The following is a 54,170-nucleotide window of genomic DNA, read 5'->3' on the forward strand; positions in this document are numbered from 1 at the left end:
AGCTGCACGCTGTCGACGTGGCCGTGCAGCTTCATGTCGGGATACGCATCGACGTCGATATCGACCTTGTCGCCCGGCTGCATCCGATCCAGTTGCGACTCCTTGAAGTTCGCGCTGATCCAGACGCGCGTCGTGACGAGCGAAAGTATCGACGTGCCCGCCTGCAGGAACGTGCCGTATTGCACGTTGCGCTTCGTGATCCAGCCATCGGCGGGCGCGCGCAGTTCCGTGTACGAGAGATTCAGTTGCGCCGATTCGACTTGCGCCTGCGCCTGCCGCACTTGCTGACGCCGCTCCTCGACGGTCGCCACGACTTGCGCGATCTGCTGCGGCACGAGGCTCGCGGTGCGGACCTGCGCACGCGCCTGCGCGACGTTCGCCTGCGCGCTCTTTTGCTGCGCGTCCGCGGTGTCGATGTTTTGTTGCGACGTCGCGCGGATATCGACGGAATGCTGCCGCTCGTACGCCGCGCTCGCCTGCGCGAGATTGGCGCGCGCGTTGAGCTCCTGCGCCTGGGCCTCTGCGAGCTGCGCGGGATACTGCACGCGCGCCACTTCGAGCTGCGTTTGCGCCGCGTGCAGTTGCGCCTGCGCGAGACCGAGCTGCGCGTTGGCCTGATCGAGTTGCGCCTGATAATCGCGCGGATCGATCCTGATGAGCAGATCGCCCTTGTGCACGAAGCGGTTGTCGTCGATGTTCATCGTCACGACATAGCCCGATACCTTCGGCGCGATCGTGACGGCATCGCCGTCGGTGTAGGCGTCGTCGGTGCTGACCTGATTGCGCGTCAGGAACCACCAGACGAACGCGCCGATCGCCAGCACCACGACGACGACGCCCAGAATGATCAGCGGCTTTTTGCCGGGCTTCTTGCGCGCTTTGTCTTCCGCTTTGTCTTCCGCTTTGTCGCCGTCGTCTTTCGCGTCCTTGCGATCATTCTCGCGCGCTTCGTCTTGAGTATCGGAGTCGTCTCGGTCTGACATCGCCGCTCGCTATCGGGTAATCGGATGAGTCCCGGACGAACGCCGGGCGAAGTTGCGCGAATGCCGGAGCGCTCGGACGCTCGATCAAGGCATTCGGAAGGCACACGATCAGCAAACGGTATTCCCTTACGGTTTCGATACGCGAAGGCGCAGCGGCGCGGGCGCAATGGCCAGCGATCCAGTCGCTTTGTAAAAGATGCAATTGCGCGCTCATTTCCCGCTAACTTTGCGAGCCGATCATCCGCTCTGAACCAAACAGACGGAGACTCATCATGTACAAGCACATTCTCGTCGCGGTCGGCACGAGCCTCAGCGAAAGCGCCCTGACCACCGCCATCACGCGCGCCCGCGACTGCAACGCGCGGCTGACCGCGCTGCACATCGTCGATCAGGCGCCGTGGTGGGCCATCGTCACCGCCGACAGCAATCCGGGCGAAACGCTCGATGTCATCGAGGATCACGCGCGCGCCGTCACGCGCTATGCGGCGCGATTGATCGATAGCGCGGGCATCGACGGCATTGCGCGCAGTGTCACGCAGCCGCTCGACGGCACGAGCGTCGGCGAACTGATCGCGCGCGAGGCGAAAGCGGCGGGCGCGGATCTGATCGTGCTCGGCGGCGAGGCGGAAACCGGCTGGCGGCACGGCGAAGCGCGTCTGCGCGATGTGGTGTGCTCGCACGCAACATGCGACGTGCTGATCGCGGCGCACGCGAGCGCACCGCTTTCCGCAGGATTGGCTCACGCGCGCGTCGCCGCTTCGTCGGCCTGCGCTGGCACGCGCGTATCACATCGTCAGAGCGCGCCGCGCAAGTGAGCTGCAAGCTGCACGATGCCGATCGAAATCTGCTTCTCACGTTTCGGATCGAGCCGGCCGACCGGCACGCTCGTCGATACCGCGACGCGCTTGCCCGCCGGCGTCATCCCGACGTAAGCCGCGAAACACGCGAGGCCTTCCGCGACTTCCTCGCGCTCGACCGCGAGACCGCTCGCGCGAATCGACGCGAGTTCGCGCAGTAGCGCCGCGCGCCGCGTGATGGTGCGCGGCGTCACCGCTTCGAGACGGTCGGGCAGGCGCTCGATCACGGCTTCATCGGTCATTCCGGAAAGCAGCGCCTTGCCGAGCGCGCAGCAATGCGCGGGCAGACGCGAGCCGAGATCCGACACGAGCCGCACCGGACGATGCGCGTCCTCGCGCGCGATGTAGACAACCTGCACGCCGTCGAGCACGGCGAGCTGCACGACCTCGTTGTGCTTGTTGATGAACGCGCCGGCGCCTTCGCGAAACGCGGCTTGCAGCTTGTCGTGCCGCACATAGGCGTTGCCGAGCTCGAAGAGACCGACGCCGATCATGTAGCCGTCGTCGCGCTTTTCGATCCATTGCATGCGCGCGAGCGTTTCCAGCATCAGATAAAGCGTGCTGCGCGAGAGGCCGGTTTGTTCCGCGAGCGCGGCCGCACGCACCGGTTTCGCGGCGGCGGCGAGCGCTTCGAGAATGTCGCTGGCGCGGCGCAGCGCGGGAACGTCGTAAGTTTTTTCCATGACCGCATTATTCCAACGGGTTGGACATTTAATCAACCCAATGGACACTCTTCGACACGCGGGCTACGATCGGCATTCCTTTCCCGCCTGTCATCGCATTCATGCAAACCGTCAACGTCTCCTCCTGTCTGCCCGAAGATTTCGCCGACGCCGTGCTGATCGGCCGTGTCTGGCGCCCTGCGCCCGTGAACGGTCCCGCCGTCGTCGCGGTGCGCAAGGGCGAAGTGTTCGACATCACGCGCGCCGCGCCGACCACCGCCGACCTCTTCGATCACGCCGATGCGCTCGACATCGCCCGCAACGCCGAAGGCGAGCATCTCGGCAACGTTCAGGATCTGCTGCAAGCGACGCTCGATGCATCCGCCGGCGGCCTGCGCCTGCTCGCGCCCTGCGACGTGCAGGCGGTGAAGGCGTGCGGCGTCACGTTCGCGGTGAGTTTGCTGGAGCGCGTCATCGAAGAGCAGGCGGGCGGCGACGCAAGCCGCGCGCAGGAAGTGCGCGACACGATCAACAAGCTGATCGGCGCGGATCTGTCGAAGATCGAGCCCGGCTCGGACGCCGCGATGAAGCTGAAGGCCGAACTGGAGCGTCGCGGCGCGTGGTCGCAATACATGGAAGTGGGAATCGGGCCGGACGCGGAAGTGTTTTCGAAGTCGCAGCCGATGTCGTCGGTCGGGTTCGGCGCGGATGTCGGCCTGTATCCGACGTCGAAATGGAACAACCCGGAGCCGGAGATCGTGCTGGCGGTGAATGCGCGTGGCGAGATCGTCGGCGCGACGCTCGGCAACGACGTGAATCTGCGCGATATCGAAGGCCGCAGCGCGCTGTTGCTGGGCAAGGCGAAGGACAACAACGCGTCGTGCGCGATCGGCCCGTTCGTGCGTCTTTTCGACGAGCGCTTCACGCTGGATTCGGTGCGCGCGACGAGCGTGTCGCTGCGCATCGAAGGCGCGGACGATGGCTTCGTGCTCGAAGGCGTGAGCCACATGAGCGAGATCAGCCGCGATCCGGCGGATCTCGTCACGCAGACGCACGGCGCGCATCATCAGTATCCGGATGGATTCATGCTGTTCCTCGGCACGATGTTCTCGCCGATCAAGGACCGCGACACCGAAGGCGGCGGCTTCACGCATCATCTCGGCGATGTCGTGACGATCTCGACGCCCAGTCTCGGCGCGCTCGTCAATACGGTGAAGCTGTCGACGGAAATCGAGCCGTGGACGTTCGGGGTGCGGGCGCTGTATCGGAGTCTTGCGGCGCGGGGGCTGGTTTAACGCGCTCTAAGAAGCCCCGAACCGAAACCCCTTCGCTGCCCCTCTCGTCACCAGTTGCACCGGCGTTTCCATATACGGCGACAAGTCTCTCTGCCGCCGCTTCTCCACGAGCGCCTTCACCGCGACATCCAGACCGAACACCGCCTGCCGCGCGCCGAATTGCTCGACGGTCGCAAGCAGGCGGCCGTCGTCGAGCATCGGCTGCACGGTTTCGATGTTGTTGTAGCCCGTCACCAGCACGCGGCCCCTTTTTCCGGCGATGCGGATCGCGTCGATCGCGCCCATCGCGATGTTGTCGTTCGCGCAGAGCAAGCCGCGCAAGTCCGGATGCGCATAGAGCATCTCCAGCGCACTCGCCTTGCCGCTTACGAGGGTCCAGTCGCCGCTGTCCACGGCGGCGATACGCATGCCCGCCGCGTTCATCGCGTCCGTGAAGCCGACCGTGCGCTGCTGCGCGTTGCGATCGTTCGCCGGCCCGCCGATGATCCCGACTTCATCGCCCGCCTTCAGCTTCGAGCCGAGATACCCACCGACGAGCCTCGCCCCGCGCCGGCTGTCCGGTCCGACGAACGGAATCGTGACGCGCGCCGCGTCCTGAGCGGCTTCGTCGAAAGGATTGTCGATGGCGATCACGATGATGCCCGCCGCGATCGCCTTCGCCGCCACCGGCAGCAGCGCCTTCGAATCCGCCGGCGCGATGACGATCGCGTTGACCTTCGCTTCGATGAGCGACTCGACGATGTGAATCTGCCCGGCGACGTCGTTGTCGGTGAGCGTGCCGTTCGTCGTGAGATCGAGCTGCGATGCGTAATGGCGCTGATAGTTGCGCGCGCCTTCGATCATCGACACGACGAACGGATCGCCGAGCGACTTCATCACGAGCGCGACGGTCGCCTTGTCCGATGCCGCGCGCACGTCGCGCACGCGCGCGAACGCACACGCGCTCATGGCGCATGCGGCAAGCAGGCGGCGGCGGACGAGGCTCGTCATGAAATTTTGAGACGGATGAAAACGTCCCATTGTAGACGCACGCGGTCGGCCGTCCGATGAGGACAAATTCTCAGCGCGAGGCCGCTTCCACGAGCGCGGCCGCGCCGTTATCCGCTGCTTCGACGTTCATTTTTTCCACGCGAGCGCGATGAACTCGGCGCACAGCGCTTCCATGCCGAGCGCGTCTTCATCGTCGAAGCGGTTCGGCACGGGGCTATCGACGTCCCACACGCCGATCAGCGCGCCGTCGCTTCCGACGAGCGGCACGACGATCTCCGAGCGCGACGCCGAATCGCAGGCGATGTGGCCCGGAAACGCGTGCACGTCCGGCACCACCTGCGTGCGCCGTTCGCGCGCCGCCGTGCCGCAGACGCCGCGTCCAAGCGCGATCCGCACGCACGCCGGCTTGCCCTGAAACGGCCCGACGACGAGTTCGGTGCCGTCGAACAGATAGAAGCCGGCCCAGTTCAGATCCGGCAGCGTGTGATAGATGAGGGACGAAAAATTCGCCGCGTTGGCGATGAAGTCGGTTTCATCGGCGATGAGCGCGCGGGCTTGCTGCAGCAGATCGTCGTATTGCGCGGCCTTGGTCGCGTGCGTGGCTTCGGAAATCGAGAACATGAAACGGCGGCCAATGTGTCGAAAAGTGTCGCCGACGATAGCACATCGATCCGCACGACGCTGCGCGCACCGCGCGTCGAAAGCTGGCTGCAAAGCCGTGTCGCAAAGCTTGGAACTGACGATTGCATCGCCTAGTGTGAAAGCGCACCGGGTCTGCGGTTTGCAATGGTCGCGCAGCGCGTTTCGAATTCCGCTGAACAAAATGCTTCGGGATTTCCCTGCTTTACTTCGCCGCGCCGTCGGTCTTAAATAAATCAACTTGATTTAATTAATGGCCACGACTCGATGGCCGGCTACTTCGGAGACAGCGCGTGAAATCCCCAAGCGGCAGAGGCAGCAATTCCGCGAGCGTGCGCCGGTACAACGAACGTCTGCTGTTGCAGGCGCTGCGGCGCACCGAGCCGGCATCGAAGGCCGATCTCGCGCGTCACGCGAATCTCACGAGCACGGCGGTCGGCAGCATCGTCGAATCGTTGGAAAATGCGGGCCTGATCGAATACACCGGTCGTCGTCTCGAAGGCCAGCGCGGTCAGCCCGCGTCGCTGATCCGGCTCGATCCGCGCGGCGCGTTCGGTATCGGCGTGCGGCTGGATCGCACGGGCATCGAAACGGTGCTCGTGAATTTCGCCGGCGACGTGCTCGCCCGCAGCGCGCTGGACGCCATCCTGCCGCATCCGTCCGAAGTGCTCAAAATCGTGCAACGCGATGTCAAAAGCATGCTTCGCCTGCTTTCCGAGCCGGAGCGCGAGCGGCTGACGGGCATCGGCATCGCGCAGCCCTTCAATCTCGGCAGCTGGCTGCGCGAACTCGGCCTGCCCGCCGAACGCTTCCGCGCGTGGGACGAAACCGATTTCGCCGATGAACTGGCGCGCACGCTCTCGCTGCCGGTTTTCAGCGAAAACGACGGCAACGCCGCCGCGACGGCCGAGCTTTTCTACGGCCACGGCCGCAGTTGCGACGACTTCGTCTATCTCTTTCTCGGCTCCGCGATTGGCGGCGGCATCGCGATCAACGGCGACTGCCTGCGCGGCGCGTCGGGCAATGCGGGCGACATCGGCGTGATTCCGGTGCCGCCAAGCCGCCTGCCGTCCGCGCCGCAACCGGCCGGCCAGTGGGACATCCTGCTGTCGCGCGCATCGCTGAACGCGCTCGTGCGGCATCTCAACTACTGTGGCGCCGCGGCGGATAACCGCGTCGATCTGCAGGCTTGCATCGAGCGCAGTCTTCCCGCCGTCGACGAATGGATCGACGACTGCATCGAAGCGCTCGCGCCCGCCCTGCGCGCGACGCTCTGCGTGCTCGACGTGCCGATGGTCGTGATCGATTCCGACATCGACGGCGGCCTCCTCGACAAGCTCGTCGCACGTCTGTCGACGACGCTCGCCGCCAACGCGCCCGAAGCGCGCGGCACCCCGACGCTCGTGCGCGGCTCCTTCGGCCCGGATGCGGGCGCGATCGGCGCGGCCACGTTGCCGATGTTCTTCAACTTCTCACCGCGCGCGGCGATCCGCCACGCGGGCATCAAACCGCAGGAGATGAACCATGCCGCATGATGCTTCCAGCCGACCGCCGCTGCTCGAAATGCGCGGCATCAGCAAAACCTTTCCCGGCGTGCGCGCGTTGAACGACGTGCGTCTGTCGGTCTATCCCGGCGAAGTGCATTCGCTGATGGGCGAAAACGGCGCGGGCAAATCCACGCTGATGAAAATCCTCTCGGGCGCGTATCAGGCCGATGCGGGCGGAGAAATCCTGATCGACGGCAAGACCGTCACCATCGGCGGGCCGCTCGCCGCGCGCGCGCTCGGCGTCGCGGTGATCTATCAGGAACTGAGCCTCGCGCCGAATCTTTCCGTCGCGGAGAACATTTACGCGGGGCGCGAATTGCGGCGCGGCAGGCTCGTCGATCGCGCGGGCATGGAGCGCGGGTGCACCGACGTGCTCAAGCGTCTCGGTGCGAACTTCAAGCCGCATACGCTCGTCGGCGACCTGTCGATCGCGGAGCGGCAACTCGTCGAAATCGCGCGCGCCGTGCATGCTCACGCGCGCATCCTCGTGATGGACGAGCCGACCACGCCGCTCTCCTCGCGCGAAACCGATCGCCTGTTCGAGCTCGTGCGGCAACTGCGCGAGGAAGGCATCGCGATCATCTACATCAGTCATCGGATGGCGGAGATTTATGAACTGAGCGACCGCGTTTCGGTGCTGCGCGACGGCGCGTACGTCGGCACGCTGATGCGCGACGAACTCTCCGCCGACAGCCTCGTCAAGATGATGGTCGGCCGCGACATCTCCGGCTTCTACAAGAAGCAGCACGCGCCTTACGATCCGGGCAACGTCGTGCTGTCCGTGCGCGATATGGCGGACGGCAATCGCGTGAAAGGATGCAGCCTCGATCTGCACAAGGGCGAAGTGCTGGGCATCGCGGGACTCGTCGGCGCGGGACGCACGGAGTTCGCGCGTCTGATCTTCGGCGCGGAACCGGCGATACGCGGCGAAGTGTCGATGCACGGGAAGCCGCTCAAGCTGCGCACGCCGCGCGACGCGATCGATGCCGGTCTCGTCTATCTGACGGAAGACCGCAAGGGCCAGGGCCTCTTCCTCGACATGAGCGTGCGCGACAACATCAATATCACCGTCGCCGGACGCGATGCGAAAGCCGGCGTGATGGACCTGCCGCGCGGCAACGCGCGCGCGAAAGACGCCATCGCCGCGCTGACCATCCGCGTGCCGAACATGCGCGTGAACGTGGGCGCGCTGTCAGGCGGCAATCAGCAGAAGGTGCTGCTGTCGCGCCTGCTCGAAACCAAGCCCGAAGTGCTGATTCTCGACGAGCCGACACGTGGCGTCGATATCGGCGCGAAGTCGGAGATTTATCGAATCATCAACGATCTCGCGCGGTCGGGCGTCGGCGTGATCGTCATCTCGAGCGAGCTGCCGGAAGTGATCGGCGTGGCGGACCGCGTGCTCGTGATGCGCGAAGGCGAAATCGCGGGCGAACTCGGCGGCCATTCGGGCAAGCCGATTTCGCAGGAAGGGATCATCGAACTGGCGACGGGCTCGAAGGTCGCGCTCGATCAGGCGGCTTAAAGGATATCTGGAGAGAGACATGGCTAACACGACGAAACACCACGACAGCGCGCCGGTTGCGAAGGCGGAGAGCGTATCGCAGCGGCAGAACCGCATCGAGCATCGCGAACGCATGCAGGTGCTGATGCGAACCGCGGGCATGCTGCCCGTGCTGATCCTGCTGTGCATCGGCTTCGGCATCGTCACCGACGGCTTCTTCAGCTTCCAGAATCTGTCGATCGTCACGCAGCAGGCATCGATCAACATCGTGCTCGCGGCGGGCATGACTTTCGTGATTCTGACGGGCGGCATCGACTTGTCGGTCGGCTCGATTCTCTCGGCGGGCGCGGTCGCCGCACTGCTCGCATCGAACATTCCGGGATGGGGATGGCTCGGCATTCCCGCCGCGCTCGCCGTCGGTCTCGGCTTCGGCGTCATCAACGGATTGCTGATCGCGCTGCTCAAGCTGCCGCCGTTCATCGTGACGCTCGGTTCGCTGACCGCCGTGCGCGGTATCGCGCGGCTCATCGGTCACGATACGACGATCTTCAATCCGCAATTGCCGTTCGCGTTCATCGGCAACGACACGCTCTTCGGCGTGCCCTGGCTCGTCATCATCGCGCTGCTCGTCGTGCTGGTGTCGTGGTTCATCCTGCGACGCACGGTGCTCGGACTGCGCATCTATTCGGTCGGCGGCAATCCGGAAGCGGCGCGTCTTTCCGGCATCAAGGTGTGGGGCATCCAGCTTTTCGTCTACGCGATCTCGGGCCTGCTCGCCGGTCTCGGCGCCGTGATGTCGGCCGCGCGTCTCTACGCCGCGAACGGTTTGCAACTCGGCCAGTCGTATGAACTCGACGCCATCGCCGCGGTCATTCTCGGCGGCACGAGCTTCGTCGGCGGCGTGGGTTCGATCGTCGGCACGCTGGTCGGCGCACTCATCATCGCGGTGCTCTCCAACGGCCTCGTGCTGCTCGGCGTGTCGGATATCTGGCAGTACATCATCAAGGGCCTCGTGATCATCGGCGCGGTGGCGCTCGATCGTTACCGTCAGCGCGGCTCGGCTCGCACCTGATCTGGCTAAACCGGGCGCATTCGGGTCCGCTTGCGCCCGCCCTCAAAAATATGGACCACCCCGGAGACAACAACATGCGCAAACACAACAAGCTTTTCGCCAGCGTCGCACTCGCTCTCGGTTTCACGATGTCGCTATCCGCGCACGCCGCCGACAAGCAGTTGAAGTCCATCGGCATCACGGTCGGCTCGCTCGGCAATCCGTACTTCGTGACGATCTCGAAGGGCGCGGAAGCGAAGGCCAAGACGCTCAATCCGAACGTGAAGGTGACGGCTGTTTCGTCGGATTACGACATGAACAAGCAGTTCACGCAGATCGACAATTTCATTTCGGCGAAGGTCGACATGATCCTGCTGAACGCCGTCGATCCGAAGGCGATCGAGCCGGCGGTGAAGAAGGCGCAGAAGGCGGGCATCGTCGTGGTCGCGGTGGACGTCGCGGCGGCCGGCGCGGACGCGACCGTGCAGACCAACAATGTGCAGGCCGGCGAGATTGCCTGCGATTATCTGGCGAAGAAGCTCAACGGCAAGGGCAACGTGGTGATCGAGAACGGGCCGCAAGTGTCGGCGGTGATCGATCGCGTGAACGGTTGCAAGAGCGTGCTCGCGAAGAACCCGGGCATCAAGGTACTTTCCGACGATCAGGACGCGAAAGGCTCGCGCGAAGGCGGCATGAACGCGATGCAGGGTTATCTGACGCGTTTCCCGAAGCTCGACGGCGTGTTCGCGATCAACGATCCGCAAGCGATCGGCACGGACCTCGCGGCGAAGCAACTGCATCGGAACAACATCGTGATTACGTCGGTGGATGGCGCGCCCGATATCGAAACCGCGCTCAAGACCGACACGATGGTTCAGGCGTCGGCGAGCCAGGATCCGTGGGCGATGGCGCAGCAGGCGGTGAGCGTCGGCTACGATCTGATGAACGGCAAGAAGCCCGCCAACTCGACGATCCTGTTGCCGTCGACGCTCGTCACGCGCGACAACGTCGGCAGCTATAAGGGATGGTCGTCGCCGCGATGAGCGACATCGTCGCTATTTGATCGGCACCACGCGCAGCGCGCTCGGCTTGTCCGGCGCGCTCGACCGATCCACGACGACGAGCCGTTTGCGCGCGACGTCCACCGCCACGCCGCGCGGCGATTGCAGATCGTCGGCGATGACCGTCGCGCGGCCGCGCTTCGAGATGCTGCATACGGCGTGCGCGCCGCATTTCGTGAAGAGCCGGCCGTCGGGCGTCGCGGCCATCAGGTCGGGCGCATCGACGGTCGCGAAGACATCGCTCGCCGGCACGGGCGCGCTCGCCGCCCGCGCCGACTGCAAGTCCACCTGATAGATGCGGTTCGCGGCCTGATCGCTGATGTAGAGCGTGTCGCCGACCGTAGCCAAGCCGACCGGCTTGCCCAATCCGGTGACGATGTCGCGCTCGATCACCTGCCGCGGCGCCGTGCCACGCGTAATCACGCTGACGCCGCCTTCTGCCGGCGCGCCACCCTCCTCCATGAACCAGCTCGACAGAAACGTGCCGCCATCGAGCACGAGCAGGCCGACACGCCGCCGCGCGGAATTCGTGTCCGATGCGAGCGCGACCTGACCGCTCGGCGCGACATCGTAGATCGCGGCCGACGTGCCGAAGCCGAATTGCTCGACGAGCAGATGACCGTTCGGCGCGAACGCGATCTGGCTCAGGCTCGTGCGTTCGCCCTCGGCTGCCGGAATGCGCGCGTAGAGCGAAAAGGCGGGCGCGTCCTCTTCGCCGATATGCGACGTCATCACGACGCCGTTGGTCCGGTCGTCGGTGACGAACACGGCGCCGTCCGAATCGCGCACTGCGACGCCGTTTGGCGTGCCCGCGAGCGGGACGGTTTGCACGGCCGCGTCCTGCGGGACGGAGCCGCACGCCGCGAGAAACATCGTCATTGCGATTGCCGCCATCAGCCGACGCTTCATGCGCTTCTCCCGTCGATGAGCCCGGCGCAAGGGCGTCGGACCGAACGACCAATATAGCGCGGCTTGCGACGGGTCAATCCGGCGAAGCGTCGTATCCGCGCTTGAATGCGGACGCCCGGGCCGGCCGTTCCCATGCCGCCAGCCGTTGCAGCGCGACGAGTCCGAGCAGCGCGAGCGCGAGTCCCAACGTGAAATCAGCGTGTACGCCCGCACGGTCGACGATCGTGCCGCCGACCGCCGATCCCACCGCAATCGCCACCTGGATGATGCTCACGAACATTGCGGAGCCCGCTTCGGGCAAGTCCGCCGTGCCGCGCTGAATCCACACGCTGAAGCACAGCGGCAAGGCGCCGAACGCAATGCCCCACAGCAGCATCCCCGCCGTTTCGCCGATGATCGAGTGCTCCAGCAGCAGCATCGACGAAATCGCGCCGAGCAGCAGCAACACCATCGCGGCGACCGACTTCTTGAGATGACCGGAGACGACCATCGACATCAGCGCATTCGAGAAGAAGCCGACGAGGCCGAAGCCGAAGAGCAGCAGCGTGATCGTGCTCAACGAGAAGTCCTGTTCGAGCAGCGGCGCGATGTACGTGTAGGTCGAGAAATGCGCGCCGAAAACGAGCGCGACCATCAGCATGCTCAATCGCGTGTGAGGACGCGCGAGCAGCTTTCTGAAATCGGCGATGCGCAACGCCGATGCCGACGGCAACGAAGGCACGAGCAGCGCCTGTGCAATCAGCGCCACGGCGACGAGTCCCGCCGTCGCCGCGAACGAGAAACGCCACGACGCGAACGACGCGATGAACGTGCCGAGCGGCACGCCGACGACCGTCGCGAGCGTCACGCCGGTCAGAATGGTCGCGGTGGCCTTCGCTGCATCTTTCGGCTGCACGAGTCGCGGCGCGGCGGCGGTCGCAAGGGTCCAGAAGCCGCCCAACGCGGCGCCGAGCATGGCGCGGCCCGCGAGCATGACCGGCAGATTGTTCGCGACGGCGCTGACGAGGTTCGCGATCAGAAGGACGGCGGTGAGGAGCAGGAAGACATATCGCCGATCCATTCGACCCGCGCTGACTATGAGCGTCGGGGCGAATATCGCGGCCATGACGCCGGGCGTCGTCACCATGAGACCCGCGACGCCGGGCGACACGCCGAGATCGTGCGCGATCTGCGGCAGCAAGCCGACGGGCAGGAATTCGGCCGTCACGAACGCGAACGCGCTCACGGCCACGGCGATGACGGCGAGCCATTGGCGCATCGACGTCGAACGTCCTTCCGGCGATGCTGCAATTGCTGGTGTATCGATTTGCATGATGGCACTGAGGCTAGATTGGAGTTGGCCACTTTAAGCGCGCTTCCAATCGGGAAAAAGCCGTGTGCCTTGAACAGAGATGCCGGCGCGGACGAACAATGTCCGCGCCGGCTGGTGAATCAGCCCTGCACGAATGCGAGCAGGTCTGCGTTGAGGACGTCCGCGTTGACGGTCAGCATGCCGTGCGAGAAGCCCGGATACGTCTTCAGCGTGCCGTTCTTCAGCAGCTTGATGGACTTCAGCGCGGCATCGGCGATCGGCACGATCTGGTCATCCTCGCCATGCAGAACGAGCGTGGGGACGGAGATCGACTTGAGATCTTCGGTCTGATCCGTTTCCGAGAACGCCTTGATGCCCTCGTAGTGCGCCTTGGCGCTGCCCATCATGCCCTGACGCCACCAGTTCTGGATGACGCCCTGATGCACCGTCGCGCCCGGGCGGTTGAAGCCGTAGAACGGACCTGCGGGCACATCGACGAAGAACTGCGCGCGGTTGTCCGCGAGCCCTTTGCGCAAACCGTCGAAGACGTCGATAGGCAGGCCTTCCGGGTTGGCTTCCGTCTTCAGCATGAGCGGCGGCACAGCGCTGACGAGGACCGCCTTCGCGACGCGTCCCGCCGGTTCGCCGTGCTTCGCGACATAGCGGGCGACTTCACCGCCGCCCGTCGAATGTCCGATATGGATTGCGTTGCGCAGATCGAGCGCCTCGACGACCGCGAAGGCGTCGGCGGCGTAGTGATCCATGTCGTGACCGTCCGAGACTTGCGACGAGCGGCCGTGTCCGCGCCGGTCGTGCGCGATCACGCGATATCCCTTCTGGACGAAAAACAGCAATTGCGCGTCCCAATCGTCGGAAGAAAGCGGCCAGCCGTGATGGAAAACGATGGGCTGCGCGTCCTTCGGGCCCCAATCCTTGTAGAAAATTTCGACGTTATCTTTGGTCGTGACGAACGGCATGACAATCCTCTCTCGTTGATGGGATGGAGCGGGATGCCGGCTGGGCGGATCGCTCAGCCGGCTGCGACGTTCTCGCGGGTAGAACAGTACACGTTTGCCCATTTTGTTGCCCAATCGTGCGCCGGGCATGCCGATTATGTGCGGACAGAAATGTCATCGGTGCGACATCGTAATATATTCCCGGATATAGCCCATTTCGAGCGACCCCATGTTTCGAGGAATCATGTCGTCATCGAGCCAGAGCAATTCGAGTAGCCCATATATCGAGATTGGCGGCGCGGTGCAAAGGCCGCTGACGCTCGATGTCGCCGCAATGCGCGAATTCGGGCGCGTGAGCATCGAACCGTTCGATCTCGTGTGCTTTTCGACGGGCCGCTACATTCGACCGATGGGAAGCTATCGCGGCGTGCCATTGCGCGTGCTGCTCGACGCCGCGGGCGTGCGCCGGCCGGACAACACTGATTTCAAGCGCACCGTGTTCCTCGCGTACGCGCACGATGGCTATGCGGTGACGTTCTCCTGGCACGAGCTTTTCAATACGCCGATCGGCGCGCAGGTGATTGCGCGTATGAGTGCGAGGATCGCGAACTTGGCATCGAGGACGGATTGCCGGTGCTCGTTTCCGGCGCGGACACGGTGCGCGCGCCGCGCCATCTGAAGCGCCTCGCGCGCGTCGATGCCCACGTTCTGGGTGCGTCGCATCGATGAACGGATCGGCCGATCGCATGCTGTTCGCGCGGGAAATCGGCGCGACGATCACTTCGGCGAAGGAAGTCGCGCTTGCGCGAGGCGTTGAGACGACGTGTGCGCCGGGTTGTCCGCGATGTGAGGATTTTGTGATCCGGTATCCGGACACGCCCTAGATCGCCGCGCACAGACCGGGACTCGCGCTCGTTCGTTCCAAACTCAGAATTTCCCCACTCGAATAGGCGCCTCGCATCTCGCGAGGCGTTTCTTCTTTCAGAGTTATCCGTATGAATTTTCAGTTAAGGATGGCTGAAAATTCGGAGTTCTCTGCCGCTAAGCAGTGGCGCGCAGACGCTGACCCCGCCGACTCAATCCCGAAAAGAATCATGAATAAGGGTTTTTACAAACTCGTCTATAGCCGCGTGCGGCATATGCTCGTCGCCGTCGCGGACTTCGCCAGCGCTCATCGCACCGCGCCCGGCGCGCGTCGTCCCGCGACGCGCTCTCATCACGCCGGGTCCGTGCCCGCATTGCGCGCGCTCGTTCTCGCCGCGATGGTCCTTATCGGCAATGTCATCCTGAGCGCGCCGTCAATTGCACAGATAGTCGCGGTGCCCGGCTCGGGCGCTCAAGTCATAGAGACGCAAAACGGGTTGCCGCAAGTCAATATCTCGCGACCCAGTTCGGCGGGCGTGTCGGTCAACAATTATTCACAATTCGACGTCCAGCGCCAGGGCGCGATCCTGAATAACGCTGCAACCATCACGCAGACGCAACAGGCCGGATACGTGAATGGCAATCCGAATCTGACGCCCGGTCGTGAGGCGCGGATCATCGTCAATCAGGTGCAGAGTAATTCGCCGTCGCAATTGCGCGGGTATCTCGAAGTGGCGGGATCGCGCGCAGAGGTGGTCGTCGCGAATCCGCAAGGGATTCGGGTCGACGGCGCGGGTTTCATTAATACGTCCCGAGCCGTGTTGACGACCGGAACGCCGAATTTCGGGCCATCGGGGAATCTGACGGGCTTCAACGTCACAGGCGGGACGATCACGGTACAAGGCGCCGGTCTCAATGTGACGAACGTCGATCAGGTCGATCTATTGAGTCGCGCTATTCAAGCCAACGCGGCGATTTATGCGAACAACCTGAACGTGGTCGCGGGCGCGAATCAGATCGATCACGACACGCTCAACGCTACGCCGATCGCGGGCACTGGTCCGGCGCCGTCGGTGGCGATCGACGTCGGCGCGCTCGGTGGCATGTATTCGAATCGCATCTATCTGACATCCAACGAATACGGTGTGGGCGTCAGCAATCGCGGGATTCTGGCGGCGCAGGCCGGCGATCTGACGCTCAAGTCCAATGGCCAGCTCGTGCTCGCGGGAACGACGAACGCAAGCGGGAGCATGAGCGTATCGGCGCGCGATGGCATCGATAACAGCGGCGTGACGTATGCTCAGCGCGACGTGATCGTCGCGACATCGGGCGCGCTGACGAACAGTGGCACGCTCGCGGCGCAGCGGAATACGAGCGTCAATGCGGGCAGCGTCGCATCGACTGGAACGCTCGGCGCGGGCGTCAATCAGGATGGCACGGTCGCGCAAGGCGGCGATTTGACCGTTCTGGCTTCGGGCGCACTGAATGCGACTGGCCGGAACGTCGCGGGCGGCAACGCGACGCTTGCGGCCAGCAGCCTCAATCTCGCAAGCAGCCAGACGGCGGCAAACGGGAACGTGTCGCTCGCAGCGAACGGGGGCGACCTGAATCTATCCGGCGCGACGACGAGCGCCGGCGGGTCGATCAACGCCGACGCGACGGACGCGCTCATCAACGACCACGGCACGATGACCGCCGGCAACGGCCTGACGCTCAACGCGGGCCGTGTGTCGAATCAAAGCGGTCAGGTTTCGGCGCATGGGCCGCTCGTCATCCAGTCGGCCGGGCAGATTGCCAATCAGCGCGGCTCTTTCGTATCTGACGGCACAATGCAGGTGCGCGGCGGCGTCATCGCGAACAGCCAGGGGACGATGCAAAGCGCTGCGGCCCTGTCGGTATCGGGTACATCGCTCGACAACACCGCGGGGCGCATCACCTCGCTCAATGGCGATGGTCTGACGATCACCACAACGGGCCAGCTCACGAACGCGGCCGGGACCACCGCCAGCGGCGCGCAAGGCGGAGTGATCGGCGGCAATGGTGCGGTCACGCTGCGAGGCGGAAGCATCGCCAATCACGGCACGGTGAACGCGCAGACGGACTTGCAAGTCACGGGCGCCTCGCTCGATAACAACAGCGGAACGCTTCGCGCGGCGAACAACGCGACTGTCGATGCCGGCGCGCAGTTGACGAATAGCGGCGGGACGATCTCGGCGGGCCAGCGCGCCAAGCTCAACGCGCGCACGCTCGATAACAGCGGCGGCACCACGCAAGCCGCGCAACTGGCCATCACGGCCACGAATCTGGCCAATCGCGCGGGCGTCATCACGCAGACGGGCGCGGGGCCGATGTCTGTCGCGGTGTCGGGCACGCTCGACAATTCGAACGGCGGCAGGCTGGAGAGCAACAGCACCGACCTTACGCTCGCTCCCGCCACGCTCATCAACGACGGCGGCACGATCACGCATGCCGGCAACGGCACGCAGATCGTCGATGCGGGCAACGGCGCGGGCACGCTGTCGAACGCGGGCGGCACGATTCAGAGCAACGGGCAAGTCGTGGCGCGGGCCGGTACCTTCGACAATGCATCGGGCAAGCTCACCGGTCAGAACGGACTGGCGGCGACGGTTGTGGGCGCGCTGAACAACACGAACGGCAAGCTGCTGTCGAACAAGGATCTGAGCCTTGCCAGCGGCACGCTGATCAATAACGGCGGGCAGATCGGCGCGGGCGCGAACGCCTCGGTTCATACCGGATCGCTGACGAACAACGGCGGCTCGATCGTCGCTCCGAATCTCACGTTGACGAGCGACAGCACGCTCGATAACAACGGCGGCGACATCGAGGCGAATCAGCTTGCGCTGACGGCGGCCGACCTCCTGAACCGCGGCGGCACAATCACGCAGTACGGCGCGTCGCCGATGGACTTCAACGTCAATGGCACGTTCGACAATTCGAACGGCGGCACGCTGCAGAGCAACAGCACCGATCTGACGCTTGCGCCCGCGGCGCTCATCAACGACGGCGGCGCGATTCTCGCCGCCGGATCCGGCACGCTGACGATCGCGCCCGGCAACGGTGCGGGCGCGTTCTCGAACGCGGGCGGCAAGATCGTCGCCGCTGGCCGGATCGAAGCGCAAGCGGCCAGCCTGAACAATGCGAAGGGTGTGCTGGCCGCGCAGGGCGACATCGCGGCCAACGTCGCGGGCGGGGTGGACAACACGCAAGGCGCGATCCGCGCGCTGTCGTCGCTGTCGCTCGCGAATGGCGGCGCGCTGACCAACACGAACGGGCAGATCCAGTCCGGCACGGGCGCCGCTGGCGATGCGAGCACGCTAAATGTGCGGGCGTCGTCCATCGACAATACGAACGGTCTCGTCGGCAATCTCGGCACCGGCGAGATGACGGTCGAAGGCGGCAGCCGTATCATCAACACCGGCGGCGTGATGACGGGCAACGGCAAGATCGCCGTCGATACCGCGACGCTCGTCAACACGCAGGGCGCGCAGCTGAGCGGCGCGAACCTCACGGTGCAGGCGGACACCGTGGACAACAGCGCGGGCCGGATCGGCAGTCTCGCCGGCTCGAACGGCGATGTCGCCATCACGACGACCGGTGCGATCACGAACGCGAACGGTCAGATCGGCGCCACGCGAGACCTGTCGGTGAGTGCGACCGCGCTGATGGGCGGCGGCGCGTACAGCGCAGCCCACGATGTGGCGGTGCGCGTGCAGGGAGATTTCGCGCCCACTCCGGATGTTCAGTTCAACGCGGGGCACGATCTGACTTTCACGTTGCCCGGCACGTTCACCAACGGCGCGCTGCTTCAGGCGGTCAACAATCTCGGCATCGACGCGGGCGATATCGTCAACAGCGGCACGCTGATGGCGGGCGGCACGCTCACGACGCACTCGAACGCACTAGACAATACCGGCGCGATCGTCGGCGGCAGCGTCTCGCTCAACGCGACGCAAACCATCAGGAACGCCGGGCCGACTGCGCTGATCGGCGCAACGGACAGCGACGGCCTGCTCGAGTTGCTCGCGCCCACGATCGAGAATCGCGACGACACGACGATGACCGACACGCAGGCCACGACCGCGATTTTCGGTCTGGGCCGCGTCGTGCTGGCGGGCGGCAAGGACGCGAACGGCGACTACACGAAAGCGAACCTGATCCGCAACCAGTCGGCGCTGATCGAATCGGCGGGCGATATGGAACTGCACGCCGATCAAGTGACTAACACCCGCACGACGATGACCACGACCGGCCTGAATCAGCAGGTCGATCCGGCGCTGCTGGACCAGTTGGGCATCAGCATGTCGGGATGTACGGCCGTGGTGATGGCCGCCTGTTCGGGCCAGGACGTGGGCTGGACCAGCTCGACCCCGGATATGATCGGCGGCGTCAACATCGAGCCGCCGCACGGCGGGCAGTGGAACAGTGGCTATCAGTACACGACTTACACGGGCGTGGCGGTGGCGAACCTGATCGCCGGCATCAGTCCGCAGGCGCAGATCGTGGCCGGCGGCAAGGTCGATGCGTCGTCGGTGGGGCTGTTTCAGAACTACTGGAGCGCAGTGGCGGCGGCGGGCGATCTCTCGATGCCAGTCTCGCTCGACCAGAACAGCTGGCGGGGCCAGAGTGCGCCGCAAGTGCAGGTAACGTACTCGGGCTACTACCACTACAACAACTACGACAACTCGGAGCACAACTGGACATTGCCGTTCGGCGATGCGCCGTTCGCGGGCGGCGGACCGGGCGGCTACACGCAGGCCGCGCCCGCTGACATTCGCACTTATGCGCTGCCGAGCTACGAATCGAGCTTCGTCGGCGGCGGCACGCTCTCGGGTACGGGCGTCAGCATCGACAATACGGCGGCCAATGCCGGGATTCCGTCGCTCGGACTTGCGCCCGGCCAGGCGCTCTCCGGCGTGACGATCGGCGGGCTGAGCGGCAATGCGGGCGGCACGAAGGCGGGCGCGGCGAGCGTCAACGGTGGCTCGGGGCTGGTCAATCCGATCATCGCGAGCGCGACCGCGCTCAATGTCCTGAGCAACCTGACGATCCCGCAGGGCGGGCTGTTCAGACCGTCGGGCACGCCGGGCGCGAACTACCTGATCGAGACGAACCCCGCCTTCACGAACCAGAAGTCGTTCATCTCCAGCGACTACTTCCTGCAGCAACTGGGCTTCGATCCGCAGGTCACGGAGAAGCGTCTGGGCGATGGTTTCTACGAGCAACAACTCGTGCGCAACCAGATCACATCGCTGACGGGCCGCGCGGTATTGGGCCCTTACACCGACCTCGAATCGATGTACGAGTCGCTGCTGACCGCGGGGGCATCGCTCGTCAAGTCGCTGGATTTGCCGCTGGGCATGGCCTTGTCGCCGGAGCAGGTGGCGGCGCTCACTTCCAACGTCATCATCCTGCAGACGCAAGTGGTCAACGGGCAGTCCGTGCTGGTGCCGGTCGTCTATCTTGCTGCGGGCAGCCAGCAGAAGATGCAAGGGCCGCTGATCGCGGCGAGCGATGTCGACCTGAAGAACGCGCAGACCTTCACCAACAGCGGCACGGTGCAGGCGGGCAATACGCTGTCGATCGATGGCAAGGCAATCGACAACGCGTTCGGCACGCTGCAAAGCGGCGGGCTGATGTTGCTGACGACGAAGGGCAACGTCGATCTGACGTCGTCGACGGTGAACGCGGGCAGTCTGGCGCTGAAGGCGGGCGGCGACCTGATCCTCAATACGGCGGTCAATACGGTCGATCAGGTGAGCGCGACGGGCGCGACGCGCACCACGACGACGCTCGGACCAATTGCGAACCTGAACGTGGCGGGCAACGCGCTCATCGTGACCGGTGGGAACGTCGAGCAGAACGCGGGCAATCTGAACGTGGGCGGCGGCCTCGACATGACCGTGGGTGGAGACTGGAACCTCGGCGCGGCGCAGACGGGCGAACATAAGGTCGTCGAGCGCGCCAACGGCGTGTCGAACACCAACATCAATCAGATGACGGGCAGCTCGGTGGTCGTCGGTGGTGTGTCGGAGATCGGTGTCGGAGGCGATCTGACCGCGACCGGTGCGAACATCGACCTGGGCGGTGGCGGTGTCGTCGCGGTCAAGGGCGACGTGACGCTGCAGGCGGCCAAGGCGACATCGACCATCGACAGCAACAGTTCGGGCAGCGACAGCCACGGCAGTTACGCGGAGTCGATGCATCGGTCGGATGACAGGCTGACGGCGACTACCCTCAACGCGGGCGATTCGCTTACCGTGGCGTCAGGCAAGGATATCAATCTGACGGGCAGCGCGATCAGCCTCGATAAAGGCAAGGCGACGCTGGCGGCAGCGGGCAACGTCAATATCGGCGCGGCGACTGAAACGCACGTCGACAATTCGCAGGAAACGCATAGCCATAGCAATGTCGTGAGCGGCAAGGAGGTGGCGAGTTCGAGCTCCACGACGACCACCTTGAATCGGGGCAGCCTGATTTCCGCCGATGGGGTGACGATCGCAAGCGATAGGGACATCAATGTGGCGGGCAGTACGATCGTGGCCACCAATGATGTCAGCTTGAACGCTGCGCATGATGTGAATATCACCACGACGCAGGACACGAGCCAGTCGAGCGCGTCCCACCAGGAAAGGAAGTCGGGTTTTGGCACGGCGGGCATCGGCATTTCGTATGGCACGCAAGACCAGAAAGACACGGTCAACGATTCGTCGGCGACGAACAACGCGAGTCTGATCGGCAGTACGGGCGGCAACGTGACGGTGCAGGCGGGCAACACGCTGCACATCACGGGTTCGGACGTGCTCGCAGCAGGCAACGTGACGGGGACGGGCGCGGAAGTGATCATCGACGCGTCGCAGGACGATCGACATCACGATGAAACGCATGAGATGAAGAGTTCGGGCTTTACGCTTGGGTTTAAGTCTTCGGTCATCGATGCGATTCAAGCGGCCGGTCAGCAAGCGCGCGCGGCGGAGAATGGCTCGGGCAACACGCGTGTAGACGCGTTGCACGCGTTGGCTGCGGGTGGCAGCCTGCTCAACGGCGCCAATCCGATGATGCAAGGTCACGCGCCGGACTGGAAGGTCGAACTGAGCTTCGGCTCATCGAGCAGCAAGTCGACATTCTCCGAGGACAGCACGCAGCACAATGGCTCGAACATCACGGCGGGCGGCACGGCGACATTCATCGCGAAGGGTAACGGCACGCCGGGAAGCGGCAACGTCACTATTGCCGGCTCGAACGTGAACGCAAGCGACGTAGTGCTGGCGGCGGCCAATCAGGTCAACCTGATCCATTCGACGGATACGGACAGTACGCGCAGCAGCAACGAATCGAAGAGCGGCAGCGTCGGCGTGTCGTTTGGGTCCCAGGCGTATGGGATCTCGGCCTCGGGGAGCCGCGCACATGGCGATGCCAACGCGGATTCGGCGGCGCAGAATAATACGCATATCAGCGGCGCTAATAGTGTAAGCATCGTGTCGGGTGGCGATACGAACATCAAGGGCGCGACGGTCGATGGCGGGCAGGTGTCGGCGTTGATCGGCGGCAATCTGAACATCGAGTCGGTGCAGGATACGAGCCACAGCGCGGCGCATCAGGCGAGTCAGAGCGCCGGTGTCAGCATCAGCCAGGCGGGCGGCAGCGCGAGCTACAGCCAGCAGAAGGGCGACGCGCATGGTGACTATGCGGGCGTTGAGGAACAGTCAGGCATCCATGCGGGTGCGGGCGGGTTCGACATCAACGTGAAGGGGAATACCGACCTGAAGGGTGCGTATATCTCGAGCGATGCGGAGGCCGCAAAGAACACGGTCACGACGGGCACCCTGAGTTTCAGCGATATCGCGAACGCGTCGAACTACGATGCGAAGAGCAGTGGGTTCAGCGCAGGCGGGTCCATGGGGGCACCGAACAGCGCGAAGGCCAATGGTGTGACGGCGGTATCCAATGGCGGGGGCGTCTCGCCGATGATCTCGCAGAACGACAGCGGCAACGAGCACGCGACGACGAAGAGTGGGATCAGTGCTGGGACGATCACCGTCACGGACGGCACGAATCAGAAGCAGGACGTCGAGAGCCTGAACCGCGATACGACGGGTCTGAACGGCACGGTAAGCAAGCTGCCGGACCTGCAGAATCTGCTGAATCAGCAGGCGAGCACACAGCAGGCGGCGGCGATCGTCGCGCAGACGGTGGCGACACAGATCGGCAATTATGCGGATGGCAAGAAGCGAGAGGCAGAAGCTTCGGGCGATCAGGCCACGGCGGATAAGTGGAAGGAAGGTGGCGAGTATCGGATTGCGATGCATATCGCGGGTGGGGCGGCGGTGGCGGGACTCGGTGGTGGCAGTGTTGCGGGTGGAGCGGCGGGAGCGGGGATATCGGCGGCGTTGGCGGGCAATCTGAACGATGTGAGCAACGCGATCACGGGCGCGAGTCCGACCGGCAATGCTGATGCGGATCGAGCGTTGGGTAATATCATCGCGAATGCGCTGGCTACGGGTGCGGGCGCGGCGGTGGGCGGTAACAGCGGTGCATCGATCGGTTCAGCTGTCGACATGTACAACGCTGAGCCGCATTGCACGAACCAGAAGTGTGAAGGCAGTACTCCCGGTTCGGTTTCGGCGGGGATACGCAATGGTATGGTTTCGTTAGCCGAGATGGCCGTGAACCTGCCCAATGGCGGGCCATTTGCAACGCCCGACGATCCGGGGTATATCTCGCTGGATGGGTTTCGCGTGCCCTATGCAGCGGGCGATCAAGTCGGGCCGAACGTGGAGTTCTGGGCTGCGGTGCTGGCGACCAGAGGCGCGGGAAAGGGCGCGGCGGCTGAAGCCAAAGCACTTACAGAAGCGGAAGCGTTCGAAAGATCGCTTGTAACTCTGCCGCCAGGGGAGCGAGTTGCTCAGGTGAAACAGACCGCGCAGACCGTAGCTGCTGATAACAACTGGACCAAGGATTCACAACTCAGCCGTCTTAACGGACGGGATGTATATCGAGCGGACGACGGGACGCTTTATGCCGTTGATTCGCAGCATGGACGCTTCGAGCAAGTCAACGGAAAGACCGGCGCGCATATGGGCGAAGTTAGTATGCGTGGCTTGACGCCAACAAAGCCTGCGGATATGTCAGGACGACACGACCTCAAATTGAAATGACGACTTGGAAAAAACTAATCGAGAGCGCTGATTCCGAACTGACGCGAGGCATGTTGCTTCGGTTTGCGGCAGGAGAGTCATTCGAAAGCCACGTAGTTATGATGGTTTGTGAAGCCCCCGACAAGTCAGATCGACTTGGCCTGATAACGATCAGCGGCTATAAGGCTGGGATCAACTGCTATGTTGTGTTTCCGAACAGAACTGCTCCATATCAGGTTTCGATTCGATGGCTTATCGATAACTGGCAGCTTTGGGTCTGGCCTAATGGTGACGTCAATGAAGTTGAAATTCATCAGCCATTGAATGCTTTCGAGATCGAGTAAAAACAAACCCAGCCTAGCGCGGAAGCTTCGCGCCGGGTTTGTTGTTTGTAGCGTCGCCAACGCGGCGCCAGTCGGGCGTTAGCAACTGGAAGGAAGGTGGCGAGTATCGGGTTGCGATGCACGTAGCCGGTGGGGCTGCGGTGGCGGGACTCGGTGGGGGAAGTGTTGCGAGCGCGGCGCAGGGTGCGGCAGGAGCGGGAATATCGGCGGCGGCTGCGGGTACGCTCAATGAGTTGAGTCACGACATCGCGGCATCGAGTCCGACCGGTAACGCAGACGCGGATCGAGCGCTCGGCAACATTATTGCGAACGTGCTCGCCACGACTGCGGGCGCTGTTGCGGGTGGTGCTACCGGGGCGGCGACTGCATCCAGTACTGACATGTTCAATCGGTCCGCTCATGATGGTGCAGGCGGTGACAAGAAGCCGAAGGATCTGGTGTCGCAGGTGTGCCCGGCCACAGTGCAGTGTAGTGACGCGATGCTGAATGCCGCGATTCAGGCGCAGGGTGATCTGGCACAGCAGGCGTCAGGGGCAATATCGCCGAATTACGCTACGCTGAATTTCGGCGTGCTGTCGGGTTCCGCAGGCGGGATAGTTAATCTGGATGATGGGACCAAGTATCTAGCCGTCGGTGTGGGACAAAGCAACCCGTCAGCTATTTCATGGTCGCCAGGTGGAAGCGCGACGCTTGGCTGGATCTGGGGAGCACGGGGAGCGGACGCGACCAATGCATTCCTCAATGGAGATGGCAATCAAGCGTTTATCTCTATACCAACGCCTTGGCGATTCAACGTCGTCGGCGCATTAACACATGCTTACGGTGGGTCCACCGCGCTTGAAGTGGGAATTGGGTCGCCTGGTGGCACGTCGTTTGGGATCGTGCCTTGGAGTCATTCAACGCCGGTTGGAAACAAGTAAGGAGAGAAGATGCCAGCAGTAGGAGGAGGACCGTCGCCGGAGCAATGGAAACGAATGAGCAAGAAGGAGAAAATTGTCTATTGGCTCTTCGTCGGCGCTGCTATGGTATTCGTTGGTTACCTAGTCATCGAAAAGCTTCTAAGTTAGAAACATGAAACGACAAACCCGGCCGCAGCCGGGTTTGTCGTTTGTAGCGTCGTTCAAGCTGTACGGCCCCGCCCACCCGGTGCGTCTGCTGCGCTCGGGCTTCAGCCCTACGGGCTTACGCTCCGTGCTCGCAGCCGCCCCTCCCGTCCGCCCCCGTGGGGCTCCCCATCTTGCGCCGCTGCGCGGCGAAATCAACAGCACAAGAAAAGCGCGGTTTGGCATGCGGTGCAAGCCTAAAACCCGTCTTGCACCGCATGTCCGAGCGTCTAAGAACCTGTGGCCGTCAAGGCCAAGCCCTTCGGGCGCTGCGCGGCCTTGACGGGTTCGGCGTGGTCGGTGTGCGGAGGCCGAGTTCCGCCGCGTCTGCCGTCGCACTTCGTGCGCCGTCAGCCACGGCGGGACGAATGGTTCGTCATGCTGGTTAATTGAGATGGACGCAGAGCGTCATCTGGCAAACTCGCGTCTTGAGGCCCAAAACCGCGTCGGGGGAAAAAGTTGCAGGGTGTCAGGTGCGTCGGAGAAAATCGGGTTGCAAGTGGTTGGCGCGTCAGGAGAAATTGCGATTCGACAACGGCGGGCGCGTCGGGCGTTGGCAAGTGGAAGGAAGGTGGCGAGTATCGGGTTGCGATGCATATCGCCGGTGGGGCGGCGGTGGCGGGACTGGGTGGGGGAAGTGTTGCGAGCGCGGCGCAGGGTGCGGCAGGAGCGGGAATATCGGCGGCGGCGGCGGGTAAGCTCAATGAGTTGAGTCACGACATCGCGGCATCGAGTCCGACCGGCAACGCGGATGCGGATCGGGCGCTGGGTAACATCATTGCGAACGTGCTTGCGACGGGCGCGGGAGCGGCGGTGGGAGGTTCGACGGGAGCGGCCACTGCGTCGAGCGTCGATTTATACAATCGGTCCGCTCATGATGGTGCAGGCGGTGACAAGAAGCCGAAGGATCTGGTTGCGCAGGTGTGCCCGGCCACCGTGCAATGTAGTGACGCAATGCTGAGTGCTGCGATTCAGGCGCAAGGGAACGTGGCACAGCAGGCGTCGGGGGCGATATCACCGAATTATGCGACTGTCAGTGCTTCATCGTTATCGGGCAGTGTTGGAGGTGCGGTTAACCTTTACGATGGGACAAGATACGTATCTGCTGGGGTTACCCAGACGTTCCCACCGGGTTCTTGGTCTCCCGGCTTTACAAGCAGCCTTGGCTGGATATTCGGTGCGCGCGATGCAAGCTCAACGAATGCATTTATGAACGGAGACGGAAATCAGGCATTTGTTTCCATTCCGACTCCATGGAAAGTCAATGCGTTCGGTGCGGTAACGCATGCCTACGGAGGAGCGACGGCGGTCGAAATAGGGGTAACGACGCCGTCAGGATTTACGTTTGGCGTTACTCCGTGGAGCCACTCCGTTCCGATAGGAGGTTCCAAGCAATGAAGGGGGTTTTATGAGAGGACCCACTGACGAAGAGTGGAAGCGTATGAGTCCAGGAGAGCGGCGCGCCTACTACGTATTTGGAGCGATCGTTCTGGTCATCTTGGGAGGTTTGTTGATTGAAAAGCTTCTAAGTTAGAAACATGAAACGACAAACCCGGCCGCAGCCGGGTTTGTCGTTTGTAGCGTCGTTCAAGCTGGGGTAATGATGAGCCGTCCGTCTTCCACCTGAACGCACACGCGGCTGCGCGGTTTGAAGCCGGCCTGAGCAAGCCACTTGCCCATGAGCCGGATGTACGGCACGGGAATGGGCCGTTCGTACTTGCCACGATTGTGAGCGGTCTTGATGTCGCACTCACGCACAGCGGCGTCGCAGATCATGAAGCGTTGGGAAACGCTCAAGTTTGATTTAAGATCGGTATCAGCCATGATTAGCTCCCTAATTGAGCTGGTTGTGGTCAGCGGGTCGTATCGGTTGCAGCCGTTACGGCCCGCGCTTCGTTTACGGATTGAAACTCTCCTCTTTAGCGGCCTTTGCGCGGCTTGCGTTCGGCGGTTTCGGCTGCCGTGACGCGCGCAATCGCGCCGGTCACTTGGCTCTTGACGATCAGCGCATCGAGTAGTTCGCGAGCGAGCTGCTGCTCGTGCTCGGACATGCGCGAAATCGTTTCGAACTGATAGCGCAGCGCCTCATCGGGGCCGCGTTCGCCTTCATCAAACACCAGTGCATCGGCGCTCACGCCTAGCGCAACAGCCAGTCTTCGAATCGTATCAAGAGTGGGTTGTGAAGCGCCGCCTTCGTAGCGGTGAACCTGAAGCACGGACAGTCCGACGGCATCGGCCAAGCGATACGTTCCGGCTCGGGTACGCGAACAAGAGCCTGACGTATCGCTTGCCGCCGAGTTACTCGCGCGAAGGAAAGGAAGTGCGCGCGAAGTTGCAGCGTGTGGGCGTGTATCGGGAATCGGGCCATGAACACTTGAACGGGTGTCTGGTGGTGCCGGTGGCGGATCTCGATTCGGGCGCGGGGTTTGGCACAGTCCGACAGATGTACGGGCGTCGGATCGCAGCGGGTCACAAGATTCCGGCGAGCCAGCCGCGGCATATGTACCCGGCGTCGCGCTCATAGCAAGCCAAGCGGCGGACCTACCGTTATCGCATGGCGGTGCTCGCCCCTACCCTCTCGTTGCTGGTTCCCGGTGGCAAGCCATCCGTTCCGCTACGTAACGACATTCCACCGCCAATATTCACCGGGCACACTCTTCCGCGTCGATGACATCGCGATCGGCAACGCTGGAACGCGCGCGGCTTCGACGGCAAGCAGATGCTAACGGGCGAGCGCGACTTCCACTGGCGTAACGAAATGCAAGCGCCGCTCGGGCAGTCGCACCAATCTCTCTACCCGATCATCGACCGTCCGCGATGACCACCTCGCGCCTCCCGTCAGCCCGAGCCACATGCATGTCGCAAACACGGCCTTGCATATTCCCCGCTGCCGTCCTATCCGGACAACCGATAACGCCCGCAAGCCCCTCGTCAAACGCCCCTCCGATTTCCTTCGTGTATCCTCTCGGGCATGGCGACGACCCTGAAAACACCGGAAAACGCATCAGACACCGACGCGGCGAACCAGCCGATCGAAGTGCGCTTTCGCATGCGCATCACGAAAGGCGAGACCATCGCCATCGGTCCGGGCAAGGTGTCGCTGCTCGAAGCGGTGCGCAAGCACGGCTCGATATCGGCGGCGGCGCGCAGCCTCGACATGTCGTACCGGCGCGCGTGGCTGCTCATCGACGAGCTCAATCGCTCGCTCAAATCGCCCGCGACCATCTCCGAACAAGGCGGGCAAAGCGGCGGCGGCTGCGTGCTGACGCCCGTCGGCGAAAGCATCGTGCGGCTTTATCGCGATGTCGAAACACAGGCGCAAGCCGCGTGCGCCGAGCAGATCGAATCGCTCACGCAGTTGCTCAAGCCCTAACCGTGTCGTAAGCAGAACGCCGACGGCGGCGGCGCGCTCGCCTGACCGCCACGCGCGCGAATCGTGAGCCGTCCGACGAACTCCACGAAACTCGCGACGCTCGCGGTGCGCAACGGCGAATACTCGACGCCATGCCGGTCGCAGACGCGCTTGAGCATGCTCATCGAATCGTGATCGATGCAATCGACGGGAAACAGCACGACATCCGCGTTCGGCAGCGCGGCCGCGAGCAAGCCCTTGCGATCTTCGATGCCGCCGTCATGGACGATCAGCTCGCCGCCCGCGGCCTCCACCAGCGCCTTCAGCACCGCATTCGAATTCGGCCTTCCGCCGACATAGACGATACGCCTGCCGCTCACCCATTCCATCGCGCGTCGGCGCACGTCGGGGCGATCGCAGGCACCGAGCGTCGCGCGTTCCAGCGCCGCGCACTCGGCCTGTACGACCTTCAGCAGCGCCTGAACTTCGCCCAGCTTGTTGCGCAATGCGCGTGTCTCGTCCTCGTCCCGGAGCGCGCGCTGCTCGGCGGCTTCGCGGCGGCTCGTGTGCAGCGCGAGCCTGCATTCACCGTCCTCGATTTTTTCGCGCAGGCGCTCGACTTCGGCTGCGAGCTGCGCCGTCGGCAAATCCGCCTTGCGTTGCCCGAACGCTGCGAGTTGCAGCGCGTGCTCGCTCGCCTGTCTGACGGACGCATCGCGTTCCGCGCTCAGTTCGAAAAGACGCGCCTGCTGCCGATCGATCTTTTCCCTAAGCTCCTGATTCTCCGCTTCGAGCGCGACGAGCCGCCGGATATCCGCGCGATTCGCCGCGCCGACGAGATGCGACAGCATATGAAGTTCGCCGAACGCGGACTGGCGCACTGCGATCGTCGCGTGCGGATGCGACATCACCGCCCAATACGCGGGCGGAATATCGCCGGACTTCAGCGCCTCGTTCCACAGATCGAGCAGCGCCTGCGTATCGCGCGCGGCGTCGAAACGGCGGATCGCGCCTGAATAGCGTTCGTCGAGCGCCTTGTTCAGCGCCTTCGCGCCCGCGCCGCCCGCGATCGCGAGTTCGACAGCGGCGTGATGAATCTCCAAGTCGCTCGCGTGATGGCGGTCGAGATCGGTGAATTTGGGCACGAGCTTGCGTAGCTCGCCCGTCGAAAGACAAGTGCCGATTACCGAGCAATGCAGATGCGAATCCAGTTCGGCAAGACGCGCGCGACGACGCGAGGCGCGAAGATCGGATTCGGTCGGCTGACAGCACGCATCGCGTAGGCCGGGCGCGCTCGAGCGTGCAAGTTGAAACGGAGGGGTCCGCATGATCACCTCGTGCTTTCGTGTTTCGCAATATACCATCGAATATAACGATGACTCAAAGCCGAGGCGATGCGCGAGTCGGGGGCCGTATCCCGCGCGCGCGGTCCGGACACGGCGTATCCTTGTGTCCTTCGGCGCGTCAGGCCGGCCGGACAAGGCCGCGTCCGCAAGGCACGCAGCCGGACATTTCCCATCGCGACGAATTGCTCAACAGGAGAATCTGAATGGCCAGGGTTGAAGTCAAGGTTCCGCAGCTTTCCGAATCCGTCACCGAAGCGACGATGTTGCCGTGGAAGAAAAATGCGGGCGACGCCGTGGCGCAGGACGAAATCCTCATCGAGCTGGAAACGGACAAGGTCGTGCTCGAAGTGCCCGCGCCATCGGCCGGCGCGATCGTGGAAGTGCTGAAGAAAGCAGGCGACATCGTTCACGCGGACGAAGTCATCGCGGTCATCGATACGGACGCGAAGGCATCGGCATCGGCGCCCGCGTCTGCACCCGCTCCCGCTCCCGCGTCTGCCCCGGCGCCTGCGCCTGAAAAGCCCGCCGCCGCGTCAGGCCAGAAGGCCGATTTCGACGTGATCGTCATCGGCTCCGGGCCCGGCGGCTATATCGCCGCGATCCGCGCCGCGCAGCTCGGCCGCAAGGTGGCGTGCGTCGAGGAATGGATCAACCACGCCGGCAAGCCGAAACTCGGCGGCACCTGTCTGAACGTCGGCTGCATTCCGTCGAAGGCGCTGCTCGCGTCATCGGAGCAATTCGAGAAGGCGCAACTCCATTTCGACGAGCTCGGCATCAACCTGGACAACCTTTCCGTCGATGTCGGCAAGATGGTCGGCCGCAAGGAAGCGATCGTCGAGAAGATCACGGGCGGCGTCGAGTTCCTCTTCCGCAAGAACAAGATCACTTGGATCAAAGGTCACGGCAAGCTCGCGGGCAAGGACGGCGCGAACTTCAGGATCGACGTCGGCGGTGAAACGCATACCGCGCAGCATGTGATCATCGCGACGGGCTCGAAGGCGCGGCATCTGCCGAACGTGCCGGTCGACAACAAGATCGTCTCCGACAACGAAGGCGCGCTCGCCTTCACGTCCGTGCCGAAGAAGCTCGCCGTGGTCGGCGCGGGCGTGATCGGGCTGGAGCTCGGCTCCGTGTGGCGCAGGCTGGGCGCGGAAGTGACGATTCTCGAAGCGCTGCCCGAATTCCTCGGCACGACCGACTCCGCGCTGCAAAAGGAGGCCGCGAAGCTCTTCAAGAAGCAAGGTCTCACGATTCATCTCGGCGTGAAAATCGACGGCGTGAAGACGACGGATTCGAGCGTCTCGATCTCCTACAAGGACAAGGACGGCAACGCGCAGACGCTCGACGCGGATCGTCTGATCGTGTCGATCGGCCGCGTGCCGAACACGGACGATCTCGGTCTCGATTCCATCGGCTTGTCGGTCGATGAACGCGGCTTCATTCCCGTCGACGGCCATTGCGCGACGAAAGTCCCGAACGTCTACGCGATCGGCGATGTCGTGCGTGGCCCGATGCTCGCGCACAAGGCGGAGGACGAAGGCGTGCTGGTCGCGGAGATCATCGACGGGCAGAAGCCGCACATCGACTACAACTGCATTCCGTGGGTGATCTACACGCATCCGGAAATCGCGTGGGTCGGGCAGACGGAGCAGGCGCTGAAGGCGGAAGGCCGCGCATTCAAGGCCGGCCAGTTTCCGATGCTCGCCAACGGCCGCGCGATGGGCATCGGCGAAACGGACGGCTTCATCAAGATCCTCGCCGATGCGAAAACCGACGAGATTCTCGGCGTACACATCATCTCGGCAAACGCGTCGGATCTGATCGCGGAAGCCGTCGTCGCGATGGAGTTCAAGGCGGCGAGCGAGGATATCGGGCGCATTTGCCACCCGCATCCGTCGCTGTCGGAAGTGATGCGCGAAGCGGCGCTCGCCGTCGACAAGCGCGCGCTGAATATCTAAACGCGCCGCGCCATCCACACGCGCAACAGCGAGTAAAGCCGGTCGATGTCGATCGGCTTCGCCAGATAATCGCTCGCGCCCGCCGCGAGGCATTGCTCCTGATCGTCCTTCATCGCCTTCGCGGTGATCGCGATCACCGGCAGCTTCTTGAAGCGCGCGTCCTCGCGGATACGCCGCGTCGCTTCGAGTCCGTCCATGCCGGGCATCATCACGTCCATCAACACGACGTCGATGTCCGGATTCTTGTCGAGCGCCTCGATTGCCTCGAAACCGTTGCGGCCGATATCCACCTTCAATCCCTGATGCTCCAGCGCGCTCGATAGCGAGAAGATGTTGCGAATGTCGTCGTCGACGAGCAAAACGCGGCGGCCATCCAGCACGCGGTCGCGCGAGCGCGAAACATGCAGCATCGCCTGACGATCCGCGGAAAGATCCGTCTCGACCTTGTGCAGGAACAGCGTGACTTCATCGAGCAGACGCTCGGGCGAACGCGCGCCCTTGATGATGATCGACTGCGAGTAGCGCATCAGTTCCGCTTCCTCGTCGTGCGTCAGATTGCGGCCCGTGTAGACGATCACCGGCGGGAACGAATACGCGTCGATCGCGGCCATCTGGCGCAAGAGGTCGCCGCCCTGCATATCGGGCAGCTTCAGGTCGATGATCATGCAATCGAAGATCGTCGTCTTCAGCAGTTCGAGCGCGTCGCGGCCGAACTCGACCGGCGTGATCTCCACGTCCGTATCGCTGATGAGTTCGACGATGCTCTGACGCTGACGCGCATCGTCCTCGACGAGCAGCACGCGCTTGATCTTCTGGCTGCTCTTCTCTTCGAGGCGCCGGAAAATCGCCGTCAGTTGCTCGCGCGTCGTCGGCTTCACCGCGTAACCGATCGCGCCGAGATGCAGCGCGGCCTCGCTTCTGTCCGACGCCGACACGACATGCACCGGAACGTGCCGCGTTTTCGGATTCGCCTTCAGTTCCTGCAGCAGCACGAGCCCCGAGCGGTCGGGCAAGGCGATGTCGAGCAGGATCGCGTTGGGCGCGCTGTCCTGCGCGAGCTTGAGCGCCTCGCGCGCCGTGCCGCTCACGATGCATCGATAACCCAGTTCGTGCGCCAGATCGAGCAGCACTTGCGCGAAGCCCGGCTCGTCTTCGACCACGAGCACGAGACGTCGGCCGGGCGTGACATCGAAGCGATCGTCGTCGATGACGTGGAGCGCTTCGATCGGCGCCTCTTCTTCGACGACCACGGGCGCGGGCGCTTCCGCTACGGCGCTCGGCAACGCGTCGGACGCACCGTAGACGAGCGGCATCGTCAGCGTGAACGTGCTGCCGGCGCCCTGCGCGCTGCGCACCGCGATATCGCCGCCGAGCAGATGCGCGAGACTGCGCGAAATCGACAAGCCGAGACCCGTGCCGCCGTAGTGACGGCTCGTGGTGCCGTCGGCTTGCTGGAACGCTTCGAAGATCGCTTCGAGCTGATCCGGCGCAATGCCGATGCCGGTATCCGTCACGACGAACTGCACCGCGCCCTCGCCTGCGCGCTTGAGCGTGAGCGAGACCGCGCCCGCATCCGTGAACTTGACCGCGTTCGACAGCAGGTTCTTCAGAATCTGTTCGAGACGGCGGAAATCGGTCGTGAGCGTCGGATAGTCGTCGATATCGTTGCGCAGTTCGAGCCGGAGCTTCTTCTGCCGCGCGAGCGGATCGAAGGTGCGCGCAAGCGAATCCATGATGCGCTGCAAGGGCACGTCCTCGATATGCAAATCGAGCTTGCCCGCCTCGACCTTCGAGAGATCGAGAATGTCGTTGATGAGATTGAGCAGATCGTTGCCCGCGGAGTAAATCGTCTGCGCGTACTTGACCTGGTCTTTCGTCAGATTGCCGGGCTTGTTCTCCGACAGCAGCTTCGCGAGAATCAGCGAACTGTTCAGCGGCGTGCGCAGTTCGTGCGACATGTTCGCGAGAAACTCCGACTTGTAGCGGCTCGCGCGCTGCAGCGCTTCGGCGCGCGTTTCGAGTTCGCCCTGCGCGGCATTGAGCGCGACGTTGCGTTCGTCGAGCACGCGCGCCTGTTCCGCGAGCCGATCGTTGGTCTGTTCGAGTTCGGCCTTCTGATTCGCCAGATAAACGTGCGCCTGCGAAAGCGCGGTCGTCTGCTGTTCGAGTTCCTCGTTGGTCGTGCGCAGTTCTTCCTGCTGCATCTGCAGCTCTTCGTTTAACTGCTGCGTTTCTTCGAGCACGCGTTGCAGGCGCTCGCGATACTGCGCCGCCTCGACGAAATCGCCGATATTCCCCGCAATCGACTTCAGGAACTGCTCGTCGCGTTCGGTCAGCTTGTGCATCGCGCCCAGTTCGATGGCGCCGTTCGCCTGGCCTTCGTTCTCTATCGGCACGATCGCGAGACTCGCGGGCGCGCTCGCGCCGAGCGCCGATGTCACCTTCCAGTAACCAGCGGGCACGTCGTTCATGCTCGTCAGCTTGCGCGCGTGCACCGCCTGCCCGACGAGGCTTTTCACGCCCGCGAGCGATTCGGGAACCGGCGCGCTGTCGGGATCGAAGCCGAAGCTCGCGGTGCGCTTCAACGCGCCGTCGGCTTCGAGCACATAGAACGCGCCCATCGAAATCTTCAGGTAATCCGCGAGAAAATCGAGGATCGTCTGACAAAGCTGATCGAGCGATTGCCGGCCGATGACCCTCTCTGCAAGCAGCGTCTGCCCTTCGCGCAGCCAGGCCTGTTCCTGAAGCGCGCGCGTCTGCCGTTCCTGCTCGCCGATCGCCGTGCCGAACGCGCTGGAAAGCTGCATCAATTCGCGTCTGCCGAAGATCGCGAGAATCACGGACAGCGCGAGACTCAGGATCAGGAAGACGACGACGGTGATCGTCGTGAGCTGTTTCGCCGATTCCACGCGCTGCAGCCGCAAGGCCTGCTCGATGTTGAGAAACGCGAAAAGCTCGCGCTCGGTCTCCGCGCGTTCGGCCGATCCGCGCCCCGCGCGCACCAGCGGAACGGAATCCTGCGCGCGGCGGCGCGCATCGATGAGCTCGTCGGCGACCTTGTCCCACTGCGTCTGCAAGGCGCGAATGCGAATCAGGCGATCGACTTGCGGCGCGTTGTCGGAGACGAGATCGGCGAGCGTGTCGATATCGGCGCTGAGCTTCGGCTTCGCGGTGTCATACGGCGCGAGAAAGCTCTCGTCGCCGGTAATCAGATAGCCGCGAATCGCGCTTTCCTTCTCGCTGACGAGCCGGCCGATTTCCTGCGCATTGCCGATCACGCGCTCCGAATGCTCGACCCAGTTGATGCCCGACAGCAGATACAGCACGAGCGCGACGAACGCGACGGCCGTCACGACGCCCGTTCCGAGCGGCAGCGCGATGTTGCGAAAGAGGATGCGACGAAAGCTGGCCTCGTCGACGCCGGACCGCAATGGCATAAACAGCTCCGATGTGGCGTGAAGGTCGCGTGCCGGGCAGATGTCTGGAAGCGGCCCGCACGACGGCGACGATCGCGAAAGTTGTAGTTCTTGTTTCAGCCGCTGCGCATGATACCCGGTTCGCCCGCGCCGCGTAGCGGGCCTCCGGCACGCTCGCGAAGCGTCGCATCGCTTCCTTTCAGCACATTCGTTCGAATGCTTTCATCGCGCTGAACGCCTGTGCGGAGCGCCCGCTCAGCGCGCGTCGAGAACTATTTTTTTCCGCATTGCGTTTATTAATTATAGGTACATATAATAAACCAGCGTCGAAACCGGTGGGCCCCCGCTTCGCGTGAACACCGGCATGTCGCCGGCCTGGTGACAATGGACGGCGAAGCGCCGTCGACAACGAGGAGTTGGTCATGTCGCAAGCAGAGCTTCACACCGGCCCGGCATTCCCGCCGCGCGCCGGGCATTCGACGGCGTCCGATCGGGGCGATGCGTGGAGCGGGAGCGTGCCTGTCGAGGAGTTCATCGACGCGCACCGCTTCTCGCGCTTTCAATGGACGCTGATGGGCGTGTGCTTTCTGATCGTGCTGATCGACGGCATGGACACGGCGGCCATCGGCTATATCGCGCCGGCGCTCGTCAAGGGCTGGGGCATCACGAAGGGCGCGCTCGCGCCCGTTCTAAGCGCCGCGCTCTTCGGGCTCGCGGCGGGCGCGGTCGTTTCCGGGCCGGCGGCCGATCGCTTCGGTCGGCGCGCGGTGCTCATCGCCGCGACCGCCTTCTTCGGCGCGATGAGTCTCGCGACCGCGTTCTGCGGCTCGGTCGAATCGCTCGTCACGCTGCGCTTTCTGACCGGCATCGGTCTGGGCGCGGCGATTCCGAACGCGATCACGCTCGTCTCCGAATACGCGCCGGCAAAGAGCCGCTCGATCATCGTCAATACGACGTATTGCGGCTTCACGGTCGGCGCGGCGCTCGGCGGCTTCATTTCATCGTGGCTGATTCCCGCATTCGGATGGCATAGCCTTTTCGTCGTCGGCGGCGTGGTGCCGCTCGTGCTCGCGCTGTTCGTCGCGATGCTCGTTCCGGAATCGGTGCGCTATCTCGTCAAGCGCGGCGCGTCCAAAGAGAAAATCTGGGCGCCGCTTTCGAGGATCGCGCCGCTCGATCTCGCGCGCATCGATTCGTTTCGTCTGTCCGAGCGCACGCGAACGCACGCGAAATCGTCGGTCGGCGCGATTCTCTCGCGCAATTTCGTCGTCGGCACGCTGATGCTGTGGCTCGTGTACTTCATGGGCCTCGTCATCTTCTATCTGCTGATGAGCTGGATGCCGCTGCTCATGAACGAAGCCGGCTTCACGCCCGAGCGCGCCGCGCTGCTCACCGCGCTCTTTCCGCTCGGCGGCGGCATCGGCACGATCGCATCGGGGTGGCTGATGGATCGCTGGAACGCGAACGTCGTCGTGATGCTCGGTTATCTGCTGACCGCCGTGCTGATCTTCGTGGTCGGGCAGGCGATCGGCAGCATCGGGCTCGTGAGCGCGCTGATCTTTCTCGCCGGCACGACGATGAACGGCGCGCAATCGTCGATGCCCTCGCTCGCCGCGATGTTCTACCCGACGCAAAGCCGCGCAACCGGCGTTTCGTGGATGTATGGCGTCGGGCGCTTCGGCGGCATCGCGGGCGTCGCGCTCGGCGGATTGTTCGCGCAGTGGAAGCTCGGCCTGCCGGCGGTGTTCGCGCTGCTCGCCGTGCCTTCGGTGATCGCGGGCATCGCGCTGTTCGTCAAGCTGAAGGCGCACCCGGAGACGGAACGCGCGTGATTCTCGCGGGCCGCGCACGACGCGCGGTCCGCTTCATCTCTTTGAAACGACAGGAAGCAAAGATGAGTCAGGAACTGGAAGTGTTGACCGGCAAGCTGCATGGCCTCACCGCCGCGCTCAGCGTGATCGCGGCGGCGTTGCCGCAACAGGCATCGGCGGATGTGCAGGAAACATTGCGCGACATGATCGGCGAAACGGCATCGTCGGACTTGCCCGGCGCGACGCTCGCATCGATGCATTCGACCATCGCGCAAGTGATCGAGTCGATGGAAATCGGTTTGCGGCGCTGAACCTTGCTTTTATGCGGCGCGTGCGGAGCGCGTCGTCTTCGGCTTCGCGACCTTCTTCGCGCTGGCCGGAGATGACGCGCTCGCCTGCGCCTCCAGACCGCCGACGATGAAGTTCGTCAACTGCTCCAGCGTTTCGTTCGCGTCCCACGGATCGCACGCGCCCTTGGCGAGCACGTCGAGACGATGCGTGTCGGAGAACGCGTAGAGATACGCGCCGATCATCATGGTCACACGCCAGTAGAGATCTTTCGCGGGCAGGCCGGGCAGCGCGGCGCGCAGCGCTTCGACGTAGGCATCGGTCGAATCGCCGTAAGCGGTGCTGCGCAGGCTGTACGAGATTTCGGGCGGCTCCGTGTGCAGGCGCGCCTGCAGACGAATGAACGCGCGGCCGCCGTCCGTCTTGCGCAGCGCGACGAGCGGCAGCAGAAACGCGCGCACGATATCGCGCACGTTCGCCTCTTTTCCATCGATCAGTTCATTGAGCAGCGTCACGCGCTCTTCGGAGATCAGCATCGCGCGGCGCAGGAACACCTGCTCGAAAAGCTGCTGCTTGGTGCCGAAGTAATACGTGATGAGCGCCTGCGTGACGCCGCACGACGCGGCCACTTCCTTGAGCGATGTGCCCGCGTAACCGCGCTGCGAGAAATCGACCTCGGCTGCGTCGAGGATGTTCTCACGTTGATTGATATTGCCCGCCGGGCGGCCAAGCCGCTTGCGCTTGCTCGATGCGCCGTGTGCGCGGACGTGAGTGGTGTCGTCTTTCGTCATGCCTGAGCGATGCTGCCGATGAAGTGAGAAGCCGGTTCGCTTCGTATTCTACGGGCGTTTGAGGCATGCTCCAGCGAATTCGTCGGAAAAGGCGAAGTGGCCCGCGCGCCGTTCGAAGCGAACGGGCCACCGCGACCTGCCTAGTTGCAATATCCCTGCGATGCGTACGTGCCGCCGCCCGGCGCGGCGGTCGAACACAGCGTGTTCAGCAGCGACGCGATGTTGCCTGCTCCGTAATTGCCATAAGTCGCGTTCGGATACTGCGTGTTCTGACGGAACTGCGACGCGTAGTTGTCCTTGATCGCGTTCGGATCGGACGAACCCCAGGACGTCACGCCGATGATCGACAGATTCGACGCATTGCCGATGACCGCGCCCCCGGAAAGCACGGCATCGCGCGGCCTGAAGTTGACGATCCATGGTCCGCCGCTTGCGCCGCTCGTGAGATTGCTGCCCTGCCAGAGTTGCGATGCGCCGCTCACGGTCGTCGTATAGGCCGGGCCATCGGTGCGCTGCATGATCGCGCCGCCGTCGAGCAAGGTCGGATAGCCGAAGGTCGTGACGGCGGCTGTCTGAAGATTCCCGGTCTTCGGCGACGATATGAAGGAATAGTTGTTCCAGCCATAGCTCAAATAGCCGGTGATATCGCCGATAAACTGATTCGACGCGTTCTTCGCGATCGCGATGACGGCGATGTCGTTGTTGCGCGCCGAGCCCGAGCCGGTATCGGTGCCGTTCGCCCACGCCGATGGCCGCACGAGTGCCGCCCAGTTCCACGTTCCATAAGGCGCGATCTGAGCAGACGTGGCGCCGGACGCGCCGTAGTGTCCGGGGCGGAATTGCCAGTTCGAGAACAGCGAACTTCCGCTGCCGAAGCTCTGGATGCAGTGCGCCGCCGTGACGATCACACTTCTGCGAATCAGGCTCGCGGTGCAGTAGCCGGCGCTGAAGGTGAGCTTGCCGATCGCCCGATACGGATACGTCGTGCTGAGATAGTTCGCGCTCGTGGTGCCCGCCGCGCTCTGGTTGCCGTCCTGCACGCGGCCGGTCGAATAGGGTATGCCGAAGGTGCCATACGCTCTCGTCTGCGCATTGCTCACGATGCCGGCCGGCGTGTTGACGCCCGGCGTATAAGGCCCGGCGCTGGTTTCCGGCATGATCGCGGATGTGTCCGGCGGCGCGAGCACATTGACGACCGGCTTAAGATTCGACAGATCCGCCGGCGCCTCGCGCGATGCCGCCGGATTCGGATTCACCACGGCTTCGTCGTCTGCATGAGCGACGCCTGCGCTCGCCATCGACAGAGCGACAAGCGCCGTCGCCTCCACGCACGCGACTCGTTTCGATCTCTTCATGACACCCTCCGGTTGAAAGATACGATGTGTCGGCTGACGCATCGATCCGCCGTTCTTTGGTATTCCTAAGTCTTATGAACAACACTGGGCCGGCTTGTCGATCTTGCGTTCGTGTTCTGATTCGTCGGATGCTTGGCTGCGCGCTTTGCTTCGACGAATGCGCGCGCGTCTATGCAATAGATCAGGAAAGCGAACGATAAATAACTCTAGTTCAAATTTGCGCCAATCTCGATCCCGGTCTTTGATCAGCGGATAGAGACGATATCCCCGTCCGATTGACCGGTCGTGCGCTTGGAGTGCGGTCTACGGCACAGAGCGCGTTTGACGCTTCGCATCCATACAGATAGCCTACATTCACCTTTCTACGGAAGCCAGCAACGGGTGCGCGATACGCGTGACATTCGGCATCGCGAAGATTCATCGACATGCGATACCGCTGCTGGCTGGCCGCCGCGCCTGCGCGCGATTCTGACGTGCAAGACCGGGACGAGCGTATGAACTACGACGCTTCCGGCCGTCCGCAAACGTTCTCTGAGCGCTCGCGCACTGCGCGAAATGACGACGCCCTCGCGCCCGGTTAATTACCGCACAGAACGCACCGTACAGCCTGTCATTCTTGCCCCACATCGCGTTCGACTCTGCATCCGACGCGTGGCGAAGAAACACTACAAGGGGCACAAATGAGCAATCCTAAAAAATTCAAATTGAATACTGCGATCAAACTCAGCGTCATCGTGATCGCGGCGGCCATGTCGAATTTCGCGTCCGCGCAAACGACGGGGAATCCTTGCAACCAGACTTCCGAGGGATGCGTGCCGCTCGGCACGAGCGCCGTGATGATGGTTGCGGCGGCGGACTCGCAGACGCGCGTATCGCCGACGACGGATCCGACCGTCGAAACGGTGTCGGCGGTCGTGCCGTTGCTCGAGGGCGGTCGCGGTGGCGAGGGATCGCCTGGAGCGGCTTCGGGCGGCGGAAATTCGAGTGGCTCGGGATCGGGTGCGGGTGCGGGCGCGGGCGGCGGTCAAGGCTCGTCCAGCAGCGGTCCGGGCGCGACGGCGGGGGCTGGCGGAAGCACGAGCGGCGGAGGCACCGGAACCGGCACAGGATCGGGTGGAACAGGTAACGGCAGTCAGGGCGCTGGAGATTCCGGTGGCGACTCCGGCGGGGACTCGGGCGGCGATTCGAGTGGACATGGGCACCATGGTCACGGGCACGGGCATGGCGATGGTGACGGCGACGGCGATGGGCATGGCCACGGTCATGGACATGGCCACGGCGATGGTGACGGTGATGGCCACGGTCATGGTCATGGTGATGGCCACGGCGATGGTCATGGTGACGGACACGGTGATGGCCACGGCGATGGTCATGGTGATGGCCACGGCGACGGACACGGCGACGGACACGGCGACGGACACGGCGACGGACACGGTGATGGCCACGGCGACGGACACGGTGATGGCCACGGCGACGGACACGGTGATGGCCACGGTGATGGCCACGGGGATGGACACGGCGATGGACACGGCGTAGGTCATGGCGACGGTCACGGCGATGGTCATGGTGACGGCCACGGCGTAGGTCACGGCGATGGCCATGGCGACGGCCACGGCGATGGTCATGGCGACGGCGGTCATGGCGGAGTTGGTCACGGAGACGGCGGTCATGGCGACGGCGGCCATGGCAACGGTTCGCCTGGCGGCCACGGTAGCGGTAACGGCAATGGCGGCGCAGCCGGTGGTCACGGTGGCGGCGGTCAAGGCGGTGGCAACGGCGGCAATGGCGGCGGCGGTCACGGCGGTGGTGGAAGCGGCGGCGGTAGCGGTGGCGGCGGCGGTCACGGTGGTGGTGGCAATGGCGGTGGCGGCAACGGCGGCGGCAATGGTGGCGGCGGTCACGGCGGTGGTGGAAACGGCGGTGGTGGAAACGGCGGTGGTGGCAGCGGCGGTGGCGGCAACGGCGGTGGCGGCAACGGCGGTGGCGGCAACGGCGGTGGCGGCAACGGCGGTGGCGGTCACGGCGGTGGCGGCAACGGCAACGGCGGCGGCCACGGCGGTGGCGGTCACGGTGGCGGCGGCAACGGCGGTGGCGGCAACGGCGGTGGCGGCAACGGCGGTGGCGGTCACGGTGGCGGCGGCAACGGCGGTGGCGGCAACGGCGGTGGCGGCAACGGCGGTGGCGGCAACGGCGGTGGCGGCAACGGCGGTGGCGGCAACGGCGGTGGCGGCAACGGCGGCGGCGGTCACGGCGGTGGCGGCAACGGCGGCGGCGGTCACGGTGGTGGCGGCAACGGCAGTGGCGGCAACGGCGGCGGCGGCAACGGCGGCGGTCACGGCGGCGGTGGCGGTCACGGTGGCGGCGGAGGCCACGGCGGCCGGTAACCTGGCAGCATGGCGCAAGGAAGAACCGATGCTCTTAACCCGGCATCGGTTTTTTCCTTTACTTGCCGTAAGCGCCTCGCGCGTATCCGCGATACCCGATCATCGATCGCATCGCGATCAGCGAAATCATCACGACGCGCGCAAACTGGGCCCTTCTCACCCACGACGAAGGATCGCGCCATGCCCTCTCACACTCTCGATCTGAACGGCCGCGTCGCGCTCGTGACGGGCGGCTCACGCGGCATCGGTCGCGCGATTTCGCTCGCTCTCGGCGCATCCGGTGCATCGGTAGCGGTGAACTATCGGCAGCGCGAAAACGAGGCCACCGGCGTGGTCGCGGAAATCGAGCGCAGCGGCAATCGCGCGATGGCGGTACGCGCCGACGTGTCGACAGGCAACGACGTCACCGCGATGATCGACGACATCGTTCAACGCCTCGGCCACATCGACATCTTGGTGAACAACGCGGGCACAGCGACGATGATCGATATCGACGATCTCACGGAAGCCGAGTTCGACCGCACGCTCGCCGTCAATCTGAAGTCGGCGTTTCTCTGCACGCAAGCCGTGCTCCACGGCATGCGCGCGCGGCGCTGGGGACGCATCGTCAATCTGTCGTCGGCGGCGGCGCGCGGGCCGGGTTTGGTGGGCGTTCACTACAACGCATCGAAGGCGGGCCTCGAAGGTCTGACGCGCGGTTACGCCGCACGGCTCGCGCGCGATGGCATCACCGTCAACGCCGTCGCGCCCGGACCGATCGACACCGAAATGGCCGAACCGCTCAAGGCGTCGAACGTTGCGGAGCGGCTGCCCGTCGGGCGGCTCGGAGAAGCGGACGAAGTCGCGGACGTCGTGATGACGCTAATCGGCAACGCGTTCATCACCGGACAGACGATTCCGGTGAACGGCGGCGCCAGCTTCATCTGAAGAGACGCTGCTACACCCTCGGCGGGCCGACGTGCGTGACGACTTCCTTCACGCCCGGCGCGTTTTCGGCCGCGACGCGAACGGCCTTCGCTTCGTCGTCGTTCGTGACCGTCATCCACAGATGCACGGTCCCGTTTTCGACGATGACGTTCTCGCGAGCGAGCGCCCACGGATGGCCCGACATCGCCGCGATGACCGCCTCGCGGATCGAGTGATCGGTGATATCGGCATCGACGGGCAACTCGGGCGCCATTGTGACGAGCGCGCGAATCAGATTTGCGCGGCTCACCACGCCGACCACCTTGCCGTCGCGCAGCACCGGCACGCGCTTGATGCGCTTGCGTTCAAGCAGCTCGGCGATGTCGGCGACGGGGCATGTTTCGCTCACGGTCGCGACGTCGGTGGTCATCACGTCGCTGACCTTGCGCGCGTGCTCCTTGACATACTGGCTCGCCAGTTCGCGCGTCGATGCAACGAGTTCGAGCCACCACGCACGCTGCTTGACGCCGGTCCCGATCTCCGCGCGATGCATCAGGTCGCCCTCGGTGACGATGCCGAGCAGGTTGCCCTCCTCGTCGATCACAGGCATGCCGCTGATGCCGGCGAATACCATCGTGCCCGCGGCCTGGCGCACGGACATATCGGGACTGGCGGAAACGATCGATGTCGTCATGATGTCGGCAGCTCGCACGTTCATCTCCCTCTGAAAAGACAGTGGCGTTATGGATAAGCGTTATGGTGCCTGCGGCGTCGGGTCGTCGTCCGGCCGGCGCGTGCGTCGAGCTTGATACAGGTCAACGGTCAGAATGCGCGCGATGAAGAAACGGAACCGCCCTCTCGCACCGCTGCTCGCGATGCGAACCCATCATCGGGAGCTTGATGAACGATACAACAGAACGCGCTGCGATACCGATCTCAAGTATGCGCTCACGCGGTTCGAGCTGAAGGTCGAACGCGCGCTCTTCGGCCTGCGCACGATCATGGACGAATCCGTCGAGTTTTGCGCGAATCACAGGCGCACTGCAGAAACGGTCATTCTTCCCGCCGTCGAGTGCCATCTATCGGAATTCGACCAGGCACCCATCAACGCAGCACTCGAATCTCGGCCCGACGCTTCCGCGATGCAACATCGAAGGAGAGCGCCGGGAAGTCTGTACCGCCTGATAACAAAGGCCGTCAGAGCCGTCGGGAGAATTTACTGACTCCGAACTCGATTCCAAAGAAGTAAGTTTTTCTGCCACCGCAACGCCGCAGCAGATTTTTTTACTGTGACAGACGTTTACATTCATCTCATAAGACGATAACCTTGCAGCCGTTGATCAGGTTTCGGCAACGGTTGCCGAGGTAGCGGAAGAACTCCGAAACGATTCGGCAAGTTTGACTGCAAACGCGCAAACGTTACCTATCCGACGACGATGCCTTCGAACTGAGCAGGTTTGTCATTTCGTAAGGCCCACGAGAGCGAACGCAATCGTTTGCTCGACTCAGCCATCCGGAGCGCCTGCTGCATCGCGCAATGGACCCAGCAGTGAATCCGTGCCGTTCAGTCTGTCCTTTAGCGCCTAACTTCGGCGTCGCGCAAACAGTCTGTCCTGAGCATGTAGTTTGGATGACTAACGAGTGTCATTTCGACGACAAACGGATCAGACGATCGCCACGTTTCCGAGTGGCATCGTGAATCACTGAAGAGGTCCGGGCAGCATTCTGGGTTTTACGAGCCTTACGCAAGTACATTAGTACCACTAAACACAATGACGAACCTTAACCCGACCTCGCTTCGTAACTTCAACGTTTTCTCGGCTCGCAAGGCCGCAGCGATCGCCACGGCAGCGCTTACGAGCGTGCTGCTCGCCGCGTGCGGCGGCGGCGGTGAAACCGCGTTCGACGACGCGACTGCCAAGAGCGCCGCCGCTCCGGAATCGACGGCGAAAGCGGCGACGAGCACGTCGATCTTCTACGGCGCGAACGGCCGCAACACGAACGGCGGCGCGTACGACTCGACGCCCGTGGCGACGCAGCTCGCGCAACTGAAGGACATCGGCGCGACGATCTATCGTAACGACGTATACAACCTGGCGTCGGCGAAGGTCATCGCGAAGATGGCGCAGACGATGGCGGCGAGCGGCGTGACCGTGTATCCCGTGATCCTGCTCGGCACCGGCTTCAGCAACGAACAGGATGCGTACAACGCGGCCTACACGCTCGGCGCGCAAGTCGCGAGCACGTACAAGTACAAGTACTACGAAGTCGGCAACGAACTCGAAGCGACGGCGCTGAACGGCAACGTCGACGGCACGAGCTGGACGCATTACAAGAATCAGCCCTACGTCGTCGCGCGCGGCGTGATCCGCGGTCTCATCGCCGGCGTGAAGTCGAAGGACAGCACGGCGAAGATTGTCGTCAACGGAACGTGGCTGCACTACGCGTTCTTCCAAATGCTGATGGACGGCTCGCAGCCGGACGGCACCCGCGGCCACCCGACGGTTAGCTGGGACATCACCGCATGGCACTGGTATTCGGATCAGGGCAACATGACGCGCGCATGCGGCGGCACGGGTTGTTACGACATGCTCGGCGTTCTCCATTCGTTCGGCAAGCCGGTGTGGCTCAGCGAATTCGGCGTGCGTCCGAACTACGGCACGGATCAGCAGATCGCGAACTACATGGTCGGCAGCATGATGATGGCGCAGTACCAGAGCGTCGCATCGAAGTACAACATCCAGTCGATCCAGGCGTTCGAGCTCTATGACGACAACGAAGGCAACTTCGGGCTGATGAAGTCCGACGGTCAGACGACGAAGCCCGCTTACTGGTCGTACAAGAACTTCGTTGCGACCCACCCGATGTAATTGCGCGGGGCATAGTCACCCCGTTTAACTGACCCAACGATCAACGAGCGACCCACAGTGGTCGCTCGTTGCGTTTTGAGCCCTTAAAACAGGCGGTTTCCTTATCGGCGCGGCCGTATGACTGGTATTCCGTCATGGCGGCTTGTCGGCGGCTGCGGTCCACCCTACTCTGACTGCGAGCCTGCCCCGACGATCACCGCCGGGTTTGGCCATCCCATTCGATCCATACACTGCCTCATCTTCCGTTCGCGGAGGATGCCGGTCCTATTGGAGAAGATATGCGCGACAACCTGATTCCGGTCATCGAACGCGACGTGCTCAAAGAGCGCGTGCGATCCATTCTTTATTGCGGTGAATCCGGCGCCGCGTCGATCGTCGGAATCGCGAAGCGGCTCGCGTCGGCGGGCAGGCACTTCGAAGTGCACCACTTCGCGCGAGCGGCCGACCACGCGATGTTCGTCGATGAATTCGACGCACTGCGCGAGCACGGCAAGATCTACCATCATCTGGACCTGACCGATGATCTCTTCGCACAGGAAAGCGCCTTCACCATGAGTCCGACGCGCGCTTGCACGCAAATCTACTGCAGCGGACCGCCCGCGTTCACGGATCTGGTCGAGCGTCAGGCGCGAGAATGGGTGCACGCCTCGAACATCCACAAGATCGTGCTCAACGATCTCGCTGCGCGCAACTGACGCAAGCCGTCAAAGCGCCGCGGGATCGAGACCCAGCGCCTCTGCCAACTCGCGCGGCGAGCGCACGACCTGCGCTTCCCTGGGGAAAAGCGCGGCGCCTTCATCGTCGAAAGGCCATGCCAGAACGCGCATATGCGCCGCGATGGCGGCACGCGCGCCGGTCGGACTGTCCTCGACTGCGATCACTTCCTCGGGCGTGAGCCGCAAGAGCCACGCCGCGCGCTCGTACGGCTCGGGACTCGGCTTGCCGTTGCGAACATCGTTGACGCTGATGCTCACGAGCGAAGGCTCTTCGATACCGAGCGCACGCAGATTCGCTTCGAGCAGCATGCGCGATGCATTCGACACGATCGCCTGCGTGATGCCCGCGGCCTTCGCGGCGCGATACACCTCCAGCGCGCCGGGACGCGGCACGAGCGCGGCCGCATTCTCCAGATACGTCCGCGCGCGAAACATCGACCAATCCGCGAAGTCGACCGTCAAGCCGAAGCGCTCACGACACAGCGCATGCACCTCGCGCCCCGTCTTGCCGAAGACGAGCGGATGCATCTCCTCGCCCGCCTCCACGCCGTGCCGCGCGAGCGCAGCGATCAACGTCTTCAGATGCAGCGACTCGCTTTCCGCGAGCGTGCCGTCCATGTCCCACAAAATCGCCTTGATCAAAGCCTGACTCTTCCTTGTCGTATGCGGACGGTCGCCGCGAAATGGGCGCAGCCTATCACGCCGTCACGAGCATCGTCATTGCCGTTGCATTTATTTATACGGCCATATAATATCGACATCAATCCATACGACTCAATCTTCGGAAGGACGAGATCATGAGCAGAATACTTCGCGTCGGCGTTGTCGGCGGCGGAATCGGCGGGGTCGCATTGACCGGCGCGCTCGCGCGGCACGGCATCGAGGTGCGGCTTTTCGAGCGCGCGGGCGTTTTCGGCGATGTCGGCGCGGGCATCCAGATGACGCCCAATGCGGTGAAGGTGCTGCAGGCGCTCGGCATCGGCGATGCGCTGCGCGATGTCGCGTTCGTGCCGCAAGCGATCGTCGGGCGCAACTGGGAGACCGCGCGCGAGAACTTCCGCATTCCGCTCGCTTCGGAATGCCCGAAGCTGTATGGCGCGCCGTTCTATCACGTGCATCGCGCGGATCTGCATCGCCTGCTGACGACGCTCGTGCCCGCCGATGCCGCGCGTCTGTCGACGAGTTGCATCGACATTCGGCAGGAGAGGGACGCCGCCGTCGCCGTCTTCGACGATGGGAGCGAATTCGAAGCGGACGTGATCGTCGGCGCCGACGGCGTGCGTTCCATCGTGCGCTCGAAGCTCTTCGGCGACGAAGCGCCGCGCTTCACGGGCAACATGTGCTTCCGCGCCGTCGTGCCCTTCGATGAGACGCCCGAATTTGTGAGTCCGGATTCGTCGTTCTGGCTCGGGCCGCACGCGCATGTCGTCACGTATTACGTGCGTGGCGGCGCGGCGGTGAACATCGTCGCGGTCGCGGAGACGCAGAGCTGGGTCGAGGAATCGTGGAACGCGAAGTCGAGCCGTGAGGAATTGCTCGACGCGTTCGAAGGCTGGCATCCGAATTTGCAGCGTCTTTTCGAGCGCGCGGAATCGGTCTTCAAATGGGGCTTGTTCGATCGCGATCCGATGCGGACGTGGTCGCGTGGCAACGTCACATTGCTCGGCGACGCCGCGCATCCGATGTTGCCGTTTCTCTCGCAAGGCGCGGCGATGGCAATCGAAGATGGCTACGTGCTCGCGCAATCGCTCGCGGCGCATGGCACGGACATCGCGCACGCATTGGGCGACTACGAGGCCGAACGTCTGCCGCGCACGAGCCGCGTGCAACTCGAATCGCGCGAGCGGGGCCGCACGTATCACTTGCCGAGCGCGTTCGCGCAGAGAAAGCGCGATCTTATCTACAAGTTCAAGTCGTATCTGAATCCGCAGGCGTCGGGCATTCAGGCCAACTGGGTCTATGCGTACAACGCAACGGATTTCGCGCCGCGCGCGGCTGTGTCCAACGTTTCAGTGGAGGTTTGAGATGCCGGGAAAGGTTTATCGCATCGGGCAGATCGTCCCGAGTTCGAATACGACGATGGAAACCGAAATTCCGGCGATGCTGACTGCGCGTCAATCCATCGAACCGGAGCGTTTCACCTTTCATTCGAGCCGCATGCGGATGAAGAAGGTCGTGAAGGAAGAGCTCGCCGCGATGGATGCGGAGTCGGACCGCTGCGCCGTCGAGCTTTCCGATGCGCGCGTCGATGTGCTGGGTTATGCGTGTCTCGTCGCGATCATGGCGATGGGGCGCGGTTATCACCGCGTATCGCAGGCGCGTTTGACTCGGCATACGGCTGCGAATGGCGGCGAGGCGCCGGTTGTGACGAGCGCTGGTGCTTTGGTCGATGCGTTGAAGGTGATGAAGGCGAAACGCGTCGTCGTGGTGGCGCCTTATATGAAGGCGCTGACTGAGCTTGTGGTCGACTATATTCGAAGCGAAGGGTTCGATGTCATCGACTATCGCGCGCTCGAGATTCCCGACAATCTCGACGTGGCGCGGCATGATCCGGTTCTTCTGCCCGCTATCGTGCAGTCGATGCGCTATCAGGACGCTGATGTCGTCGTTCTCTCCGCTTGCGTGCAGATGCCGTCTTTATCCGTTGTGCCGATGGTCGAGGCGTTGACCGGGAAGCCCGTCGTGACTGCTGCAATCGCTACTACTTTTGCGATGTTGTCTCAGCTTGGGCTCAAGCGGGTTGTGCCCGGGGCCGGGGCTTTATTGTCTGGGGCTTTTTGATTTTTTTTCTTCGCCGGATCCCGTTTTCGCGTCGGTCTATTAGCGTTGCCCCTGTGCGGGGCGGCACTCACTTTCTTTGCTGCTGCAAAGAAAGTAAGCAAAGAAAGCAGCTTTTCAGGCCCGCGGTCACACGCAATTTGGGTAGTCCTCTCGTCACAGGCGGCACTCGCCTAAAGAGTGCCCTCATCACAATAACGGGGCTTGGCTCGCGCACGGTCCGCCGCCCGAAAACGCTGAGGACACTGGTTCAGCACGAAAGAGCTTCGGCACAGCGCTACGCGCTGCCGCCGGGTATGCAAGGGAAACCAACGTGCGGCACTTGCGGTGAGATGGATACGTTAGTAGAGAAGCACATGCATCCCCGATTGACCGGTCGGCCGCGAAGCGGGCTGGAGCTATTTGGTGCTGAACCAGCTTGTTGTGTGGTGCGATGTGGCAGACCGTGCGCGATCCAAGCCCGGTTGGGCCTATGAGGGCACTCTTTAGGCAGCCCACGATGGACGAGAGGACTACCCAAATTGCGTGTGACCGCGGGCGTATCAGTAGCTGCTTTCTTTGCTTACTTTCTTTGCAGCAGCAAAGAAAGTGAGTGCCGCCCCGCACAGGGGCAGTGCTAATAGACCGCCAAGACAACGGGATCCGGCGAAAATGGAAGTAAACGAGAAAGACACACGATGAAATCGACCCTACTCTACGGCGCAAACATCAACGCAAACGGCATCCGCCAACACTATCTGCGCTACGGCGGGCCGCAAGCAACCCACGATGCCATCGTGCTAATCCCCGGCATCACGAGCCCGGCCATCACCTGGGGATTCGTCGCGGAAACGCTAGGCCGCCACTTCGATACCTACGTGCTTGACGTCCGCGGCCGCGGCCTCTCCGAAGCCTCATCGACGCTCGATTACAGTCTCGACGCGCAAACCGCCGATCTCATCGCGTTCATCGAAGCGATCGGCCTAAAGCAAGCCAACGTGCTCGGCCATTCGATGGGCGCACGCATCGCCCTGCGCGCCGCACGGCAAACAAAGTCCATCGCGCGACTCGCGCTCATCGATCCGCCCGTGTCCGGCCCCGGCCGTCGCGCCTACCCCGCGCAACTCGCGTGGTACATCGATTCGATCGCGCGCGCACGCAAAGGCATCGACGTAGAAGGCATGCGCGCGTTCTGCCCGACGTGGACCGACGAGCAACTGCGCCTGCGCGCGCAATGGCTGCACACCTGCGATGAACGCGCGATCCGCGCGAGCTTCGAAGGCTTCCATACGGACGACATCCACGCCGACATGCCGCACGTCACGCAACCCACGCTGCTGATGTCAGCCGGCCGCGGCGACGTGATCCGCGATGAAGACATCGCAGAAATGCGCGATCTGATGCCGCAACTCGAAGTCGTGAAAGTGCCGAACGCAGGCCACATGATCCCGTGGGACGACGAACAAGGCTTCTATCGCGCGCTCGGTTCGTTCTTCGGCGCAACACTCACCTGAAACGTAGGCGACACATCATGCCAATCAGCGACCATCAACTGATTCAAGCGTGGAAAGAGGTGCTCACGCTGTCGCGCCTGAAAGCAGGCCAGACCATGACGATACTCACCGGCGCCGCAACGCATCCGCAAACGCTCGCCTGCGCCTTGATTGCGACGCAATCGATGGGCGCCATCGTCAACCGGCTCGATCTTCCGCCCGTCAACGGCGAGAAGGCGCTGAGCCGCGACGCCCTCGCCTATCTCGGCGAAACGCCGCTCACCGGAAACCGCGCGGCCATCGCGGCCCTCAAGGCAAGCGATCTCGTGCTCGATCTGATGACGCTGCTTTTTTCGCCCGAGCAACACGACATTCTCGCGTCGGGCACGAAGATCCTGCTCGCCGTCGAACCGCCCGAAGTGCTCGTTCGCATGACGCCGTCGCTCGACGACAGAAGGCGCGTGCTCGCCGCCGCGAAGCGCATCGAACAGGCGCGCGAGATGCGCGTCACATCGAAAGCGGGCACCGATCTGCGCTGTCCGCTCGGCGAGTTTCCGGCCATCGCCGAATATGGTTTCGTCGATGAACCCGGCCGCTGGGATCATTGGCCGAGCGGTTTCGCGCTCACTTTTCCGAACGAAGGCGGCGCGAACGGGCGCATCGTGATCGATCGCGGCGACATCCTTCTGCCGCAGAAGAGCTATTGCACGGAACCGGTCGTGCTGACCGTCGAAGGCGGCTACGCGCGCCGCATCGAAGGCGGCGTCGATGCCGATCTCCTGCGCGAATACATGCTCTCGTTCGACGACCCCGAAGCCTTCGCGATCTCGCACATCGGTTGGGGCCTGCAAAAGCGCGCGCACTGGTCGACGCTCGGTCTCTACGATCGCGAAGCGACGCTCGGCATGGACGCCCGCGCGTTCGACGGCAACTTCCTGTTCTCGCTCGGCCCGAACAACGAAGGCGGCGGCAAGCGCACGACGGCTTGCCATATCGACATCCCCTTGCGCCGCTGCACCGTCTCGCTCGACGGCGTGGACGTCGTGCGCGAAGGCAGAACCATCGAGGAAACGTCATGAACGACGAGGTTTATCAGCGGCAAGGTTTCGGCAACGACCTTCGCATCGAAGGCCGCATTGGACTGTTGATCGTCGACTTCGTGAACGGTTTCGCCAATCCAGACGTGTTCGGCGGCGGCAACATCGTGCAGGCGATCGAGCGCACGGTGCCGCTGCTGCGCGCGGCGCGTGAGTTGCGCTGGCCGATTGCGCATAGCCGCATCGTCTATGCCGATGACGACGCCGATGCCAACATCTTCTCGCTCAAAGTCCCCGGCATGCTGACGCTGAAAGAGCACGCGCACGACAGCGCGATCGTGCCGCAACTCGCGCCGGAAGACGGCGAGCTCGTCGTGCGCAAGAACGTGCCGTCGGCGTTCTTCGGCACGTCGCTCGCCGCGTGGCTCACCATGCGCGGCGTCACCACGCTCGCCGTCGCGGGCGCGGTGACGAGCGGCTGCGTGCGCGCGAGCGTCGTCGATGCGATGCAGTTCGGCTTTCGTCCCGTGGTGCTATCCGATTGCGTCGGCGATCGCGCGCTCGCGCCGCATGACGCCAACCTTTTCGATATGGCGCAGAAGTACGCGGCCGTGATGTCGTCGGATGAATTGCTCAGCCGCGCGCGTCGTTCTCCGGCACGCAGCTGAACGATACGGTCGATGTCTGCTCTTGAAGCGAGCGCACGCCGCTCGTCGCTTCCGACCGGATCGCGACGCGTTGCGCGCGCTGCTTGCAGTATTCGGAGGCGGCGTCCATCGCCGCGTTGCGCGCCGTCACCCACGACATGCGCGTGCCCGTCGCCTTGCCGGTGACGGTGTAGGTGTTGGGCTGCGCGCCGGCCGTGACGCCGTTCGTCGTGCCGCAGGCCGCGAGCAGACACGCGAGCGTGAGCGCGCCGAACGCGCCGAACCTGCGCGGCGTCGAAATCATCGATCTGATGTAAGAGAACATGCTGGCGAACCGTGAATTTGAGATACGGCCGAATGGTACAAGCGGACGCGAATTTCTTCACGGATCAGAGGAATGACGCTGCACGACGGGGCCGGACAAGCGGCGGCGCGGGCCTTGCCTGCGCGCGTTTTCACGGTCGACCGCGTGCGCGCTTTGTTGCTCCCTTCAGGCCTGAGCGATGCGATCCAGCAGGCGTTGCAGGCGCGAATGCTGCGACGGCGCGAGTCCCGGTGTGGAAAGCGCCTGCACGACGCGTCCGCGCCAGTATGTCTTGGAGAAGAGCGAGTTCGCGCCTTCGAGGCTCAGCACTTGCTCGAGATGTTCGATCGCCGAATCGAGATGACCGACGCTATAAAGGAGTGCGCGCGCGCTGACGTTGTGCATGGCACGGGTGTTTCAGATGAAGATCGATTCGATGCGAACACGAAGCGGCGCGCGCTGACACACGCGCCGCTCGCGGACATCAGCTCATGTGCTGGCCGCCGTTGATCGCGATGTTGGAGCCGGTGACGAAGCCCGCGTCATCGGAGCACAGGAACGCGACGAGCGCCGCGACTTCCTCGGGCTTGCCGAGACGGCCCGCCGGAATCTGCGGAAGAATCTTCGTGTCGAGGATTTCCTGCGGAATCGCCGTCACCATCTTGGTCGCGAGATAGCCCGGCGAAATCGTGTTCACCGTCACGCCCTTCTTCGCGACTTCGAGCGCGAGCGACTTCGTGAAGCCGTGCATGCCCGCCTTCGCCGCCGAATAGTTCGTCTGGCCGATCTGACCTTTCGAGCCGTTCACCGACGAAATGTTGATGATGCGGCCAAAGCCGCGCGACACCATCTCTTCGCAGACCGGCTTCGTCATGTTGAAAACCGAGTCGAGGTTGGTGCGCAGCACGGAATCCCAGTTCACCTTCGTCATCTTCTTGAAGGTCGTGTCCTGGGTGATACCGGCGTTGTTCACGAGGATATCGATCGGGCCGACTTCAGCCTGGATCTTCGCCACGCAGTGCTGGGCGGAATCGTAATCGGCGACGTCCACGCCATACGCGCGGAAGTTGTAGCCCTGGCGGTCCATGCTCGCAAGCCATTCGCCGACTTTCGCGTTGCCCGGCGAATGCGTCACGACGACCGCGTAACCCGCGTCGTGCAGCTTCATGCTGATTGCTTCGCCCAGACCGCCCATGCCGCCCGTCACCACTGCGATTCGCTTAGTCATGCTGATACTCCTCGTCATTTCTCTCAGGTTAATGAATCTCGGAATGGCGCCGACGCGGCCATCTTGCCCAACGCTGATATTGTTTTGATGACGCGTCGGGACGCGCGCGCGGCGCCGTCGTACTGCATTCGTTACGGACGTTCCACCGCCAGCGCGACACCCATGCCGCCGCCGATGCACAGCGACGCCAGACCCTTCTTCGCATCGCGCTTCTGCATTTCGTGCAGCAGCGTGACGAGAATCCGGCAGCCCGACGCGCCGATCGGATGACCGATCGCGATCGCCCCGCCGTTCACGTTGATC

Annotated in this window: 41 protein-coding genes and 3 pseudogenes (1 of these 44 cut by a window edge); 24 read left to right on the top strand and 20 right to left on the bottom strand. The window is 63.5% G+C overall.

The annotated features are described in order from the left end of the window. On the bottom strand, window positions 1-983 hold the 5' portion of the coding sequence (locus QCE49_RS24525) for an HlyD family secretion protein (protein ID WP_250458187.1). 169 nt of this gene lie to the left of the window's left edge; only the first 983 of its 1,152 coding nucleotides appear in the window; its start codon is at window positions 981-983; its stop codon lies beyond the left edge, outside the window. Window positions 984-1,255: 272 nt separating this feature from the next. Between QCE49_RS24525 and QCE49_RS24530 the strand changes: the two genes are divergently transcribed. Continuing rightward, window positions 1,256-1,798, top strand: a complete 543-nt coding sequence (locus QCE49_RS24530; RefSeq protein WP_250436905.1) for a universal stress protein — start codon at window positions 1,256-1,258, stop codon at window positions 1,796-1,798. Here the strand turns inward: QCE49_RS24530 and QCE49_RS24535 are convergent. Then, window positions 1,777-2,523, bottom strand: a complete 747-nt coding sequence (locus tag QCE49_RS24535) for an IclR family transcriptional regulator (protein ID WP_008349131.1) — start codon at window positions 2,521-2,523, stop codon at window positions 1,777-1,779. The genes QCE49_RS24530 and QCE49_RS24535 overlap by 22 nt on opposite strands. A 101-nt stretch (window positions 2,524-2,624) precedes the next feature. Here QCE49_RS24535 and QCE49_RS24540 point away from each other — a divergent pair, with 101 nt between their 5' ends. Further along, a complete protein-coding gene (locus QCE49_RS24540) occupies window positions 2,625-3,797 on the top strand; it encodes a fumarylacetoacetate hydrolase family protein (RefSeq protein WP_008349133.1) in 1,173 nt (390 codons plus the stop codon). A 6-nt stretch (window positions 3,798-3,803) separates the two neighbouring features. Here the strand turns inward: QCE49_RS24540 and QCE49_RS24545 are convergent, their stop codons facing one another. Continuing rightward, entirely contained in the window at window positions 3,804-4,787 is a 984-nt protein-coding gene (locus QCE49_RS24545; RefSeq protein ID WP_033536490.1) for a substrate-binding domain-containing protein, read from the bottom strand. 126 nt (window positions 4,788-4,913) lie between these two features. Then, window positions 4,914-5,408 carry a GAF domain-containing protein gene (locus QCE49_RS24550; RefSeq protein ID WP_175982672.1) on the bottom strand — a complete coding sequence of 165 codons (495 nt, stop codon included), beginning with the start codon at window positions 5,406-5,408 and terminating at the stop codon, window positions 4,914-4,916. A 311-nt stretch (window positions 5,409-5,719) separates the two neighbouring features. On the opposite strand from QCE49_RS24550, the gene QCE49_RS24555 reads away from it, so the two are divergent. The 4 genes and pseudogenes from QCE49_RS24555 to QCE49_RS24570 all read left to right on the top strand — a co-directional run bounded on the left by QCE49_RS24555 (window position 5,720) and on the right by QCE49_RS24570 (window position 10,568). Next, complete coding sequence (locus QCE49_RS24555; RefSeq protein WP_175982673.1) at window positions 5,720-6,961, top strand: ROK family transcriptional regulator; 1,242 nt, start codon at window positions 5,720-5,722, stop codon at window positions 6,959-6,961. Next, entirely contained in the window at window positions 6,951-8,495 is a 1,545-nt protein-coding gene (locus QCE49_RS24560; protein WP_250441223.1) for a sugar ABC transporter ATP-binding protein, read from the top strand. Before QCE49_RS24555 ends, QCE49_RS24560 begins: the two co-directional genes overlap by 11 nt. Window positions 8,496-8,595: 100 nt before the next feature. After that, a pseudogene (locus QCE49_RS24565) lies at window positions 8,596-9,546 on the top strand (ABC transporter permease subunit); the annotation flags it as partial. 128 nt (window positions 9,547-9,674) lie between these two features. Continuing rightward, a complete protein-coding gene (locus QCE49_RS24570) occupies window positions 9,675-10,568 on the top strand; it encodes an ABC transporter substrate-binding protein (RefSeq protein WP_404989962.1) in 894 nt (297 codons plus the stop codon). Window positions 10,569-10,580: 12 nt separating this feature from the next. Here the strand turns inward: QCE49_RS24570 and QCE49_RS24575 are convergent, their stop codons facing one another. From QCE49_RS24575 to QCE49_RS24585, 3 genes are all read right to left on the bottom strand, one after another. After that, the gene (locus QCE49_RS24575) at window positions 10,581-11,495 is read right to left on the bottom strand and encodes a hypothetical protein (RefSeq protein ID WP_250458188.1); all 915 of its coding nucleotides are present in this window, start codon (window positions 11,493-11,495) and stop codon (window positions 10,581-10,583) included. A gap of 73 nt (window positions 11,496-11,568) precedes the next feature. Further along, a complete protein-coding gene (locus tag QCE49_RS24580; RefSeq protein ID WP_033536488.1) occupies window positions 11,569-12,807 on the bottom strand; it encodes an MFS transporter in 1,239 nt (412 codons plus the stop codon). A gap of 119 nt (window positions 12,808-12,926) precedes the next feature. After that, window positions 12,927-13,763 (bottom strand): alpha/beta fold hydrolase, encoded by an 837-nt coding sequence (locus QCE49_RS24585; protein WP_008349142.1) that lies wholly within the window; start codon window positions 13,761-13,763, stop codon window positions 12,927-12,929. 223 nt (window positions 13,764-13,986) lie between these two features. Between QCE49_RS24585 and QCE49_RS24590 the strand changes: the two are divergent. The 5 genes and pseudogenes from QCE49_RS24590 (at window position 13,987) to QCE49_RS24610 (ending at window position 26,606) form a co-directional block, all read left to right on the top strand. Then, window positions 13,987-14,471: pseudogene (locus tag QCE49_RS24590) on the top strand (molybdopterin-dependent oxidoreductase). Between the two features lie 365 nt (window positions 14,472-14,836). After that, window positions 14,837-23,782 carry a hemagglutinin repeat-containing protein gene (locus QCE49_RS24595; protein ID WP_250458190.1) on the top strand — a complete coding sequence of 2,982 codons (8,946 nt, stop codon included), beginning with the start codon at window positions 14,837-14,839 and terminating at the stop codon, window positions 23,780-23,782. Continuing rightward, complete coding sequence (gene imm45 / locus QCE49_RS24600; RefSeq protein ID WP_250458191.1) at window positions 23,779-24,105, top strand: Imm45 family immunity protein; 327 nt, start codon at window positions 23,779-23,781, stop codon at window positions 24,103-24,105. Before QCE49_RS24595 ends, imm45 begins: the two co-directional genes overlap by 4 nt. A gap of 380 nt (window positions 24,106-24,485) precedes the next feature. Further along, window positions 24,486-25,025 carry a polymorphic toxin type 22 domain-containing protein gene (locus tag QCE49_RS24605; protein ID WP_250458192.1) on the top strand — a complete coding sequence of 180 codons (540 nt, stop codon included), beginning with the start codon at window positions 24,486-24,488 and terminating at the stop codon, window positions 25,023-25,025. Window positions 25,026-25,799: 774 nt separating this feature from the next. Next, window positions 25,800-26,606, top strand: a complete 807-nt coding sequence (locus QCE49_RS24610; RefSeq protein WP_250481987.1) for a polymorphic toxin type 22 domain-containing protein — start codon at window positions 25,800-25,802, stop codon at window positions 26,604-26,606. Between the two features lie 189 nt (window positions 26,607-26,795). Here QCE49_RS24610 and QCE49_RS24615 read toward each other — a convergent pair whose 3' ends face one another. After that, a complete protein-coding gene (locus QCE49_RS24615; RefSeq protein WP_250436910.1) occupies window positions 26,796-27,032 on the bottom strand; it encodes a SymE family type I addiction module toxin in 237 nt (78 codons plus the stop codon). A gap of 95 nt (window positions 27,033-27,127) precedes the next feature. After that, complete coding sequence (locus QCE49_RS24620; protein ID WP_250436911.1) at window positions 27,128-27,448, bottom strand: helix-turn-helix domain-containing protein; 321 nt, start codon at window positions 27,446-27,448, stop codon at window positions 27,128-27,130. A 731-nt stretch (window positions 27,449-28,179) separates the two neighbouring features. Here QCE49_RS24620 and QCE49_RS24625 point away from each other — a divergent pair. Continuing rightward, window positions 28,180-28,581, top strand: a complete 402-nt coding sequence (locus QCE49_RS24625) for a winged helix-turn-helix domain-containing protein (protein WP_008349149.1) — start codon at window positions 28,180-28,182, stop codon at window positions 28,579-28,581. Here the strand turns inward: QCE49_RS24625 and QCE49_RS24630 are convergent. Next, the gene (locus tag QCE49_RS24630; RefSeq protein ID WP_250460631.1) at window positions 28,578-29,888 is read right to left on the bottom strand and encodes a DUF2325 domain-containing protein; all 1,311 of its coding nucleotides are present in this window, start codon (window positions 29,886-29,888) and stop codon (window positions 28,578-28,580) included. The genes QCE49_RS24625 and QCE49_RS24630 overlap by 4 nt on opposite strands. Before the next feature lie 221 nt (window positions 29,889-30,109). Between QCE49_RS24630 and lpdA the strand changes: the two genes are divergently transcribed. Further along, window positions 30,110-31,864, top strand: a complete 1,755-nt coding sequence (gene lpdA, locus QCE49_RS24635) for a dihydrolipoyl dehydrogenase (protein WP_250460633.1) — start codon at window positions 30,110-30,112, stop codon at window positions 31,862-31,864. On the opposite strand, the gene QCE49_RS24640 is transcribed toward lpdA, so the two are convergent. Then, window positions 31,861-35,301 (bottom strand): response regulator, encoded by a 3,441-nt coding sequence (locus QCE49_RS24640; protein WP_250481988.1) that lies wholly within the window; start codon window positions 35,299-35,301, stop codon window positions 31,861-31,863. The genes lpdA and QCE49_RS24640 overlap by 4 nt on opposite strands. 401 nt (window positions 35,302-35,702) lie before the next feature. Between QCE49_RS24640 and QCE49_RS24645 the strand changes: the two genes are divergently transcribed. Both QCE49_RS24645 and QCE49_RS24650 read left to right on the top strand, forming a co-directional pair. Further along, a complete protein-coding gene (locus tag QCE49_RS24645) occupies window positions 35,703-37,112 on the top strand; it encodes an aromatic acid/H+ symport family MFS transporter (RefSeq protein WP_250460637.1) in 1,410 nt (469 codons plus the stop codon). A gap of 62 nt (window positions 37,113-37,174) precedes the next feature. Beyond that, window positions 37,175-37,402 carry a hypothetical protein gene (locus QCE49_RS24650; RefSeq protein WP_033536506.1) on the top strand — a complete coding sequence of 76 codons (228 nt, stop codon included), beginning with the start codon at window positions 37,175-37,177 and terminating at the stop codon, window positions 37,400-37,402. Window positions 37,403-37,411: 9 nt separating this feature from the next. On the opposite strand, the gene QCE49_RS24655 is transcribed toward QCE49_RS24650, so the two are convergent. The 3 genes from QCE49_RS24655 to QCE49_RS24665 all read right to left on the bottom strand — a co-directional run bounded on the left by QCE49_RS24655 (window position 37,412) and on the right by QCE49_RS24665 (window position 41,897). Beyond that, window positions 37,412-38,170, bottom strand: coding sequence for a TetR/AcrR family transcriptional regulator (locus QCE49_RS24655; protein ID WP_175982681.1), 759 nt, complete (start codon window positions 38,168-38,170; stop codon window positions 37,412-37,414). Between the two features lie 140 nt (window positions 38,171-38,310). Further along, window positions 38,311-39,525, bottom strand: a complete 1,215-nt coding sequence (locus tag QCE49_RS24660) for a serine protease (RefSeq protein WP_250436922.1) — start codon at window positions 39,523-39,525, stop codon at window positions 38,311-38,313. 665 nt (window positions 39,526-40,190) lie between these two features. Next, entirely contained in the window at window positions 40,191-41,897 is a 1,707-nt protein-coding gene (locus QCE49_RS24665) for a hypothetical protein (RefSeq protein ID WP_309806536.1), read from the bottom strand. 192 nt (window positions 41,898-42,089) lie between these two features. Between QCE49_RS24665 and QCE49_RS24670 the strand changes: the two genes are divergently transcribed. Continuing rightward, window positions 42,090-42,836 (top strand): SDR family NAD(P)-dependent oxidoreductase, encoded by a 747-nt coding sequence (locus QCE49_RS24670; protein ID WP_250460641.1) that lies wholly within the window; start codon window positions 42,090-42,092, stop codon window positions 42,834-42,836. Between the two features lie 10 nt (window positions 42,837-42,846). On the opposite strand, the gene QCE49_RS24675 is transcribed toward QCE49_RS24670, so the two are convergent. Then, the gene (locus QCE49_RS24675) at window positions 42,847-43,533 is read right to left on the bottom strand and encodes a CBS domain-containing protein (RefSeq protein WP_008349162.1); all 687 of its coding nucleotides are present in this window, start codon (window positions 43,531-43,533) and stop codon (window positions 42,847-42,849) included. 118 nt (window positions 43,534-43,651) lie between these two features. On the opposite strand from QCE49_RS24675, the gene QCE49_RS24680 reads away from it, so the two are divergent. From QCE49_RS24680 to QCE49_RS24690, 3 genes are all read left to right on the top strand, one after another. Beyond that, window positions 43,652-44,038: a hypothetical protein gene (locus tag QCE49_RS24680; RefSeq protein ID WP_250460643.1), complete on the top strand. Its 387-nt coding sequence runs from the start codon at window positions 43,652-43,654 to the stop codon at window positions 44,036-44,038. A gap of 549 nt (window positions 44,039-44,587) precedes the next feature. Further along, window positions 44,588-45,685, top strand: coding sequence for a glycosyl hydrolase (locus QCE49_RS24685; protein ID WP_008349164.1), 1,098 nt, complete (start codon window positions 44,588-44,590; stop codon window positions 45,683-45,685). Between the two features lie 278 nt (window positions 45,686-45,963). Beyond that, window positions 45,964-46,380: a hypothetical protein gene (locus QCE49_RS24690; RefSeq protein ID WP_250441209.1), complete on the top strand. Its 417-nt coding sequence runs from the start codon at window positions 45,964-45,966 to the stop codon at window positions 46,378-46,380. Window positions 46,381-46,389: 9 nt separating this feature from the next. Here QCE49_RS24690 and QCE49_RS24695 read toward each other — a convergent pair whose 3' ends face one another. After that, on the bottom strand, window positions 46,390-47,043 hold the full coding sequence (locus tag QCE49_RS24695; RefSeq protein ID WP_250436937.1) for an HAD family phosphatase: 654 nt from the start codon (window positions 47,041-47,043) through the stop codon (window positions 46,390-46,392). Window positions 47,044-47,198: 155 nt separating this feature from the next. Here QCE49_RS24695 and QCE49_RS24700 point away from each other — a divergent pair, with 155 nt between their 5' ends. From QCE49_RS24700 to QCE49_RS24720, 5 genes are all read left to right on the top strand, one after another. Continuing rightward, a complete protein-coding gene (locus QCE49_RS24700; protein ID WP_250460645.1) occupies window positions 47,199-48,425 on the top strand; it encodes an FAD-dependent monooxygenase in 1,227 nt (408 codons plus the stop codon). A gap of 1 nt (window position 48,426) precedes the next feature. Then, window positions 48,427-49,182, top strand: coding sequence for an Asp/Glu racemase (locus QCE49_RS24705; protein ID WP_275445957.1), 756 nt, complete (start codon window positions 48,427-48,429; stop codon window positions 49,180-49,182). Window positions 49,183-49,856: 674 nt separating this feature from the next. Next, window positions 49,857-50,672, top strand: a complete 816-nt coding sequence (locus tag QCE49_RS24710; protein ID WP_250460766.1) for an alpha/beta fold hydrolase — start codon at window positions 49,857-49,859, stop codon at window positions 50,670-50,672. A gap of 17 nt (window positions 50,673-50,689) precedes the next feature. Continuing rightward, a complete protein-coding gene (locus QCE49_RS24715) occupies window positions 50,690-51,730 on the top strand; it encodes a 2,5-dihydroxypyridine 5,6-dioxygenase (RefSeq protein ID WP_250460764.1) in 1,041 nt (346 codons plus the stop codon). Then, window positions 51,727-52,356: an isochorismatase family protein gene (locus QCE49_RS24720; protein WP_250460761.1), complete on the top strand. Its 630-nt coding sequence runs from the start codon at window positions 51,727-51,729 to the stop codon at window positions 52,354-52,356. Before QCE49_RS24715 ends, QCE49_RS24720 begins: the two co-directional genes overlap by 4 nt. Here QCE49_RS24720 and QCE49_RS24725 read toward each other — a convergent pair. The 4 genes and pseudogenes from QCE49_RS24725 to QCE49_RS24740 form a co-directional block, all read right to left on the bottom strand. After that, on the bottom strand, window positions 52,322-52,660 hold the full coding sequence (locus tag QCE49_RS24725) for a hypothetical protein (RefSeq protein ID WP_250460751.1): 339 nt from the start codon (window positions 52,658-52,660) through the stop codon (window positions 52,322-52,324). The two genes, QCE49_RS24720 and QCE49_RS24725, sit on opposite strands and share 35 nt — an antisense overlap. Window positions 52,661-52,825: 165 nt before the next feature. Next, window positions 52,826-53,044, bottom strand: a complete 219-nt coding sequence (locus QCE49_RS24730) for a hypothetical protein (protein ID WP_008349174.1) — start codon at window positions 53,042-53,044, stop codon at window positions 52,826-52,828. A gap of 79 nt (window positions 53,045-53,123) precedes the next feature. After that, entirely contained in the window at window positions 53,124-53,867 is a 744-nt protein-coding gene (phbB, locus tag QCE49_RS24735; protein WP_008349175.1) for an acetoacetyl-CoA reductase, read from the bottom strand. Window positions 53,868-53,998: 131 nt separating this feature from the next. Then, a pseudogene (locus tag QCE49_RS24740) lies at window positions 53,999-54,170 on the bottom strand (acetyl-CoA C-acetyltransferase); the annotation flags it as partial.

Origin of the sequence: Caballeronia sp. LZ008 (assembly GCF_031451435.1) — a bacterium.
In the GTDB taxonomy this organism is placed as follows: Bacteria; Pseudomonadota; Gammaproteobacteria; order Burkholderiales; family Burkholderiaceae; genus Caballeronia; species Caballeronia zhejiangensis.

What these genes read in the sequence shown, in the direction of transcription:
- QCE49_RS24530 (WP_250436905.1), top strand. Translation starts at nt 1,256, where the DNA reads ATGTACAAGCACATTCTCGTCGCGGTCGGCACGAGCCTCAGCGAAAGC.
- QCE49_RS24535 (WP_008349131.1), bottom strand. Translation starts at nt 2,523, where the DNA reads ATGGAAAAAACTTACGACGTTCCCGCGCTGCGCCGCGCCAGCGACATT.
- QCE49_RS24540 (WP_008349133.1), top strand. Translation starts at nt 2,625, where the DNA reads ATGCAAACCGTCAACGTCTCCTCCTGTCTGCCCGAAGATTTCGCCGAC.
- QCE49_RS24545 (WP_033536490.1), bottom strand. Translation starts at nt 4,787, where the DNA reads ATGACGAGCCTCGTCCGCCGCCGCCTGCTTGCCGCATGCGCCATGAGC.
- QCE49_RS24550 (WP_175982672.1), bottom strand. Translation starts at nt 5,408, where the DNA reads ATGTTCTCGATTTCCGAAGCCACGCACGCGACCAAGGCCGCGCAATAC.
- QCE49_RS24560 (WP_250441223.1), top strand. Translation starts at nt 6,951, where the DNA reads ATGCCGCATGATGCTTCCAGCCGACCGCCGCTGCTCGAAATGCGCGGC.
- QCE49_RS24570 (WP_404989962.1), top strand. Translation starts at nt 9,675, where the DNA reads ATGTCGCTATCCGCGCACGCCGCCGACAAGCAGTTGAAGTCCATCGGC.
- QCE49_RS24575 (WP_250458188.1), bottom strand. Translation starts at nt 11,495, where the DNA reads ATGAAGCGTCGGCTGATGGCGGCAATCGCAATGACGATGTTTCTCGCG.
- QCE49_RS24580 (WP_033536488.1), bottom strand. Translation starts at nt 12,807, where the DNA reads ATGCAAATCGATACACCAGCAATTGCAGCATCGCCGGAAGGACGTTCG.
- QCE49_RS24585 (WP_008349142.1), bottom strand. Translation starts at nt 13,763, where the DNA reads ATGCCGTTCGTCACGACCAAAGATAACGTCGAAATTTTCTACAAGGAT.
- QCE49_RS24595 (WP_250458190.1), top strand. Translation starts at nt 14,837, where the DNA reads ATGAATAAGGGTTTTTACAAACTCGTCTATAGCCGCGTGCGGCATATG.
- imm45 (WP_250458191.1), top strand. Translation starts at nt 23,779, where the DNA reads ATGACGACTTGGAAAAAACTAATCGAGAGCGCTGATTCCGAACTGACG.
- QCE49_RS24605 (WP_250458192.1), top strand. Translation starts at nt 24,486, where the DNA reads ATGTTCAATCGGTCCGCTCATGATGGTGCAGGCGGTGACAAGAAGCCG.
- QCE49_RS24610 (WP_250481987.1), top strand. Translation starts at nt 25,800, where the DNA reads ATGCATATCGCCGGTGGGGCGGCGGTGGCGGGACTGGGTGGGGGAAGT.
- QCE49_RS24615 (WP_250436910.1), bottom strand. Translation starts at nt 27,032, where the DNA reads ATGGCTGATACCGATCTTAAATCAAACTTGAGCGTTTCCCAACGCTTC.
- QCE49_RS24625 (WP_008349149.1), top strand. Translation starts at nt 28,180, where the DNA reads ATGGCGACGACCCTGAAAACACCGGAAAACGCATCAGACACCGACGCG.
- QCE49_RS24630 (WP_250460631.1), bottom strand. Translation starts at nt 29,888, where the DNA reads ATGCGGACCCCTCCGTTTCAACTTGCACGCTCGAGCGCGCCCGGCCTA.
- lpdA (WP_250460633.1), top strand. Translation starts at nt 30,110, where the DNA reads ATGGCCAGGGTTGAAGTCAAGGTTCCGCAGCTTTCCGAATCCGTCACC.
- QCE49_RS24640 (WP_250481988.1), bottom strand. Translation starts at nt 35,301, where the DNA reads ATGCCATTGCGGTCCGGCGTCGACGAGGCCAGCTTTCGTCGCATCCTC.
- QCE49_RS24645 (WP_250460637.1), top strand. Translation starts at nt 35,703, where the DNA reads ATGTCGCAAGCAGAGCTTCACACCGGCCCGGCATTCCCGCCGCGCGCC.
- QCE49_RS24650 (WP_033536506.1), top strand. Translation starts at nt 37,175, where the DNA reads ATGAGTCAGGAACTGGAAGTGTTGACCGGCAAGCTGCATGGCCTCACC.
- QCE49_RS24655 (WP_175982681.1), bottom strand. Translation starts at nt 38,170, where the DNA reads ATGACGAAAGACGACACCACTCACGTCCGCGCACACGGCGCATCGAGC.
- QCE49_RS24660 (WP_250436922.1), bottom strand. Translation starts at nt 39,525, where the DNA reads ATGAAGAGATCGAAACGAGTCGCGTGCGTGGAGGCGACGGCGCTTGTC.
- QCE49_RS24670 (WP_250460641.1), top strand. Translation starts at nt 42,090, where the DNA reads ATGCCCTCTCACACTCTCGATCTGAACGGCCGCGTCGCGCTCGTGACG.
- QCE49_RS24675 (WP_008349162.1), bottom strand. Translation starts at nt 43,533, where the DNA reads ATGAACGTGCGAGCTGCCGACATCATGACGACATCGATCGTTTCCGCC.
- QCE49_RS24680 (WP_250460643.1), top strand. Translation starts at nt 43,652, where the DNA reads ATGAAGAAACGGAACCGCCCTCTCGCACCGCTGCTCGCGATGCGAACC.
- QCE49_RS24685 (WP_008349164.1), top strand. Translation starts at nt 44,588, where the DNA reads ATGACGAACCTTAACCCGACCTCGCTTCGTAACTTCAACGTTTTCTCG.
- QCE49_RS24690 (WP_250441209.1), top strand. Translation starts at nt 45,964, where the DNA reads ATGCGCGACAACCTGATTCCGGTCATCGAACGCGACGTGCTCAAAGAG.
- QCE49_RS24700 (WP_250460645.1), top strand. Translation starts at nt 47,199, where the DNA reads ATGAGCAGAATACTTCGCGTCGGCGTTGTCGGCGGCGGAATCGGCGGG.
- QCE49_RS24705 (WP_275445957.1), top strand. Translation starts at nt 48,427, where the DNA reads ATGCCGGGAAAGGTTTATCGCATCGGGCAGATCGTCCCGAGTTCGAAT.
- QCE49_RS24710 (WP_250460766.1), top strand. Translation starts at nt 49,857, where the DNA reads ATGAAATCGACCCTACTCTACGGCGCAAACATCAACGCAAACGGCATC.
- QCE49_RS24715 (WP_250460764.1), top strand. Translation starts at nt 50,690, where the DNA reads ATGCCAATCAGCGACCATCAACTGATTCAAGCGTGGAAAGAGGTGCTC.
- QCE49_RS24720 (WP_250460761.1), top strand. Translation starts at nt 51,727, where the DNA reads ATGAACGACGAGGTTTATCAGCGGCAAGGTTTCGGCAACGACCTTCGC.
- QCE49_RS24725 (WP_250460751.1), bottom strand. Translation starts at nt 52,660, where the DNA reads ATGTTCTCTTACATCAGATCGATGATTTCGACGCCGCGCAGGTTCGGC.
- QCE49_RS24730 (WP_008349174.1), bottom strand. Translation starts at nt 53,044, where the DNA reads ATGCACAACGTCAGCGCGCGCGCACTCCTTTATAGCGTCGGTCATCTC.
- phbB (WP_008349175.1), bottom strand. Translation starts at nt 53,867, where the DNA reads ATGACTAAGCGAATCGCAGTGGTGACGGGCGGCATGGGCGGTCTGGGC.